Source organism: Brevefilum fermentans, from assembly GCF_900184705.1.
Lineage (GTDB): Bacteria > Chloroflexota > Anaerolineae > Anaerolineales > Anaerolineaceae > Brevifilum > Brevifilum fermentans.
In genome coordinates, this window is the sequence record NZ_LT859958.1 from 1 (window position 1) to 57,671 (window position 57,671).

48 protein-coding genes, 3 tRNA genes and 1 pseudogene (1 of these 52 running past the window's edge) are annotated in these 57,671 nt (G+C 51.6%); 25 read left to right on the plus strand and 27 right to left on the minus strand.

Annotated elements, in window-relative coordinates; translation table 11 throughout:
• The first annotated feature begins 200 nt into the window (after positions 1–200).
• Complete coding sequence (dnaA, locus tag CFX1CAM_RS00005) at positions 201–1,547, plus strand: chromosomal replication initiator protein DnaA (protein WP_087861029.1); 1,347 nt, start codon at positions 201–203, stop codon at positions 1,545–1,547.
• Between the two features lie 112 nt (positions 1,548–1,659).
• Here dnaA and wbaP read toward each other — a convergent pair whose 3' ends face one another.
• The 9 genes from wbaP to CFX1CAM_RS00050 all read right to left on the minus strand — a co-directional run bounded on the left by wbaP (position 1,660) and on the right by CFX1CAM_RS00050 (position 13,532).
• Positions 1,660–3,078, minus strand: coding sequence for an undecaprenyl-phosphate galactose phosphotransferase WbaP (gene wbaP / locus CFX1CAM_RS00010; protein WP_157891609.1), 1,419 nt, complete (start codon positions 3,076–3,078; stop codon positions 1,660–1,662).
• Positions 3,079–3,142: 64 nt separating this feature from the next.
• Positions 3,143–3,943, minus strand: a complete 801-nt coding sequence (locus CFX1CAM_RS00015) for a glycosyltransferase family 2 protein (RefSeq protein ID WP_087861031.1) — start codon at positions 3,941–3,943, stop codon at positions 3,143–3,145.
• 165 nt (positions 3,944–4,108) lie between these two features.
• Positions 4,109–4,756 (minus strand): HD domain-containing protein, encoded by a 648-nt coding sequence (locus tag CFX1CAM_RS00020; protein WP_087861032.1) that lies wholly within the window; start codon positions 4,754–4,756, stop codon positions 4,109–4,111.
• A 26-nt stretch (positions 4,757–4,782) separates the two neighbouring features.
• Entirely contained in the window at positions 4,783–4,962 is a 180-nt protein-coding gene (locus CFX1CAM_RS00025) for a hypothetical protein (protein ID WP_087861033.1), read from the minus strand.
• A 46-nt stretch (positions 4,963–5,008) separates the two neighbouring features.
• A complete protein-coding gene (gene hutI, locus CFX1CAM_RS00030; RefSeq protein WP_087861034.1) occupies positions 5,009–6,286 on the minus strand; it encodes an imidazolonepropionase in 1,278 nt (425 codons plus the stop codon).
• Between the two features lie 10 nt (positions 6,287–6,296).
• A complete protein-coding gene (locus CFX1CAM_RS00035) occupies positions 6,297–7,019 on the minus strand; it encodes an SCO1664 family protein (RefSeq protein WP_087861035.1) in 723 nt (240 codons plus the stop codon).
• A gap of 13 nt (positions 7,020–7,032) precedes the next feature.
• Positions 7,033–7,569, minus strand: a complete 537-nt coding sequence (locus CFX1CAM_RS00040) for a DUF3090 family protein (RefSeq protein WP_087861036.1) — start codon at positions 7,567–7,569, stop codon at positions 7,033–7,035.
• Between the two features lie 142 nt (positions 7,570–7,711).
• Positions 7,712–11,536: a DNA polymerase III subunit alpha gene (locus CFX1CAM_RS00045; RefSeq protein WP_087861037.1), complete on the minus strand. Its 3,825-nt coding sequence runs from the start codon at positions 11,534–11,536 to the stop codon at positions 7,712–7,714.
• Between the two features lie 349 nt (positions 11,537–11,885).
• A complete protein-coding gene (locus tag CFX1CAM_RS00050) occupies positions 11,886–13,532 on the minus strand; it encodes a ribonuclease J (RefSeq protein WP_087861038.1) in 1,647 nt (548 codons plus the stop codon).
• Positions 13,533–13,931: 399 nt separating this feature from the next.
• Between CFX1CAM_RS00050 and CFX1CAM_RS00055 the strand changes: the two genes are divergently transcribed.
• A tRNA-Lys gene (locus CFX1CAM_RS00055) sits at positions 13,932–14,004 on the plus strand.
• A 205-nt stretch (positions 14,005–14,209) separates the two neighbouring features.
• Here CFX1CAM_RS00055 and CFX1CAM_RS00060 read toward each other — a convergent pair.
• The 6 genes from CFX1CAM_RS00060 to CFX1CAM_RS00085 form a co-directional block, all read right to left on the minus strand.
• The gene (locus CFX1CAM_RS00060) at positions 14,210–14,752 is read right to left on the minus strand and encodes a hypothetical protein (protein ID WP_087861039.1); all 543 of its coding nucleotides are present in this window, start codon (positions 14,750–14,752) and stop codon (positions 14,210–14,212) included.
• 139 nt (positions 14,753–14,891) lie between these two features.
• Positions 14,892–15,437, minus strand: coding sequence for a GNAT family N-acetyltransferase (locus CFX1CAM_RS00065; protein ID WP_157891610.1), 546 nt, complete (start codon positions 15,435–15,437; stop codon positions 14,892–14,894).
• 7 nt (positions 15,438–15,444) lie between these two features.
• Positions 15,445–18,120: a CBS domain-containing protein gene (locus tag CFX1CAM_RS00070; RefSeq protein ID WP_087861041.1), complete on the minus strand. Its 2,676-nt coding sequence runs from the start codon at positions 18,118–18,120 to the stop codon at positions 15,445–15,447.
• A 3-nt stretch (positions 18,121–18,123) separates the two neighbouring features.
• A complete protein-coding gene (locus CFX1CAM_RS00075; protein WP_162287634.1) occupies positions 18,124–19,620 on the minus strand; it encodes a serine hydrolase in 1,497 nt (498 codons plus the stop codon).
• A gap of 142 nt (positions 19,621–19,762) precedes the next feature.
• The gene (locus CFX1CAM_RS00080; RefSeq protein WP_087861043.1) at positions 19,763–21,028 is read right to left on the minus strand and encodes an MFS transporter; all 1,266 of its coding nucleotides are present in this window, start codon (positions 21,026–21,028) and stop codon (positions 19,763–19,765) included.
• Positions 21,029–21,034: 6 nt separating this feature from the next.
• Positions 21,035–22,096 carry an ArsR/SmtB family transcription factor gene (locus tag CFX1CAM_RS00085; protein WP_087861044.1) on the minus strand — a complete coding sequence of 354 codons (1,062 nt, stop codon included), beginning with the start codon at positions 22,094–22,096 and terminating at the stop codon, positions 21,035–21,037.
• A 181-nt stretch (positions 22,097–22,277) separates the two neighbouring features.
• Between CFX1CAM_RS00085 and CFX1CAM_RS00090 the strand changes: the two genes are divergently transcribed.
• Both CFX1CAM_RS00090 and CFX1CAM_RS00095 read left to right on the plus strand, forming a co-directional pair.
• Positions 22,278–23,594, plus strand: coding sequence for a C39 family peptidase (locus CFX1CAM_RS00090; protein ID WP_087861045.1), 1,317 nt, complete (start codon positions 22,278–22,280; stop codon positions 23,592–23,594).
• A 78-nt stretch (positions 23,595–23,672) separates the two neighbouring features.
• Positions 23,673–24,980 carry a C39 family peptidase gene (locus CFX1CAM_RS00095; protein ID WP_087861046.1) on the plus strand — a complete coding sequence of 436 codons (1,308 nt, stop codon included), beginning with the start codon at positions 23,673–23,675 and terminating at the stop codon, positions 24,978–24,980.
• A 95-nt stretch (positions 24,981–25,075) separates the two neighbouring features.
• Here CFX1CAM_RS00095 and CFX1CAM_RS00100 read toward each other — a convergent pair whose 3' ends face one another.
• Positions 25,076–25,384 carry an FmdB family zinc ribbon protein gene (locus CFX1CAM_RS00100; protein ID WP_087861047.1) on the minus strand — a complete coding sequence of 103 codons (309 nt, stop codon included), beginning with the start codon at positions 25,382–25,384 and terminating at the stop codon, positions 25,076–25,078.
• A 154-nt stretch (positions 25,385–25,538) separates the two neighbouring features.
• Here CFX1CAM_RS00100 and CFX1CAM_RS00105 point away from each other — a divergent pair.
• Together CFX1CAM_RS00105 and CFX1CAM_RS00110 are read left to right on the plus strand one after the other, a co-directional pair.
• Positions 25,539–25,611, plus strand: a tRNA-Arg gene (locus tag CFX1CAM_RS00105).
• Between the two features lie 207 nt (positions 25,612–25,818).
• A complete protein-coding gene (locus CFX1CAM_RS00110; RefSeq protein ID WP_162287635.1) occupies positions 25,819–27,114 on the plus strand; it encodes a PQQ-dependent sugar dehydrogenase in 1,296 nt (431 codons plus the stop codon).
• A 73-nt stretch (positions 27,115–27,187) separates the two neighbouring features.
• Here the strand turns inward: CFX1CAM_RS00110 and CFX1CAM_RS00115 are convergent, their stop codons facing one another.
• The 6 genes and pseudogenes from CFX1CAM_RS00115 to rpsB form a co-directional block, all read right to left on the minus strand.
• Positions 27,188–28,009, minus strand: coding sequence for a phosphatidate cytidylyltransferase (locus CFX1CAM_RS00115; protein ID WP_087861049.1), 822 nt, complete (start codon positions 28,007–28,009; stop codon positions 27,188–27,190).
• A 19-nt stretch (positions 28,010–28,028) separates the two neighbouring features.
• Complete coding sequence (locus CFX1CAM_RS00120) at positions 28,029–28,754, minus strand: isoprenyl transferase (protein ID WP_087861050.1); 726 nt, start codon at positions 28,752–28,754, stop codon at positions 28,029–28,031.
• Positions 28,755–28,760: 6 nt separating this feature from the next.
• Positions 28,761–29,318, minus strand: a complete 558-nt coding sequence (gene frr, locus CFX1CAM_RS00125) for a ribosome recycling factor (protein WP_087861051.1) — start codon at positions 29,316–29,318, stop codon at positions 28,761–28,763.
• Positions 29,319–29,597: 279 nt separating this feature from the next.
• Entirely contained in the window at positions 29,598–30,329 is a 732-nt protein-coding gene (gene pyrH / locus CFX1CAM_RS00130; protein ID WP_087861052.1) for a UMP kinase, read from the minus strand.
• A gap of 66 nt (positions 30,330–30,395) precedes the next feature.
• Positions 30,396–31,031, minus strand: coding sequence for a translation elongation factor Ts (locus CFX1CAM_RS00135; protein WP_087861053.1), 636 nt, complete (start codon positions 31,029–31,031; stop codon positions 30,396–30,398).
• Between the two features lie 280 nt (positions 31,032–31,311).
• Positions 31,312–32,094: pseudogene (gene rpsB, locus CFX1CAM_RS00140) on the minus strand (30S ribosomal protein S2); the annotation flags it as partial.
• A gap of 596 nt (positions 32,095–32,690) precedes the next feature.
• On the opposite strand from rpsB, the gene CFX1CAM_RS00145 reads away from it, so the two are divergent.
• Together CFX1CAM_RS00145 and CFX1CAM_RS00150 are read left to right on the plus strand one after the other, a co-directional pair.
• Positions 32,691–33,128, plus strand: a complete 438-nt coding sequence (locus tag CFX1CAM_RS00145) for an acyl-CoA thioesterase (RefSeq protein WP_157891611.1) — start codon at positions 32,691–32,693, stop codon at positions 33,126–33,128.
• Positions 33,125–34,171 carry a M42 family metallopeptidase gene (locus tag CFX1CAM_RS00150; RefSeq protein ID WP_087861056.1) on the plus strand — a complete coding sequence of 349 codons (1,047 nt, stop codon included), beginning with the start codon at positions 33,125–33,127 and terminating at the stop codon, positions 34,169–34,171. The genes CFX1CAM_RS00145 and CFX1CAM_RS00150 overlap by 4 nt, the downstream gene beginning before the upstream one ends.
• A gap of 78 nt (positions 34,172–34,249) precedes the next feature.
• On the opposite strand, the gene CFX1CAM_RS00155 is transcribed toward CFX1CAM_RS00150, so the two are convergent.
• Positions 34,250–35,170 carry a radical SAM protein gene (locus CFX1CAM_RS00155; RefSeq protein WP_087861057.1) on the minus strand — a complete coding sequence of 307 codons (921 nt, stop codon included), beginning with the start codon at positions 35,168–35,170 and terminating at the stop codon, positions 34,250–34,252.
• Between the two features lie 88 nt (positions 35,171–35,258).
• Positions 35,259–36,392 (minus strand): amidohydrolase family protein, encoded by a 1,134-nt coding sequence (locus CFX1CAM_RS00160; protein ID WP_157891612.1) that lies wholly within the window; start codon positions 36,390–36,392, stop codon positions 35,259–35,261.
• Between the two features lie 848 nt (positions 36,393–37,240).
• On the opposite strand from CFX1CAM_RS00160, the gene CFX1CAM_RS00165 reads away from it, so the two are divergent.
• The 11 genes from CFX1CAM_RS00165 to recO all read left to right on the plus strand — a co-directional run bounded on the left by CFX1CAM_RS00165 (position 37,241) and on the right by recO (position 49,003).
• Positions 37,241–39,895, plus strand: a complete 2,655-nt coding sequence (locus CFX1CAM_RS00165; protein WP_087861059.1) for an ABC transporter substrate-binding protein — start codon at positions 37,241–37,243, stop codon at positions 39,893–39,895.
• A gap of 99 nt (positions 39,896–39,994) precedes the next feature.
• Positions 39,995–41,137 carry an ABC transporter permease gene (locus tag CFX1CAM_RS00170; RefSeq protein WP_087861060.1) on the plus strand — a complete coding sequence of 381 codons (1,143 nt, stop codon included), beginning with the start codon at positions 39,995–39,997 and terminating at the stop codon, positions 41,135–41,137.
• Positions 41,134–42,474: an ABC transporter permease gene (locus CFX1CAM_RS00175; protein WP_087861061.1), complete on the plus strand. Its 1,341-nt coding sequence runs from the start codon at positions 41,134–41,136 to the stop codon at positions 42,472–42,474. The genes CFX1CAM_RS00170 and CFX1CAM_RS00175 overlap by 4 nt, the downstream gene beginning before the upstream one ends.
• Before the next feature lie 5 nt (positions 42,475–42,479).
• On the plus strand, positions 42,480–43,439 hold the full coding sequence (locus CFX1CAM_RS00180; RefSeq protein ID WP_087861062.1) for an ABC transporter ATP-binding protein: 960 nt from the start codon (positions 42,480–42,482) through the stop codon (positions 43,437–43,439).
• Positions 43,440–43,451: 12 nt separating this feature from the next.
• Positions 43,452–44,492, plus strand: coding sequence for an ABC transporter ATP-binding protein (locus CFX1CAM_RS00185; RefSeq protein WP_087861063.1), 1,041 nt, complete (start codon positions 43,452–43,454; stop codon positions 44,490–44,492).
• Positions 44,493–44,536: 44 nt separating this feature from the next.
• Positions 44,537–44,719 carry a hypothetical protein gene (locus CFX1CAM_RS00190; RefSeq protein WP_162287636.1) on the plus strand — a complete coding sequence of 61 codons (183 nt, stop codon included), beginning with the start codon at positions 44,537–44,539 and terminating at the stop codon, positions 44,717–44,719.
• Positions 44,720–44,890: 171 nt separating this feature from the next.
• A tRNA-Gln gene (locus tag CFX1CAM_RS00195) sits at positions 44,891–44,964 on the plus strand.
• Positions 44,965–45,128: 164 nt separating this feature from the next.
• Positions 45,129–46,484: a bifunctional UDP-N-acetylglucosamine diphosphorylase/glucosamine-1-phosphate N-acetyltransferase GlmU gene (glmU, locus tag CFX1CAM_RS00200; protein ID WP_087861065.1), complete on the plus strand. Its 1,356-nt coding sequence runs from the start codon at positions 45,129–45,131 to the stop codon at positions 46,482–46,484.
• Complete coding sequence (locus CFX1CAM_RS00205) at positions 46,474–47,751, plus strand: hemolysin family protein (protein WP_087861066.1); 1,278 nt, start codon at positions 46,474–46,476, stop codon at positions 47,749–47,751. Before glmU ends, CFX1CAM_RS00205 begins: the two co-directional genes overlap by 11 nt.
• Positions 47,732–48,151, plus strand: a complete 420-nt coding sequence (gene cdd / locus CFX1CAM_RS00210) for a cytidine deaminase (RefSeq protein WP_087861067.1) — start codon at positions 47,732–47,734, stop codon at positions 48,149–48,151. Before CFX1CAM_RS00205 ends, cdd begins: the two co-directional genes overlap by 20 nt.
• A 78-nt stretch (positions 48,152–48,229) precedes the next feature.
• Positions 48,230–49,003 carry a DNA repair protein RecO gene (recO, locus tag CFX1CAM_RS00215; protein WP_087861068.1) on the plus strand — a complete coding sequence of 258 codons (774 nt, stop codon included), beginning with the start codon at positions 48,230–48,232 and terminating at the stop codon, positions 49,001–49,003.
• A 32-nt stretch (positions 49,004–49,035) separates the two neighbouring features.
• Here the strand turns inward: recO and CFX1CAM_RS11665 are convergent, their stop codons facing one another.
• Positions 49,036–49,170, minus strand: a complete 135-nt coding sequence (locus CFX1CAM_RS11665; protein WP_269457037.1) for a hypothetical protein — start codon at positions 49,168–49,170, stop codon at positions 49,036–49,038.
• 16 nt (positions 49,171–49,186) lie between these two features.
• On the opposite strand from CFX1CAM_RS11665, the gene glyS reads away from it, so the two are divergent.
• The 5 genes from glyS (at position 49,187) to CFX1CAM_RS00240 (ending at position 55,142) form a co-directional block, all read left to right on the plus strand.
• Entirely contained in the window at positions 49,187–52,180 is a 2,994-nt protein-coding gene (gene glyS / locus CFX1CAM_RS00220; protein ID WP_162287637.1) for a glycine--tRNA ligase subunit beta, read from the plus strand.
• A 266-nt stretch (positions 52,181–52,446) separates the two neighbouring features.
• Positions 52,447–53,097, plus strand: a complete 651-nt coding sequence (locus tag CFX1CAM_RS00225) for an MBL fold metallo-hydrolase (RefSeq protein WP_087861070.1) — start codon at positions 52,447–52,449, stop codon at positions 53,095–53,097.
• A 32-nt stretch (positions 53,098–53,129) separates the two neighbouring features.
• On the plus strand, positions 53,130–53,432 hold the full coding sequence (locus CFX1CAM_RS00230) for a hypothetical protein (protein WP_087861071.1): 303 nt from the start codon (positions 53,130–53,132) through the stop codon (positions 53,430–53,432).
• Positions 53,432–54,517 carry an A/G-specific adenine glycosylase gene (mutY, locus tag CFX1CAM_RS00235; RefSeq protein WP_087861072.1) on the plus strand — a complete coding sequence of 362 codons (1,086 nt, stop codon included), beginning with the start codon at positions 53,432–53,434 and terminating at the stop codon, positions 54,515–54,517. Before CFX1CAM_RS00230 ends, mutY begins: the two co-directional genes overlap by 1 nt.
• Entirely contained in the window at positions 54,498–55,142 is a 645-nt protein-coding gene (locus CFX1CAM_RS00240; protein WP_087861073.1) for a protein-L-isoaspartate(D-aspartate) O-methyltransferase, read from the plus strand. Before mutY ends, CFX1CAM_RS00240 begins: the two co-directional genes overlap by 20 nt.
• A 38-nt stretch (positions 55,143–55,180) precedes the next feature.
• On the opposite strand, the gene CFX1CAM_RS00245 is transcribed toward CFX1CAM_RS00240, so the two are convergent.
• Entirely contained in the window at positions 55,181–56,092 is a 912-nt protein-coding gene (locus CFX1CAM_RS00245; protein WP_087861074.1) for a CPBP family intramembrane glutamic endopeptidase, read from the minus strand.
• Between the two features lie 297 nt (positions 56,093–56,389).
• Between CFX1CAM_RS00245 and CFX1CAM_RS00250 the strand changes: the two genes are divergently transcribed.
• Positions 56,390–57,415, plus strand: coding sequence for a hypothetical protein (locus CFX1CAM_RS00250; protein ID WP_087861075.1), 1,026 nt, complete (start codon positions 56,390–56,392; stop codon positions 57,413–57,415).
• 219 nt (positions 57,416–57,634) lie between these two features.
• Here the strand turns inward: CFX1CAM_RS00250 and CFX1CAM_RS00255 are convergent, their stop codons facing one another.
• Positions 57,635–57,671: the final stretch of a hypothetical protein gene (locus tag CFX1CAM_RS00255; protein WP_087861076.1), read on the minus strand. The gene runs 365 nt beyond the window's last position; 37 of the gene's 402 nt are visible here — the last part of the coding sequence; its start codon lies beyond the right edge, outside the window; the stop codon is at positions 57,635–57,637.

Genomic DNA, 57,671 nt, shown 5'->3' on the forward strand with positions numbered 1-57,671 from the left:
GCGTATTTTAATGAGCATCGCCCTATTACCAGTTAGAATTAGAGAGCCACTAAAAACAGGAACAGGTTTTCTCGAACCGACAGGATCAATCGGTTGGGGTGGATTTACAGTCAATGAACTCTTTTCCGCAGTGGTATTTTTTATCAAAGCGCATTGTGAATTCTTTATGTTGATCACATTGCGTTGGAGAGGAATTATCTATGAATGCAGAACATGCCTGGCAGGCAACGGTTGGTCAGCTTCAGCATGATATGTCAAAGGCAGCTTTTGATACCTGGGTTAGCAGTGCAGAATTAATCGCCTATAACCGGGACGAAGGCTGCGTGGAAATTGGCGTTAAGAACGCGTATGCCCGTGATTGGCTTGAGAACCGATTGAGCACCACCATTGCCCGGTTGATGACAGGTATGTTAGGTCAGCCGGTTATCCCACGATTTAAAGTCTGGAGCGCAACAAAATCGACCACCGATACGGCCGCGCCTGTGGTTGAAATCGTTTCGCAAGCTCCCCCACAGGAAAGCCCCAACATCAACAGTCGCTACCGTTTTGATAATTTCGTAGTTGGCGCTGATAACCGCCTGGCACATGCCGCCTGCATGGCGGTGGCAGAAAACCCGGCGCGAGCTTACAACCCCCTGTTCCTCTACGGGGGTGTGGGCTTGGGTAAGACCCACCTGCTGCACGCCATCGGGAATGCATGCTTGCCCGAAGGATTGAACGTGCTGTATGTTTCCTCAGAGGAATTCACCAACGATCTGATCAACGCCATCCGCACCCACACCACGGCTGCTTTCAGAGAAAAATACCGCCAGGTGGACGTGCTGCTGATTGATGACATCCAGTTCATCGCCGGTAAGGAATCCACCCAGGAAGAATTTTTTCACACCTTCAACACCCTGCACGGTCAGAATAAACAAATTGTGATCTCATCAGACCGTTCGCCTAAATCGCTATCAACGCTGGAAGAGCGTTTGCGTTCCCGCTTTGAATGGGGTTTGACAGCCGATATCCAGCCGCCCGATGTTGAGACCCGGCTGGCCATCCTGCGCACGAAAGCTGAACGCGCCGGGCGTGACGTCCAGGCGGATATCCTGGAGATGATCGCCCGTAAGGTGCAATCCAATATCCGCGAGCTGGAAGGCGCACTCAACCGGGTGCTGGCCTTCTCGGATCTGAGCGGCATCCCGTTGACGCTGGACCTGGCGCACCAGGCACTGGCTGATTTCCTGCCCCAGGGCGCCGACTTAAAGCCCGATGATGTACTGGCGGCTGTTTCCGCTGCGTTTGGCATCTCGAATGAGCGCTTGCTGGGCCGCGAGCGCACGCGGGAGGTCGCCCTGCCGCGCCAGGTGGCGATGTACTTACTGCGCGAGGAAGGCGGGGTGTCGCTGCCCCAAATCGGGGAATACGTGGGCGGGCGCGATCACACCACGGTAATTTACGCCTGCGAGAAGGTCACCGATTTGATGGAGACCGACGACCGTTTCCGGCGCCAGATATTGACTCTGCGCGAACAGCTCTACGGTCACGCCAGCGTGATGGTGTAGTTTTTTGGATGATTTTTGTTCTGCACAATACAAGGCTGGGTCTGAACAGGTTGAAACACATTTTTTCAGCTACCCGAACTTAAACACCCCACGAGATTGCTTTTCTAACCGTCTATAACCCCTCACCGCGGATCAACACCCAGACAGTTTTGATCGTGATGTAAACATCCAACCAGATCGACCAGTTGCTGATGTAGTACTCATCCAGTTGCAGCCGTTCTTGAAATGAGGTGGCATTGCGTCCCATCACCTGCCACCAGCCGGTAATGCCCGGCCTTACCTTCAAGATCACCCTGGCGGACGCGCCCATGACCGGCAGCTCTTGCGGCAGGTAACTGCGCGGCCCGATTAAATTCATGTCTCCTTTGAGCACATTGATGAACTGGGGCAGTTCATCCAGGCTGTAACGGCGTAAAAATTTTCCCACCCGGGTCACCCGCGGGTCGTTGACCAATTTATGGTAGGTTTGATATTCCTGTTTAGCTTCCGGATCAGCATCCAGGACTTCCTGGAGTTTCCCCTCTGCGTCTTCAAACATGGTGCGAAATTTATAGCTGTCAAAAAGCTCGCCGTTTTGTCCCAGGCGTTTTTGAGTGTAAAGGATGGGACCTTTGGAGTCCAGCCGTACCAGCAGGGCCAGCAGCAAAAAGATCGGCCAGGTCACCAGCAGCAACAGGATCGTCAGGATCATATCAAAGATACGCTTGATGATCGTTTCCTGTTTGTTGAGCAGGTGATAATTGGTCTCAACCGCCAGGGTACCGTGAATATCAATCGTTCGCACCCACAATGAGCCGAAAGGCGCTGTATCGAGGATAAAAAGGATATTCGGGAACACATCCCGCAGCCACTCAAATTCAGCAGAATTAAAATATTCGATGGGATTGGTTAAAACCACATGTTGAATCCTGGATTGCGTAACCAGGTTTTGCAGAGCTTGCTGGTCTTTTACGGGCTCCACCCCCAAGATTGACTGATCTGCCCGCGCGTCAGGGTCGAAATAATAGACAGGGCGAAAGCCCAAACGCCGGATTTGAAGCAATTTGTCAATAACGGGCACAGCCCGCTCATGTGAACCGATGACCACCATCGGTATCCCCCACCAGGCGAAACGGCTGAAGCGGTTGCGTATCGCAAAGCGGCCCAGCATCATAAACATCGCGGATAGAAACCAGGTCAGCACAAAGATCATACGGGAGAATGCCATCCCCAACTGCTGCAAGAACAGAATGACTCCCAGAAAAATCGATGCCAGGCTGACCACATACAACACTTTTTGCATCTCCTGCACAGCAACCAGACCAAATCCGGGATACAGTCCGTTCAACCAGGCGAGAACAACGATGAAGATCACAAAGAAAACCAGGCTGTTGATGATCAACTGCCAATTAACCATCCCACCCATGGTGGGTATGAGGATGTAACGAATTGCCGCTGATAGCACAACCGCAAAGCTGACCGTGATGATGTCAGCCAGGATTAATAATCCGATCACCACACGATTGCGGTTTTCGAGTAAGGTTTTTTGCATTCTTGGTTGATCCTGGTTTTTTTTCATGTCAAATTCTCTCGGATAAGGTTTGCATACAAAACACTTAACTTTGTTGACATGAGCCAATTTTACCGCGATATTTGATCAGCATTTTAAAAGCGCTATGGATGTGGTGAAAATTGGCTCTGCTGAAAATTTTTTTGCGCCCCTCAGCTAAATGGGCATGGTAAGCCTGTGCAAAGGGCACGTAACACACCTTCCAACCCTGCTGCCACATTCGGCAGCACAGATCCTCATCTTCAAAATACAGGAAAAAGCGCTCGTCCATCAAACCTACCTGTTCGAGAGCAGTTTTGCGCAGCAACAGGACTGCCCCGGTGAGCCAATCCACCGCGGTGATGCCCTTGAAAACATCCCTGCTCATCAGGTAATGATCAACCGCAGGCAGATGTTTACACAAGGCATCTAAATGAAGGGCGCGGTAGATCAACACCCGAAAGGAAGCAAATCGACGCCGTGAGGGTTGCACGCTGCCGTCAAGATTAAGTAATTGCGGACCGGCAACGCCTATGCGCTCATCCTCCGCCATCACCTGCATCAGATCAGCCAGCATTCCAGGCATGCAGATTACATCCGGGTTAAGTAAAAGGTAAAAGTCAAATTCAGGATTTTGGGTGATCACCTGGTTGACATTGCTGGCAAATCCTCGCGGATGGGCGTTTTCCAGCACCTGAACCTCAGGGTAGGTGTTCGCCAACCAGGTCTTCGTTGTTGTGTCCGCTGTATTGTTGATCACAAATGCCGTAAATGAACCCGGGAAGCTCTGCTCATGGAGGGATTCGATGGCTTTTTTAATCATCTCTCCATGGTTATGGTTGATGGTAATGACGGCAAGTTTGTCCATATGTTTTTTGTTTTAAAAGCGAAAATGTGTCGTTGCATTCATCAAATTAACAGAGGATTGTTTTCATTACCGGTCAGAATTAAAATAAAAATACCGGTATTGTGTGAATCAAATTTTACCACAGGGATTTTCGATTAAAAATAGCGCGTTAAGCTGGAGATTGAATTATCGCTCACCACGCACCTCGGCCTGCAATTGGCCATAAAATTCGATCATATAGGCATGGCGCGCTTCGGCTATTGCCCTGCCGCTGGCAGTGAACAGGCGCTCTTTGACATGGCGCAGTTTGAAAAGAAATTCATGATACGAGGAATAGGACTCGCCCGGTTCTGTTTGACCGGTCTGCATGAACTGATGTGAGGGTTCAGTGTACACGGGCTGACCATCCAGCGCGGCGTAGGCAATCGTTCGGGCAACGCCAATTGCTCCCAAAACATCCAGCTTATCGGCGTCAAATAGAACCTTGGCTTCCAGAGTCTCCGGTTTTTCGCCCCGGTCGCGAAAGCGATGTGATCGGATGCAAGCCTGCACGGCGGCAATTTGTTCCGCCGGCCAGCCTTTTTTAGCCAGCACCTCGCCGGCAAACTCTGCCGAGGCGAGGTGATGTTCTGCCCGCAGGCTGTCATTTTCTCCGGGTGCGCTGCCCCGTGAATCGTGAAGCCAGGCAGCTGCCCGCACAATTGTTAAATCTGCGCCTTCCGCCTGTGCCAGGCGTTCAGCCATTCGGTAAACGCGCAGGACGTGCTCAAAATCGTGTACCGGGTCGGCATCACGGTACCATGCGCGCGCTTCTTCAATACGAATCGGTTCCACGAATGTTATGCTCCTGCCTTTCCAGATTAGCGGATGATAATATCCAGAAAACCTGTCAAATACCCAACAACAATAAGAATCGCAATGATGATCAAGGCGACTCGGATCAATTTCCAGGCAAATTTAAACACAGGTCGCCCCAGGAAAAACCCTGCCAGCAAGATTGCTGCAACAATAGCCAGAGTATAAATGGTCTTTAAAGGCATCGTAATCGTCACCAGCACCGGTCTAAGTTGTGAAAATTGGGGCAGGTTAACCGACCGGGAAGAGCTTGCCCCGTTTAATCACATGAGATACAAGATTGGTGCCAAAACGGTAACCAAGATGCCGAAAATCGTTAACGTTTAGAATCAACAGGTCTGCCTGTTTGCCGGGCTCGATTGAACCGACCCGGTTTTGCAGCTTCAGAGCCGCGGCGGCATTGATGGTCGCGGCAGCGATGGCTTGTTGTGGCGACAGACCCATTTTACGGCATGCCAGCGCCAGGATGAACTGCATGGATTCGCACCAGGACGTGCCCGGGTTGATATCGGTTGCCAGCGCTAACAAGGCATCGGCTTCGATCAATGCTTTGGCCGGGGTGAATTCGGCTTCATTCAACCCGAAGGGCGTTCCGGGAAGTGAAACCGCCACGGTCTCAGAATTCGCCAGGGCTTTGATATCTTTCGGCGAGGTTTTTACCAGGTGGTCTGCCGAAACAGCCCCAAGCGCTGCGGCCAGGGCTGCACCGCCCAGGTTCTCAAATTCATCGGCGTGAATTTTCAGCGGGAACCCCAAATCCCGGGCTGCTTCCAAAATACGGCGAGATTGGGCCAGGTCGAAGGCGCCGCGCTCACAAAATACATCCACAAAGGGCAGGGGTAGATGCGGGGCCTCGCTTTGCCACCAGGCGTAGATTCCGGGAAGCATCTCCTGGCACAGCAAGTCGACATATTCATCGGGTTGGTCCTGATATTCAGGCGGCACGGCATGCGCACCCATAAAGGTGGGGATCAGCTCCAGCGGGCCTTCCTGGTCAAGCGCCACAATCGCCCGCAGTTGGTTGATCTCACTTTCGAGGGTCAGACCATAGCCGGTCTTAACTTCCATCGTGGTTGTCCCATGGTTAAAAGCAGCCAGGGCACGCGGGCGAGTCTCTGTCACAAGCTGCGCCACCGATGCCGCACGGGTCGCCCGCACCGTCGACAATATCCCACCGCCCATGGCCAGGATCTCCATGTAGGGCTTTCCCTGCTGGCGCAGTGAAAATTCGTCAGCCCGATCTCCAGCCCACACCAGGTGGGTATGGGGATCCACAAACCCGGGCATGACCACCCTGCCGCCCGCATCGTAGCGCTCAGCGGCGGGGTACGCAGCAAGTAGCGAATCGCTCTTCCCGACAGCCAGGACCTGACCGGACTGAATGACCACAGCACCATTTTCCACAATGCCGAGATTCCCCAACGAGTGACCGCGTTGCGATCCGCCTGCCAGGGTCAGGATTTGACCTGCATTATGAACAATAAGCATATTTGATTGATGTGTTTTCATAGCTAATTAATTATACCAGCGGCCAGGGATAAGCCCGGCGATCCTCAGGGGGAAGGGGGAATTGACCGCGATCCAAAAGCGCTTGCCCGCGCGTTTGCAAAGCTGCAATTTCATCCGGCTGCAAATGCGGCTGCAAAGCAGAGAAAAGGCTGCCTCCAGGAGAGGCTTCTGGTACGACCCTGGCAAGATCCAGGCACAGCTCAGGTGGAATCCGTTGCCCGGCATGGTCCCAAACGACTGTGCGGAGCTTATCCTCCGTGTGGAAGCTGAGCCCATGATCAATCAGGAACAACTGACCTTCCAGGCTGATCAGCATGTGACCGGCTTTGCGGTCGGCATTGTTGATCAAAATATCGAAAAGCATCACCCTGGGCAGGTGTATGCGTTGTTTCTGATTGAAATTGAAATAGTGCCGTTCAGGGTCGTGGTCAACGAATAACTGCAGAGAGCCCGGCCCCATGGACGCCCCTTTAACCCTGAAAATCGTCGGCGGAACCAGGCCCCAGCCCAGCGCTTCACTGACCTTGTAAGCAGCAACTTCTCGCTGAGCGAGGGTGCCTGTGGGGAAATCCGGCAACGGGCGCTCGCCGCGCAAGGGTTTATAGACGGCTTTTAAGGTTTCGCCGCTGTGCTGGCACAACACCATGAAGGTGTAATTGGAACCGTATATGAACTGACCTTCCAGGTGCAGGGTGCCTTGCTGCAACGCTGATAGGGTGAGGGCTTGATTCATTTTACAATCGACATCAAGGGGTGGTTTTGTGGCCGTTATTCTTAGGAGAGAATTCGCCCGGCGGAAGGATGGGCTCACCTGTGGATGGCCACACCGGGCGGCCACGACTGGCAAGCTCGATGCCCCAGCGTCCCATCGCCCACAACTGAGAGCGGGTGCACCAGAAGCGCACTTCGCTGAGCTCATCTTCCGATTCGGTCATCATGGTAGGAACTTCATTTGCTATCAACACCAGCTTATCATCATCAGGCTGGTAGCCCAGGCTGAGTTCACCTACGCGAAATAGTGGGTCCAACGGGGGATCAAGTATCATCTCGTTTTCATCGTAGCTTGGCGACGCCTCGGACAGACCTGCTATTTTTTCCTGCAATTCCATCATCAGGTTTTCAATTGCCAGCGCCAAAGTCTGGATCTGGTATTTTTCCACCAGTAACGTGACGACCTGGTCATGGCTTCTGCCCTGCAGGTAAAAGACACGTTCCCCGGGCTGCCCAATGGCGTCCACGGTGATAAAAGTAACCGGATTCAGGTCGATATTGAAGGGTGCCATACTTCATCCATTATTCAGCAAGTTAATCCGATTGGATTTTACCGAATAAGCTCATGTTAGTAAATAAGGTCGGTTCAAACCCTGGCGGCATCGGCAGGATACCGGTCGAAGTTTTTAATTTCTAAAACCCTGCTCAGGGTAGTTAAGAAATATCGATATTTTGATCACCCAAAAAACCCTTTAATTTTTGGATCAGGGTATCCGTTAAACCCGTGGTGGCATTGGGGAAACTGATCTCGTACAGAAAGCCATTTTCCCTCACCCGAAAGGAAAAGCGGTCGTGGCCGGGTCGCGAAACCAGGATATCGTGAATGCGGCGCATCCGACGGACATCCTGCTGCTTATCGCCGCAGGAATTGAGCGTGAGGGTGATGCAGCGCGGTTTCTGATCCGTCTGCGGCAGCGGATCCGGCTTTGGCAGAGAAAAGTTCAGAACATGAAAAGGTTTTTGAGGGGGTTTTTCACGTAACTTTTCCCCCTGACTGGAAGCAGGCTGCTGAAGCTGCTTCTCAACGGGTTCGCTTTTTCCTTCTGGTTGGGATGCGTCAAGATCATTTTTCCCAGTTTCATGATCTTCTATCGCCGGATTCTCAGCCGGTGGCGCAATATCTTCAGGTTGATGAAAATCATCTCCTCGCGACAGATCGTCATCAGGAATAGCTGGCAGCAGATCTGCTGGTGGCAAATCCGGCAAAAAGTCCTCCAGCAAATCGTCATACAGATCAAAAGCTGGTTCTTGAATTTTATCTGGCTGGTCGAGGCTCAATTCATGCAAAGAGATCGGCGTAAGGGTATCCACCAGGACTTTGGGCTCGCCCTGGGCTGAATCCACCCGACCTTCTGCCAGAACCACCTGGTCCATACTCAACACGTGATAGGCGCTTTCCCACACTTTCGGGAAAATCACCAGATCAATTTGTCCAAACAAATCCTCCAGGGTGGCAAAACCCATGCTGTCGCCCTTTTTCGTCTGGTGCTGTCGAAATCGATTGACCATTCCGGCAACAATCACTGCTTCTTTTTCTTCTGCTTCAACAAGCTGGTAGGAGAAGTGGGTCACCCGTTCTGCGAGGGTTTTCTGGTAAGCGCTGAGGGGATGATCTGAGACATACAACCCGATCAGCTCTCGTTCCCAGATGAGTTCTTCGTGCTTGTTCGAATACGCCGGTTCTACCAGTTCAATGGCAGAATCAACCTGTTCTGAAGCATCGAACAGCATCATCTGACCGGCTTCCTTGGCTCGGAAGTAGCTGCTGCTGAACGCCAGAATACTATCCAAGCTGTTTAACAGGGCATGCCGTGAGCCGAAGGAATCAAGGCTGCCGACTTTGATCAGGCACTCAAGGGGTCGACGACCCACCTGGCGCAGGTCGACGCGGTGGGCGAAATCCGTCAGGTCTGAAAAAGGTCCGGATTGCCGTGCTTCCATGATCAGCTCAACCGGGTGTGAACCGACATTCTTGATCGCACCCAATCCAAAACGGATGGCTGGCGGGCCATTTTCTCGGTCTTCAATGCTGAAGTCGAATCCGCTGGTATTGATATCAGGCGGTAAAACGTCAATCCCCAATGAACGGCAGTCTGCCACATAGGTAGCGACTTTACCGACATCGTTTTTCCAGGCTGAGAGCAGGGCGGTCATAAATTCAACCGGGTAGTGATATTTCAAGTATCCCGTTCGCACGGCGATCACGGCATAATCGGCTGCATGACTTTTATTAAATCCGTATTGGACAAATTTTTCCCAGTCACGAAAGATCAATTCAGCTTCTTCCACGCTGAGCTGGCTGTGCCGCATCGCCCCCTTGATAAAGGCACTGCGATGATCTTCAAGGTGGCCTTCCTGCTTTTTGGCGATTGCCTTGCGCAGGCGGTCCGAATCGCTGGGGTCATATCCAGCAATCTGAATGGCTGCCTGCATAATCTGCTCCTGGTAGATGGGAATCCCAAAGGTGCTTTTAAAGATGGGTTCAAGCGCGGGATGTGCGTATGTTGGCTGCTCTCTGCCGTGCATGCAGTTAATGTAATTGGGTATAAATTGCATGGGACCCGGCCGATAAAGGGCAATCATATCAATTAAATGCACCAGTTCGCGCGGTTTCATCTCTGTAATATAGCGGGTCATGCCCGAACCTTCCAACTGAAATAAACCCGTGGTATGCCCCTGACTGATGAATTCAAACACCTTCGGATCATCTATCGGAATGGAGCGCAAGTTATAGCTTTTACCATGTCGTTTTTGGATCAGTTCGCAGGCGCGCGCCATGACCGTCAGGGTGACCAGTCCCAAAAAGTCAACCTTCAATAAACCCAGATCATCAATCACCGACATCTCGTACTGGGTGACGATGTTGACCGGGTTGTCTTCGCTCTGGCTGGTCGGGCGGTGCAGGGGCACGTACTCCACAAGCGGCCTGTCGGTGATGATCAACCCGGCAGCATGAGTACCTGCACTGCGTACGGTTCCCTCCATTTGGCTGGCAGTGTCGATCAACTCGCGATAAAACCCACCGGATTGATACAGCGCTTGCAGTTCTCCGGACTCGTGTAAAACTTTCTGGATGGTAACAGGCTTACCCGCAATTGCCGGAATCAGTTTGGCAACTTTATCAACCTCGGGGATGGGGATATCCATCACGCGACCAACATCACGGATGGCGCCGCGCGCCCCCATCGTGCCAAAGGTGATGATTTGGGCGACCTTATCCTCACCGTATTTTTCCGCGCAGTACTGCATCATCTCAGCCCGGCGGTCGTCCTGAAAGTCCAGGTCGATATCCGGCATGCTCACGCGACCTCTTTGCAAAAAGCGCTCGAACATCAGATCGTGCTCAAGCGGGTCGATTAGATTGATATCCAGCAGATAAGCCACCAGTGAGCCTGCCACAGATCCACGTGCGTTATACCAGATGCCCCGCTCCTGAGCATGCTGACACAAATCCCACACGATTAAGAAGTAAGTGTCAAAACCCATCTTGTGAATCACATCCAGCTCATAATCCAGGCGCTGGCGGATGCGCTCATCCCGGGTATCCTTGCCATAAATCCGGTTCGCACCCTCCTCGCACAGGTATCGGAGGTAGCTGGCGGCGGTGTAGCCTTCGGGAACGGTGAACAGGGGCAGGTGATAACCGGTGTGGCTCAGGTCAACGTTGCAGCGTTCGGCAATCATTAACGTATTCTCGATTGCACCAGGGACGTGACCGAACAGCTGTTCCATCTCCTGCGGCGTTCGTAAATAATAGGTATTGCCATCCATGCGCATCCGGTTAGGATCGCTGATCAGACTGCCGGTTTGGATGGCGAGAAGGATATCCTGCAAGCGGGCATCTTCAGGACGAATGTAATGCACGTCGTTTGCAGCAATAAAATCAAGGTCATAGCGTTCGCCAAATTCGATCAATGTCTTGTTGACCTGATCCAAACCACGCACCGGGTGTTGTTGAAGTTCAATAAAAAAACGGTCCCGCCCAAAAATATCCAGGTACCATTTAAGATGTTCTTCAGCCAGTTCGATTTCGTTATTAAATAATGCGCGGGGAATTTCAGCGGAAAGGCAGCCCGTGGTCACGATCAACCCTTCGTTGTGCGCTTGTAGAAAAGCGCGATCGATCCTCGGACGGTAATAAAAGCCTTCCAGTTGCGATGCAGAAGCAATTTTCAACAGGTTTTGATAACCCTGCATGTTTTCTGCCAACAGAAGCAAATGGGCTGCGCGCTTATCACGCAGAGGGTCACGTTCCGTCATCCCGCGGGCAGCCAGGTAGGTCTCCAGGCCGATAATGGGTTTGATGCCCTCACCGACAGCCGCTTTAAAAAATTCCACAGCGCCAAACATGGTACCGTGGTCTGTCAACGCGACGGCAGGCATCCCCAGTTCCTTCACCCGCGCCACCAAGGGTTCGATCTGGCTGAATCCATCTAAGATGGAATATGTCGAGTGAACGTGAAGATGAACAAAAGACATGGTCAAAAACGCTGGTTAATAAACCGGTAAAAAATTGCGTCCCTGCTGAAATTCCCAGGACGCTGACAAGTGTAAATCATTATAGCACGACAGTTTTCTTTTTCACCCCAACAGCCTTAAAAAGAACGGTATTTTAAGGCTGCAGCTCTGAAGGGGAAAAATAAATTTATAAAACTTCAATCATTTGTTAAGGTTAGGGTTTTTTTTGGGTCGAGGGTAGCGAGTTGTTTCAAAGATCCTTTGTGCATCCGGACAAGAGATGTGTTTGAAACACCGGCGGCAAAAGGGTTCAGTTAAACAAAAAAACAGCGCAGTGTGGTTACACTGCGCTGTTGGATTTATGGCTGACTTAAAATCGGTTGATATTGACGACAATGTAGGGGCTGCGCTTGGTCTCTTCGTACAGGTAAGACTTCACCGCACGTAACACCTGGCCTTGAAGGTTGCCGTCTGATGATCGGAGGGTTTCCTGTATCCTCGTTTTCACCCCATCCAGTATGGGTTGCATCTCATCCATCAGGATGAAGCCGCGGGTGATGATTTGTGGGTCGCCATTGAGCTGACCGGTTTGATCATCAATAACCAGGTTAATCACAACGATGCCATCCTGGGCAAGGCTTTCTCGCTCTCTGACGATGCTGCGATCCACATCGCCCACACCGCTGCCATCGACAAAAATATAGTCCCCCGGGATGCGCTCTGCCAGTTGTAGTTCGCCGTTCACCAGCTCGATGATCTGACCATTTTCAACCACGCAAATATTTTCTTTGGGCATACCGACTTCTTTTGCCAGCTTGGCATGCTGCTTAAGCATCCGTAGTTCACCATGAATGGGGATCAGGTACTTGGGTCTCACCAGGTGTAGGAGCAATTTGATCTCTTCCTGGCTGGCATGTCCGGAGACATGGATGGGTGCAATGGCTTCATAAATCACATCGGCACCACGGCGGAAGAGCTGATTGATGGTGCGATAGACGGGCTCTTCATTGCCGGGTATGGGTTGCGACGAAAGAACGATGGTATCGCCTTCGCGAATGTCAAACTTGCGATTCGTACCATTGGCAAGACGACCCATAATTGAACGGGGTTCGCCCTGGGCGCCCGTGCACATCAACACGACCTGGTTATCAGGCATGGTCAGGGATTGTTCAAGGGTGATCACGAGCCGCTCGGGAAAGTCCACATAGCCCAGCGAGCGAGCCATATTCATATTTTCCACCATGCTGCGACCGGTAAAGGCAATTTTGCGCCCATGACGTTCTGCAGCATCAGCCACCTGCTGCATGCGTGAGATCAGTGAGGCAAAGGTGGCCACAAGGATGCGCCCTTTAGCCGTTTCAAAGACCTGGTCGAGGGCTCCCTCAATCGTACGCTCGGAGGGCGTCCAGCCCGGTTCCGTGGCGTTGGTAGAATCCGCCAGCAGCGCCAGGACGCCACGCTGGGCAAATTCAGCCAGTTTGGCATAATCTGTGGGCCAGTTGTCAACCGGCGTATGGTCAAATTTATAGTCGCCGGTGTGCACCACCAGACCGGCGGGCGTCTCAATGCCCAATCCAACGCCATCGGGGATCGAGTGGCAAACATGAAAGAAATCGACGGTAAACGGACCAATGCTGATCTGTTCACCGGCGTTTACAGGTCGCAGGTCTGCTTTCGCCAGCATCCCATAACGGCTGAGCTTTACCTCCAGCAAGCCCAGGGTAAGTTTGGTAGCATAGATCGGTGCGTTGACCATCTCTAACAGGTGCTGAACCGCCCCGATATGATCTTCATGACCATGGGTGAAGATCATGCCGCGCACCTGGTCGCGCTTGTCTTTGAGGTAGTGTTCAAAATCGGGAATAATATAATCTATCCCGAGCATATCATTTTCTGGGAACATTAGGCCAGCATCTACGATCAGGATATTATTCCCGTATTCGTAGAGGGTCATGTTCTTTCCAACCTCACCAAGCCCACCAATTGGGATGATTCTTAATATTTTATTTTTGTTCATTAAAATTCATTCCTTTACCAACCGAAAAATAGCGGTTGATTGATAATATTTTTTTTAAAAAATGGGGGTTCCCATTTGAAGTCAAAATTAACAGCCAGGGCTTTTATAACAAAAAGCCCTGCGGTACCAGGCCGATCAGGGCAGAGCAAAAGATAATTTCGTCCAGAAAATCAGTCTTGATAAGATCTGTAATCGTCGCCAGCCCTCAACCCGTTGCATTTCAATAAAAAATTTTAGCATGCAGGCCGGGTAAAGTCAATTTTTAGCAGGAACTGTTAACAAAGCATTGAGAAAGATGGATAGCAATTCTCGTGGGCAAAACCGAAGGCGGCGTTTGAAGTTTAATCAAACCAAAGCTTAAATTTCCAAATGGAGTGTGATATAATGTGATTCTCACATGGCCCTCTAGCTCAACTGGCAGAGCAGTTGACTCTTAATCAATTGGTTCGGAGTTCGAGTCTCCGGAGGGTCATTGATTATTTAAATTAGCAAACTATCAGCAGTGGGTGGGGAAATAGAAATCGGGATGTACCTGCCACGGTTGTGTTTCCGGACGTTTTATAATTGTGTGGATCTGGAGTACTCCGTTTTGACGGATACTTGTGTAAGCTCGAATTTCAGAGGGGTTCATTTTTTTAAGCCACAGAACAACCCGGCTAAATCAACGCTCCAACCCGCTACTCCCGGATCAGCCCTGCATCCTGGAGGGCTTGCTGCAAGCGGGGGTTATCGCGTGGGTCTGCTCCCGTGAAAGCGTCCTCATCAGGAAAGCCCAGTTGGATGTACAGGGTCTGCCCAGCCGGGTCAAAGGGTTGCAAAATCACGATCCCATCAAAACTCAGGGTCGACAGGGGCGACCAAAACCCACCGGCATAGATCGGCTCCTGATAGGCGACCACCACAAAGGGCACACCAGCGGAGGGCAAGCCGCTATAAAAAAGGGCGATCAGCCTCGCATAAGCTTGCTCTGTGAGGTTGATGCCGTGGTGCTCCCAGTCATAGCTGACCAGGTCATCTGTTTTTAGGATGGGCACCGCATTCAAAGGGATCTTGTCAAGCGCATAATTTTTCAGGTCGGGGCTTGTAATCTGTGAATCTCCCACCAGGTAAATCGCAAAGGGTTCTCCTTCGAGGGCGGCGGGTTCGACTTCTTCTTGGCTTTGACAGCCGCATAGAAGGATCAGGATCACGATCAATGCAAGGACGCTTTTCTTCACCATCTTCACTCCATGATTAAAAGATGCTGACCCGTATCATCTGATGCTGATTTTGTGAGCATCAATTAATGGACAGCGCTGTATACTATACCACATTAAACCCTCATACCTGCGACCAATGGTGTTCGTAATTTTGTTCACATTATTCTTTACCAGAGAGGTTTTTCAGCATTCGCCAGGAGGGCTCATTCACATGATGGATGATGCCATCCGGATCTCGATACGACCAGATGCCCGGGCATGAATCGATGACTTCGTAGCCCATACGCCGGTATAAGCGTAATGCATCCGGGTTGTCTTTGGCAACGTTGAGGGTGACGTAACGAAATCCGCGCTGCCACAGATCGCATTCGATGAATTTCATCAGGGTGCTGCCCACACCTCGATTGCGCCATTTCTCCTTGACCCGAAAGGAAAAGACATAGGCACGAGTTTTCCCGTCCGCCGCATTTCGATCTCCACTTCGCAATGCGACAAAAGCCTGACCAATCATATCTCCACCGGGGCTCACGACAATCCACAGCAAAACATCCCCCTCCAGGCTGCGGTTAAATAAATCCGCAAACATTTCTCTGAACTTCCAATATTCCCCGTCCCATTCAAGGGCGGGCAGATCCGCGCGGGTCGTTTGGCGGATGAGCAGGTCTGTTAACGGGATTTCGGTTTCTGCATCGGTGTTGGAAGCCATGATGGTGTTATGAATTGCGCCCGTCAGTGGCTGCGTCGTCCAGCAATTTCTGAAGCAAAGCCTGCTCTTCTTCGGCGGTCCGCACTGAACCATCCAGCCAGGCGGCGCGTAAAGATGCCAGGATATGTCCAAAGACCGGGGAGGGGCGCAAGCCCATCCCACGTAGATCATCCCCGGATAGGGTTGGTGTGACCAGAGCCCACTGGGTGACAAATTGTTGCACCAGCCTGCGAACGTCCTCGTCGGGGGTGATCAACTGGGCAGCAAAAAGCGCTGTTCGGGGGTAATTCTCCAGTTCAAGCACAACCTGGCTGGGCGGGGCGCCCACCAGACCGGGTAAGTCATGGACGATCTTGCTGGTTGCCACCATCAATTTCTCGAAATCGCTTCTCCAGCGTAATCTTGAAGCAATTGAGCGTAAACTTGATTCAGGCAGCCGACCCAACCATACCAGGAAGCCAAGCATCTGCCTGAGGGTCAGACTGTCATATTCGTCAGACAGTTCCCAAAACGGTTCAATTTCAAGATGGTTGAGCTGGTGTAATTGGGTTTGAATGTCATCATCCCAGGGCAAGGCAGGATGGATGGCATACAAAATTCCCAGTTCATCAAGGCGAGAAAGCATTTTGGGGGCATAAGGCTCTGCCAGGATAAGGGCAATCTCATGCCTGATTCGTGCACCAGAGAGCCGCTTGAGCAGGGGCAGGCTTTCTTCCATCAGAGCCAGGGTGCGCGGCTCGATTTGAAAGCCAAAACGCTGCTCAAAACGCACTGCCCGCAGTAAGCGGGTGGCATCATCAACAAAGGACAATGCGTGCAACACGCGGATGCGCCCTTTGCGCAAATCCGTCAACCCGCCCCAATAATCATGAATTTTGCCAAAATGCTCCCCATCCAGGCGCAGGGCGAGGGTGTTGATGGTGAAATCGCGCCGGTGCAGGTCCATTTTTATGCTGCTGCTTTCTACAGTAGGCAAGGCTGCAGGTTGTTCATAAAATTCAGTGCGCGCGGTAATCAGGTCAAGGCTTCTAGGCAGGTTTGAAAGTTCAGCCTGGTCGCTAATGCCGAGAAACGCACTCAGTTCTCCGACAACCTCCTCGATGATCCATTTTGCGGTGCCAAAACGATGGTGTGTGAGCACTCGTCCGCCAAGCCGGTGTGCCAGGCGGTTAGCAAAGAAGATCGCATCTCCTTCTACCACAATGTCAAAATCAAGGCTGAGATGATCAAGTAGCAGGTCGCGCACAAAGCCGCCAACGACAAATATCGGCAGATTGACCTTATCGGCTTCAACCGCCAGGGCGCGTAACAATGCCAGGCGCGCGGGAGGGACAACCCGAACCAGCCTTTGGGCAACCTCTTCCTGGGTAGGCACATCCAGCACGGGGCTGAGCGTCTTTAGAAGGTCTGTGCGGGTGACAATCCCGATAATTTCGCCGCTATCCGGCGCCACCACAGGTATCTGCCCCCAATCTGTTTTTGCCATCAGGGTTTGCAGGGTTTCCAACGAGGCATCCGGGGTGATTTTCACATCACCTGCTGCCATCAAGCTTTTTACGCGTAGATCCAACCCGTGGCTGATCGCCCGGTCCACCTCGCGCCGATTAAGTAAACCGACCACCTGCCCCTCTTCGACTACCGGGTAACCCTCGTAGCCATAACGCTGCATCAAACGATGGGCCTCCTGCACCGGGGTATCCGGAGAGAGGATCAGCGGGTCTTTCGACATGATCGATTCCACGCTCACCACCGGTTTAACGTGTTGATCCAGTCCAGCGATCATGCTGGAATACTGTTCGTCAAGAAACCGGAGAAGCTGGGTTTTATCAGCAGAGCCTTCGGGCCTGACCAGCGCTGAGGCGGCGCGCGTGTGTCCACCGCCCCCCATGGCTTCTGCAATGGCGGCAACATTGACCCGGTCGCTGGTTGAGCGTGCCACCAGGCGGATGCCCTGCCGGGTGGCAACCAAAAGCAAGAGCGCATCGGGGTTGAATACATCACGCATTTTATGCGCCACGCTGGATATTTCATCTTTAACATCCAGGGCGTTAGCTTTTGCCACCATGATGGTTTGATCTTCGACGAGAAACGTATGAAGGTCCCTTAACAGCCGTTCATAAAGATTGCGCTGCCCTGGTGTTAGCGGCGGGTAGAGAAAACGGTTGACAATGTCCAGATCTGCGCCCTGGGACAAACAGTACCCGGCAGCCAGCAGGTCTTCAGCAGTCGTAGAGCCATAGGTGAAGGAGCCCGTATCCTCATATATGCCCAGGGCTAATGTTGTTGCCTGGATGTGGGTCAGGGCGATGCCCTGCTCACGGATGCGTGCCACCATCTGGCTGGTATTGGCTCCGTAAGATACCAGGTGACACTCCCATTCCGGGTTGAGGTCTTCCCGTTGGGGGTGATGATCATAAACCACAATGCGGGTTTCTTTGCTCATCCCCTTGATAGTGATCAAGGATTGGGTATCCACCAGGAAGAGCGTTTCTACCGGCTCGCGTGGCAGGTCTTTGTGGGCAACATAGGGTAGATCGGCGCCGTACTGCTCCAGGAAGCGCCGACCGTTACGGTTGATGCTGCGGGGTAATAAGGGGATTACATCCGGAAACAACAGCCAGGCGCCCAACTGCGAGGCAAGGGCATCCATATCAGCTTGCTCGTGAGTCATAATCACGTTCATGATCTAATCAAACCACCAGTACACTTGATCGTCGAGGTTAAAGAAATTATAAACCGTCTGCGAGAGTCTGGCGAATAATCGATTGCCATGGTCAAAATCCATTCGCTCAGCATCATATAGGAAAATGTTCACAACATAATCACCGCCCGGGGAAAAGACAATCGCCACATCGCTGATAAACCGCAACTGACCATCCAGGTCCTGCACCCAGCCATGTTTGTGGGCGGCTTTCGCCTCAAGCCCCAGGCCGGCTTCGATCAACAACCCGATGCGGTTGCCAGCCAGGATGTCAACCATCAACTGGCATTCCGACTGGGTGATCTCTCCCGGAAAGGTCTCAGTGAGCAAACCGCTTCCATCCTGTGCGCAGGTGTAGATCGCTCCCAACAGCAGACCGACTTCTGAGGGCACGGTCTGGTTATAGATATCCGGGTCGAGGAAAACATCCGTACGGGTATTGGCAGGCGTTTCAAAACGTTGTAAGAGCGGTGCGCCCAGGTAGAAGTACCCGGCAAGGAAGGTGTTCTCCATGCCCAGCTCGACCAGGTCTTCACTGACGATCAACGGACCGCGCACTTCGTCCAGGTATGCAGACATGAGCGTGTCTGCCGGCGGATTTTCGGAGAAGGCAATCATTCGCTCAAATAAGTTCACCACCGGCTGCGGGGTAGGTTCGTCGATCCGCCGCAGGACTGAGACCATGATCGGGATCTTGATGGTGCTGGCGGCGGTATAGGCGATGTCCGGGGCAACCAGCTCGCCGTGACGTTGGGCAAAATGGATGCTCTGCCCGGAGCTCAACGAGAGCAAATAAACCTCCGCCAGGTCATTAAACCCGATCCAGTCGATATTGTGACGCAAGAAGGTTTTCAGCGCTTCAATATCTGCCGGCTCAGGGGCGCTTTCCGTCAGCAGCAGTTCAACCGCGGTTTGAGCAGGGTTGAGCAAAGCTGCCTGAATAGCGGTGACCGCCCGGTCAACCTGCAGGCGGGTACCGGGTTCACCAGCGGAGAAGTTCGTTGTGTTGAGGATGGGAGTGGCTTGAGTAGCAGGCTGGGAATAACGCGGCACAATCTCGTTCTGCAGAAAAGCATGAATCTGCTCTGTAGCGACATTGGCGGCAAGAGAGACCTCAATGGGTGTTGAAGGCTTGTTCCGGCCTTGTAAATAATCCCAAAACCGACCCCGATCAAACTGGCTGGCAGCTTCAGCAACCAGCGCATCAGGGTCAAAGGTGAAGCCCAGGGTCTGTCGATCGGCGTGGATGGTGCTGCCATCGATGGTTAACACCAGGGGGAGGGCGTAGAACTCAGCCAGCCTGGCTTGGGCAGATGGAGCATCCAGGCCGCCAATGGGAACGCCTGCGACGTGGCTGCCGGCCGGAAACAGGAGCGGCTGGCTTTCAAACCGGTTGTGCTCTACCAGGGTGATGACCAGACTGCACAGGATAAAGAAGGCTCCCAAACCACCCAGAACCCAGCGAAAGGCTTTAGATTTCATGTGCATAACCGCTTTCTGACCATGGACTGATTTTACCACCTTGCCATGCTCACGCCGATAGCAAGCCCTTATGACCCAGGTGTTATTGAGGGATGAATTAAAATTTGGGTGCTGATTTGTGACCTATTGACCGGTCACAGTCTCAGACAGCCCGCTTTTTCCCGCGCAGGAAGAAGGCATAATACATCCCGATGGCGATGATGTAGGTGATGATTGTGCCCGTAAAGGGCGGGCCAAAGCCGTAATTCACCTGCATCCACCCGCTGAGCACCGGGCTGAACGCCCGCCCAAAGCTGTTGACCATGCTGTTAAGGCTGGCCACCATGGCGCGGGAATCGGCCTCAACTTGCTCCATTACAAAAGTCTGGTAGACGGGGGTGCTCATATTCATCAGGGTCAGGCGGACGAAATACGCGCCTGCGCTCATCCAAAACATGGGTGAAAAGCCCAATATGATTAAAAAAGGAATTGAGATTGCCTGGCTGAAGACCACCACACGAATCTTGCCATAGCGATCGGCAAAAGCCGGGGCGAGGATCAGGCCCACCCCCATGGCTAAAGAACCCCAAGCCATCAGCGCACCAATCACCGGGTCAGGCTGTTGGTGTACGTTGCTGAAGAAAATATTCATAAAAGGCATGATTAACCCGGCGCCAATCGAGGTGACAAACATGGGTAGCAGCAACTTTGCCAGCAACCCCGGGTGTTTCCGGCCAAAGGCAATCGGTGCGAAGGCTGCGCGGCTCTCATGTATTTCTTTGTCCCCCCTCAGTGCCAAGCGGGGAATGACCGTGCTGATCACCAGCGCGCCCGCCATGCCAATTGCCCAGGCGTAGGCAGTTGAGCTGACGGGGGACACATTGAAAATTTTGCCAAACCAGGAGGGTAAATAGCCGCCCAACCAATCACCGGCAGAATTGGCGGCCATCTGCAAGCCTGATTGCATGCTGAACAGGTAAGTGCGCTCCTCTTCACCGCTGTTTTCCATCATAAACGGGCCGCTGACCACGGCGCCCAGGCTGGAACCAATGCCCATCAGGATGTTTGTGACAATCAGGATGCCCGTTGAGGGGAAGCCCACCATGAATATGATGGATGCGCCGGTCAACAGGACGGCAAGGACAAGGGTCGACTTTCGCCCCAATCGGTCGGCTAAATAGCCCATGGGCAGGGCGGAAATCAACACGGTCATGCTGTTGACCGTCGAGAGCAGCCCCATAAAAGTTTCATCATAACCCAGGCTACGCAGGAAAAAATTGAACAGGATACGATGAATACCGAACCCCGCCCCATAGATGATGATGCTGATTAAATAAATCCGCGCATTAGGGCTAAATGCGCGGACGCGTTTAATGTAGGTTCTGACCACTCCCTCCGGATTGTGAGGCGGTCTTTGCTGAGACTTCAAATTGAGTTACTCTCCGGAGAGGAAAATCCGCAGTCGATAAATGGTTGTGTCCAGCCCGCTAATGCGCAGGGCGTAGCGCCGTTCTGCCTTGGGTGAAACCGTCACGCTGATCATCCCAGCCAGGCGCAGGTTTTGCAGGTGGTGGATCACCGTTGGTGGCCGTAATCGCAGGATGGCAGCCAGTTCACTGAGATTGGTGGGGCCGTTTTCACGCAAATAATGCAGAATTCGCAGACGGGTGGGGTCGGCGATGGCTTTTAAGGCATTCAACAATTCATCCGGAACCAGTTGCCCTGGAATCAGGGCTGTTCCCTCCGGTCGAGCGCCAAACAGGATGATGCCGGTTTGATCGTCTAACTTATCAGAAAACACAAAGGGTGCACCCCAAAAAGATGGCGCCATGATCAGGGTTGAAAACTCACTGACGGATTCCATACGCACCCCGGTTGAAAGGGTCTCCAGCACGGTTAATAGATCATGCTCACGGAACAGGTTTTGGACATCCTTCAAGGCTTGCTCCTGGGCAGGTTTGATCCGAACTTCTTCCTCTCCGAAAAAATTGTTGATATAAGCTTCCAGGGCAAGGACCAGGTCGTTCCCGAACTGCTCACGATCAACCCAGGCTTCAAAGACGGTGCGCAAGTATTCCTTGGTAACGCGGAATTGGTTGGGGAGATAAGACGTGATTTGTCTTTCGATTTGAGCCGTCAGGCGTTGTTTGCCGTTTAACGATAAGAGGTAGTTTTTCTGTTCTACCTTTTGTTGATCGGTCTTGTCTGCAAACACAAGTGCAGGTAAGCGCTCTTCCGGTGATAGCGCTTTGAGTGCTTCCATGACAGTGGCTGCGTCCTTTGGCTCAGGGAGCGCATGCAGCCACGCTAATGGGACGTAGACCACCCTCTGGGTTCGCTCTAAGGCATCGCGCAAGTGGATCGGCAAGCGTGAGCGCACGCCCGCTGCCCAGGAAGGGCGCAAGCCATACTCTTCAGGTCGATGCAGAATATACAGGCTGGTGAATAGGTCATAGGCGCTGCCTTTGTCCCACAAAATTTCAGGTTGTTGCTTCATGAATTCTCCTCACAGATTAAATTTACGTATCAATACATTGTTTACAAATTAGATATTAATCTAATTTTAGAAATTTGTCAAGGTTAAATGAAATTAAAAATACCTTTTTTGGAAACCATACGTACGGTTACCGGTCTGGTCGATTATTTGCTTAAAGACCGCGAATGGCTATAATCCCACTATGCGCAATCCGAAATTAACACGGCTGCTGATGGGCTTTTTGGTCGTCTTTGCCCTGCTGGCATTGATGCTGGCTGTGTACTACCTGCCACCCGTGCACGAACGGCTGGCATGGCGGGTGTCCAGCCTGCGTGCAAAGGTGTTTTACTTTTTTAATCCTCCCGGCAAGGTAGTCTTCTCACCAGGGCAACAGGAAGAGATGGACGCCATCGTCTCCATGACATTAACTGCCATGCCGTCGACATTAACTCCCACACTTAAACCCTCACTGGCACCCACCGTGTTGATGACCTCCACCCCGACGGAGACGCGGGTTCCCACCATCACGCCAACTGCCATTCCCGACAGCGTCATCCTGCAAGGGGTGCGCCATGAATACCAGAAGATGAACAACTGTGGCCCAGCCACCCTGGCTATGGCCCTATCCTATTGGGGCTGGGCTGGCGATCAAGAGACAACCCGTCCCTGGCTGCGCCCTCATCCGGATGATCGCAACATCATGCCCGAGGAAATGGCTGCGGCTGTTAAAATCCACACCGACCTGGATGCGTTGGTGCGCTCCGGCGGTGATACACACATCCTCAAGCAGTTCATTGCTGCTGGGTTTCCCGTGATCATCGAGCGTGATATGGGCGATGTTCGCCCGAATGAGGATTGGACCGGGCATTATGGCGTCATCACCGGTTATGATGACAGCCGCGAAAGGTTCATCTTGCAGGATTCTTTTGTTATGGCGGATTATCCCCTGGCTTATGTTGATCATTACCGCTACTGGCGGGCGTTCAATCACATCTACGTGGTCATCTTTCCCCCTGAACGCGAGCCGGAAGTCCTGTCGATCCTTGGAGCGCATGCCGATGTGCACTTCAATCTCCAGCACGCCGAGGAGATAGCGCAGGAAGCCATTAACGAGCTTGATGGCCGCGATCTATTTTTCGCATGGTTCAACCTGGGCACCAGCCGGGTGAACCTGGGTGATTATTTCGCCGCCGCCCAAGCCTACGACCACGCTTATAATGTGGTCTACCCCACCATCCCATCAGCGGCGCGTCCCTGGCGGATGACCTGGTATCAAACTGGCCCATACGCAGCCTATTATTACACAGGTCGCTACCAGGACGTGGTTAACCTGGCGACTTTTACAATTGTGAATTCAGGCGTTCAAGAAATTGAAGAAACCTGGCTATGGCGCGGTCGCGCTCGCCTTGCGCTGGGTGATGTTGATGGTGCTATTGATGATTTTCATACTGCCTTAAAATTCCACCCGGGATGGGAGGCAGCACTGGCAGAACTTAATAACCTGGGGGTTAGCCCCTAAAAGGGGGCGAATTACTGCGTAATTACAGGCTGCATACGCAATTTTGCATAAATTTCTCTAAAGGATATAATCTCAACTATGCCAAACGCCAAGCTCAGCAAGATATTAATGATCGTATTGATCATTATCGCCACCAGCGCATTATTATTAGCCATTTATTTCCTCCCTCCGGTCCATAATCGCCTTTCCTGGCGGCTCGCTTTACTACGAGGAAATATTTACAATTATTTCTACCGTCCTGACGAGAAAATTTTTATCCCAGGTCAACAAGAGATGATGAGCACAATTGTACTGACGTCTACAGCCACCGAAGCGTTTCCCACCGCTACCGTACAACCTTCAGTAACGCCCACAAATTTTGTCTCTCCAACACCAACAGAGACACAAACACCCACCCCTACAGCCACCCCACTCCCATCAGCTATTCAATTAGAAGGTGTGATTTATGAAAAGCAGAGTTTCAACAATTGCGGGCCGACTAACCTCTCCATCGCGCTGACTTATTGGGGCTGGGAAGGTAATCAGACGGTGACAGCAGCATGGTTAAAGCCAAAAATAAATGACAGAAACGTCATGCCTTATGAAATGGTAGATTTTGTTCGCACTCAAACTCACCTGGGCGCTGTGCTACGCTGGGGCGGTGATCGTGAAACCATAAAAAAATTCGTGGCTGCGGGTTTCCCGGTGCTGATTGAGCGTGGTTACCTGGAAGAAATCCCAAAAGACGGTTGGATGGGACATTATAACGTTATCACCGGATACGACGATGATCGGGAAGTTTATATCGTACAGGACACCTACCCCGGTATCCCCAATGCAATCAATAGCTATGAACGTGTTGAACGGCATTGGCGCGCTTTCAATTACATCTATATCATTATCTATCCACCCGAGCAAGAAAGTAGGGTGTTTGAGCTTCTTGGTCCACATGCCGATGAAGCCTCCAATTTGCAGCATGCTCTTGATAAAGCTCGAATGGAATTAGACTACCTTAGCGGGCAGGAGTTGTTTTTCGGCTGGTATAACGTGGGAACCAGCTTGGTAAACCTGCAAGATTACTATGGCGCTGCCCAGGCTTTTGATCAAGCCTTTGTCGTGTACAATGAGCTTGACCCGCCACCATATCGACTGTTCTGGTATTCCACTGGAGCGTATTTTGCCTATTATTACACAGGACGTTACCAGGTCGTGATCGATTTAGCTAATATGGTACTGAAATCATCTGCGGAACCCGCCATCGAAGAAACCTGGGTGTGGCGTGGACGTGCTCGATTGGCTTTGGGCGACACTAACGGCGCGATTAATGATTTCCGCGAGGCTTTAAAATGGCATCCCAACTGGTGGGTGGCAAAAAATGAGTTGCAGAGTTTAGGAATCTGGGATTAGAAATTTGAAATTTTGTAAATGGAGGGGGGCTGCGTCATTAACAAAGAGGCTGTCTAAAAAGGCAGCCTCTCTTTTCATGTTTAATCAATTATTTCTCAAGCTTCAGATGACTTTGCTTTTTCAGCCTTGGCTTCAGATTTAGATTCTGGTTTGGATTCTGGTTTGCTCTCGGTTTCCTTTTTGCCTGAATCCTCCCGATCGCTATGGTAGGTTTGACCAGAGGGCGATCGGTTGTCCGTTGCATAAAAACCCTTGCCTTTGAACACAATTCCCACGGGTTGGTAAACTTTCCGCAAAGCCGGTTCGTTGCACTCCGGGCAGACGGTCAGAGGGTCGTCGGTGAACTTCTGAAATTGGTCAAAGCGCACGCCGCAATTTTCGCAATGATAGGTATAAGTAGGCATTTTTAACTTCCTGATTGTTAACCAAAAAAATTATAGTCCTCTTCAAATCGATTGGCAAGCGTACATCGCTCCTTTTAACAATTTTCTTACACCTCGCCAGCCGCTGCCCTTGACCGGGGACGGCATATGGAATAAAATTCAAATTCTGATTGATGCCCTCGTAGCTTAATGGATAGAGCAACTGCTTGCGGAGCAGTAGGTTGTGCGTTCGAATCGCACCGAGGGTATTTTTTTTTCCCAGCCCGGCAAACAGAGACCAACAAGCTGGCTCTTCACGCTTGAAGATTCCCGAAAAATTTTGACGCTAAGGGGGGTGATTCTCGCTTAATCCCAGAAAAGACGGGCAAGCGCTGTCCTTATCACAGGTTTGGTATTTAAGATAATTAAGACTATAATTATCGTATATGTTTGAAAATTTAATTAAGGACACCAAGATGATCAAGCCTTTCAGTCTTTCTAAAACAGGGATGGCGATTGCTTTCATTCTCATCACTGCGGTGGTTGGCACAGGAATATTTTCTCTGCTCCTGCCCCAACTGCCGGCTTTCGCCCAGGATGAATCGAATTTACCTGAAATTTCACCCCTACTGGTGGCAGCCGGTCTGGAGCGACCGGTTGGCATTGCCCACGCCGCGGATGGCAGCGGGCGCCTGTTTATCGTTGAACAACAGGGGCAAATCTTGATCCTGGAAGCTCAACGGGTTGAGACATCCTTTTTAGACATCCGAGACCGGGTTGCTTCCCCTGCTTCGGGCGGCGGCAATGAACAAGGCTTGCTTGGGCTGGCTTTTCCGCCTGATTATGCCGAAAAAGGCTATTTCTATGTCTATTACACCATGCGCACTGGCGATAACGTCCTTTCCCGGTTTTTTACCACCGAAAACCCCAACCTGGCTGACCCCAATTCCGAAGAACAGATTTTAACCTTCCCCCACCCACAATACCAGAACCACAATGGGGGGCAACTGGCGTTTGGCCCCGATGGTTACCTGTATATCGGCGTCGGCGATGGCGGCAGCGGCGGTGACCCCTTTGGAAACGCCCAGAACCCCGCTTCATTAAATGGCAAGCTGTTGCGGATTGATGTCGAAATGGAAACCAGCATTTACAAACCCGGCTCGGGATCGAACACGATCATTTGGGATTTCAATTGCCTCAATGGCGCAGGGATAAACTACCCATCTGCTTATTTAATCCCTGCAGACAACCCCTTTCGCGACGATCCCGAATATCGCCCCGAAATTTGGGCTCTGGGATTGCGAAACCCCTGGCGCTTTTCCTTTGACCGTGAAAACGGCGATCTTTACATCGCCGATGTCGGTCAGGATCGCTGGGAAGAGATCAATTACCAGCCAGCAGGCAGCGGCGGCGGACAAAATTATGGCTGGAACATCCTGGAAGGAAAAGAATGCTATGGATCCGTTTCCTGCGATCCAGACGGGTTAATCCTGCCAGTGCATGTTTATCCAAATTCCTCTTCTCCGAATTGCTCCATTACCGGGGGGTATGTGTACCGGGGCGATGAAATTCCTGCCCTCGAAGGCGTGTATATTTTTGGAGATTTTTGCAGCGGCAGTATCTGGGGACTGCAAAGGGACGGTGACACCTGGAAACAGGCACTGCTGACCAGCACGAGTTTCATGATCAGCGCCTTTGGCGAAGATGAACAGGGTGAAATTTACATCGCGGATATGATCGGCGGCGGGATTTACAAACTGAACTTGAAATAACCGGGATTAGCTGCAAGTCACATCCAGCAGTGAAAGCGCTGTGGTTTTTGGAATTAATTAATTGGCGTCCACCTCAGATGACAGCGAAAAGCTGGACGAGGTGATAACCAACCAGGGCTGCCCAGATCCAGCTATCGATCCGGTCCAGGATGCCGCCATGACCGGGGATCAGATTGCCCGTATCCTTCACCTTCGCTGTTCGTTTAAACAGGCTCACCAGTAAATCCCCCGCTGCTGAGACCAAAGCCAGCACGAAACCCATCACCGCTCCCTGCCATAAAGGGGTCACCGCAGGCAGCCACCCCACAGAGCGCCAGAGCAGCACCAGCAGGGCTCCAAACAGGGTGCCGGTCACCACCTCGCCCGCCAGTCCAGCCCAGGTCTTGTTGGGGCTGAGGCGCGGGGACATTTTCTTTACTCCCAGCCAGCTACCGATAAAATACGCGCCTGAATCAGCCAGCCATACGGATGGGAGCGCAGTCAGCATCCAACCGAGCCCATTTTCTAAAGCCCTCAGGGAGATCATCCCCCCGCCCACCCAGCCAAGGTAAAGAATCCCAGCCAGGTTGATGACAAAGCCCAGGGCGGCGCCATCGCGACCGCGTTCATATTCGACCAATCCATTAATCGTGTTCGCCAGTACGAGGAGGGTCAACAAAGGCACGAGATAAGCGTCATCCAAAGTCCAGCGCTGAACAACAAACAGGGCGACACCCAGCAGCAGCATCACCAGTGAAGGCTGATGCCCCATTTCCTTAAATAGGCGCGTGAATTCATAGGTTGCCACCAGCAGGATTAACAAAATGAACAGGTTAAACGCCCAGCCCCCAAGATAGATCAGGATTAATACCAGGGGAATAAATACCAGCGCCGCATTGACACGTTGGGACAACATCGGGAAATTGGTTACAACCTCAGGCTTCTTTTAGTCCACCAAACCGCCGATCGCGCCGGGCATATTCATCGACGGCTTTTTGTAATTCTTCTTCGTTAAAATCAGGCCAGTAGACCTTGGGGAAGATCCACTCTGAATAAACCGTCTGCCAGGTGAGGAAATTGCTGGTGCGCTGCTCGCCAGAGGTGCGAATCACCAGGTCCGGGTCGGGGATCTCAGCGGTGAACATGTAATGGCTTACCAGGGTTTCGTCCACATCGTCCGGGTTCACCCGTTCTACCAGCATCCGCTTGATGGCATGGATGATCTCATCCCGTCCCCCGTAGTTAAAGGCTAGCACGATATTGATGCGCTGGTTGTGCCTGGTCAGTTCGATCGCCGCGCGAACTTTGTTCTGCAGCGTGCTTGAGAGCCCATCCAGGTGACCAATGTGGATCAGGCGGGCGCCTTCCGCATGCAATTCTTCAATCTCACGGTCGATCACCTCTGAAAGGATATGCATCAATCCGGCGATCTCTGTTTTTGGGCGGGACCAGTTTTCAGTAGAAAATGCATACAATGTCAGGTACTCAATGCCCAGTTTGGCAATGGCGCGAATAATGGTGCGTAAATTTTCCGTCCCGGCGCGATGACCTGCCATGCGAGGGAGACCACGTTCCTGAGCCCAACGACCATTGCCATCCATGATGATGGCTACGTGCCTGGGAACTTTTGAAAACCTGGAGGGGGCTTCGTTAGTGGTCATTAATCATCACACTTCCATGATCTCAGTTTCTTTACGTGCACCGATTTCATCAACCTTTTTAATCATTTTATCGGTCAGCTCCTGAAGCTCCTTCTCGCCGCGCGCCTGGTCGTCCTCAGATAACAATCCTTCTTTTTCGAATTCTCGCAAATCGCGGATCAGGTCACGTCGGGTATTGCGAATACGGACTCGAGCTTCTTCCATCCGGTTGTTGACCATGCGTACCAGTTCTCGGCGGCGTTCTTCAGTCAATTGAGGCAGCGAAAGGCGAATCACTTTTCCATCGCTATTGGGGGTCAGACCCAGATCCGAGACCAGGAAAGCGCGCTCAATGTTCTTCAGCGTTGCAGGGTCAAAGGGGCGAACCAGCAGTTGGCGTGGTTCGGGAACGCTGATCGACGCAAGCTGAATCAGGGGCGTGTTGGCGCCATAATAATCGACAGGCAGCCTCTCAATCAACGCTGGTGATGCCCGTCCCGTACGAATTGCAGACAGATCCTCCTCCAAGGAATCCAGAGCAGATTGCATTTTCTCGACTGCTTCTCTCAAGGTGTCTTTGATCATGTTCTTCCTCCAAGGCTTGATTACATTTTCGATTATTAAGCATACAACAAAAGCTTTATCTCGTCTACCTTGTGCGTAGAAGATCTGGCCTTACCCGTTAACCGCATTTTAGCGCTCATACAAGGTTTTGTCTGACCCCAATCACTCCTGGCAAAGATGAACTGTACATGCATAAGGAGAAAAAAGTCTACGATCCTGTTAAGAAAAACTGCCCGTCAAACGGGAAGCTACTCTCAAAATGAGCATCAACAAACACGCAAGCCTGATCTGTCAGGTCCTTTAGCCTTCGTCGACCAATGTGCCGACCTTTTCGCCGAGTAAAGCCTTCGCCAGTGCTTTCTCATCCCATAAATTTACCACCAGGATTGGGAGTTTATTCTCCATACACAGTGAGATTGCCGTGCTGTCCATCACCTCCAGGCGCCGGTTGAGGGTATCAATATAGGACAGGTGCTCAAATTTTTTCGCCTCCACATGTTGATTGGGATCCTTATCGTAAACCCCATCGACCTTCGTCGCCTTGATCAATACATCCGCACCGATTTCCATGGCGCGCAGTGCCGCGGCGGTATCGGTGGAGAAAAAAGGGTTTCCGGTGCCGCCGCCAAAGATCACCACGCGGTTTTTCTCCAGGTGGCGAATTGCCCGCCTCCGAATATAGGGTTCTGCTACAGAACGCATCTCAATCGCAGATTGAACGCGGGTCATCAAGTTGATGCGCTCAAAAGCATCCATCAATGCCAGCGCGTTCATCACAGTAGCCAGCATCCCCATATAATCGGCGGTCGCCCGGTCCATGCCGGCGTTCAGTCCGGTGCGACCGCGCCACAGGTTGCCGGCACCGATCACAATTGCCACGTCAACGCCCATTTCATGCACTTGTTTGACCCTCTGAGCGATATCCGTTGCCCGATCGGGGCTGATCCCGAGGCCTTCTTCACCTGCCAGAGCCTCACCGCTTAATTTCAAAAGGATTCGTTGGTAAGCAAGCCCATTTTTGTTTGTGGTCATCTGCCCTCCTTTATGATTTAAGTTCTTGATAAAATAAAGCCAACCTTGCGGTTGGCTTTGAATGTTTTACTCCTGATCTTGATCCTGCCCCTGTTCAACCGGATCAGATGCAGAGCCAAGCTCCCAGCGAACAAAGCGCCGTACGACGATCTTTTCGCCAAGTTTGCTCACCGTCTGGTTAATCAGGTCCTGTACGGTCATGCTCTCATCGCGCACATAAGCCTGGTTCACCAGCACGGTCTGCTGCTTGAATTTTTTCAAAAATCCCTCAACAATTTTGGGGATGATATGTTCCGGCTTACCCTCATCCTTCGCGCGAACGGTTGCAATATGCGCTTCACGATCGAGGTCTGCCTGTGGAATGTCCTCTTCATTAAGGTAAAGCGGGTTTGCTGCTGCGATATGCAGGGCTATTTCATGTGCCAGTTCCCGAAAATCAGGCGAAAGGCTGGCAAAATCGGTTTCACAGTTGACTTCAACCATCACCTTTAAGCGACCTTCGCCATGAGAATACACCTCAATTACGCCCTCTGCTGCTTCCTGATTGGCGCGTTTGGCAGCTTTAGCCAGTCCTTTTTCCCGCAAGACAATCACCGCTTTATCAAAATCTCCATCGGCATCACGCAGTGCAGCCCGGCAGTCAAGAATGCCGCAACCGGTGGCTTTGCGCAATTCTTTGATCATTTCAGTTGTAATTTCCATCTTAATTCATCCTATCATTCAGTGCTGTCATTTAGTTTTCTTCCGCGTCGTCAGCGATTGCGTCTTCCTCTGACGCCTCAAGCACATCTTCGCCTTCTTCGAGTTCATCTGCTTCAACAGGCTCATCCGGTTCGGCATCAAACGGCTGCTCATCTTCTGGGGTCAACTCAAGCTCTTCAAAGACCTCGGCTTCAAGCTCATCGCCAGGTTCTTCTGTTAACTCGCTGTCTTTGGTGGTTTTTGATAAATCAAGATACTTGAGGGTGGATTCGCCCAACAAGTCGGCATCTTCTAGCTCTTCATCGCTGTCAACATAGCGACTCAGCCCAACAGGCATTGGTTCCGCGCGAAGATCCTCTTCTTCAATATCCTTCCCTCGGATGGCTTTGCCTTCCATCACCGCATCGGCGATCTTTCCCACAATCAATTTGATGGCGCGAATGGCATCATCGTTGGAGGGAATGATGTAATCGACACCCTTCGGATCGCAGTTGGTATCCACCATGGCAACCACGGGAATGTTTTTCAGATTTGCTTCATGGACCGCGGTGTCTTCCCTCATCACATCGATCACAAACAGGACGGTCGGCAGGCCCCTCATATTGCGGATACCGCTGAGGCGTTTTTCCAGGCGGGCAATTTCCCGCGAAATCATCAGGCCTTCCTTCTTGGTCAACTGTTCCAGCTCGCCACTATCGCGCATGCGTTCAAGGCGTTCCAATTCAAAGATACGCTGCTGGATAGTCATCCAGTTGGTAATGGTTCCTCCCAGCCAACGTTCGGTGACATAGGGCATACCGCAACGTTCCGCTTCTTCACAGACGGTTTCTTGTGCCTGCCGCTTGGTACCGACAAACAAAATCGTTCCGCCCGCAATAATCTGGTCGCGTACAAAGTCGTAGGCTTCATCCAGTAGATTAACGGTTTTCTGGAGGTCCAGGATGTGAATCCCATTACGTTCTGTAAAGATGTAAGGACGCATTTTAGGGTTCCACTTATTGGTGTGATGTCCAAAATGGACTCCGCTCTCGAGGAGCGCTTTCATTGTAACAACGGGTGACATGGTTTATTTATCTCCTTTGCGTTTTAACCTCCGCCTCCTTCTAAAATGCCCATCACTCATTTTATGAGCACGCAAGGCAAATCCGGAGACGTGTGAAATCGTGCTGCTGGTGCTATTTTGCAGCGGCATGAGTATATCACATGGATAACGAAAAGGGAAGTCGACGTCCGTTCAATGGGTACTGCAGACCATGGTTTCACTGCTTCCATTTTGACTTGAAATCTTGCGAAGGGATGCCTTGAACTCCTTTTTTTATAAGCTTTCTAATTCGAATTTAGTCAGAATTATTACATTAAATTATAAAAACCAATTTGTCTGTTAAGGGTCACCTTGAGAATTGGCGTCGAGAGATTTTTATAAGAGCCTCGCAGGATGTCAAGCTTGCCTTTTGAAACCTTAATGGAAGCACCAGGAATATTGTTTGGGGATTATACTAAAGCCATACCAGGCAATGCGCTTGAAAGCGCGAGAATAGCCGTTGGTTATCCATGCAGATAGGTGCCCAGTTAATCGTTTTTAACTGCAACGGATTTGATAACTGCCCGCCTGGTAGCACTGACACAGTGAATCTATATCAATCAACCTGGATGCCACTTATGAACATTAATGAAAACTACACTTATTACCACCCCATTGACGTGCGCTTTGCAGACCTGGATCCGCTAGCCCACGTCAACAATGCCGTCTACCTGACCTACCTCGAGAGCGCTCGCTTTGACTATTATCAGCGAGCTGGAATCTGGAGCCCCGACCACGCAATGCAAACTGGCATGGTCGTTGCGCATATCGATATTGATTATCTGGTGCCCATCCTCTTTGGGCAGGCGATCAGAGTTGGACTGCGGGTAACACGTTTGGGCAATAAGAGTTTTACCATGGCTTTTTTAATCGAAACAGCGCCAGAGCACACCCCCCTGGCTCGCGGCACCTGTGTGGTGGTTACCTACGACCCCCAAACTGGAAAAAGCATTCCCCTGCCCGACGACTGGCGGGAAAAAATAACACAATTTGAAGAGCAGAATGGAGAATTATGAACCTACCTGAACTTGACCTGAACGGGATGATCAGCTTTCTGACTGAACTCCTGGAGACGCCCAGCCCTACCGGCTTCACCGAGCAGGCGATTCAACTTTGCGAAGAACAACTCGCCCAACTGCCAGGAATCGTACTGGAAAGAACCCGCAAAGGTGCCCTGGTCGCCACGCTTCCTGGCGAGACGGAGGGCCCCTGGCGCGCATTAACCGCCCATGTAGACACCCTGGGCGCGATGGTTAAAGACATTAAATACAACGGCAGACTTAAGTTGACCAAACTGGGCGGTTTTGCCTGGAACACCGTTGAAGGTGAGGGCGTGAGCGTGTTCAACCGCTTTGGAGATATTCTACGGGGCAGCCTGCTTATCACCCAAGCTTCTGCTCATATCCACGGCCAGGATGTGAGTAAATCAGAGCGCAGCGATGACAATATGGAGGTGCGCCTGGATGCACGCACAAAGAGCGATTTGGATACCCTGGATTTAGGAATCGAGGTCGGCGATTTTGTCGCCTTTGACCCCCGGGTGGAGAAAACGGAGGGTTTTATCCGCTCACGACACCTGGATGATAAAGCTTGTGTGGCCTGCGTGATCTACGCAGCCAAAGCCATCGCTGCTGCTGGCAAAAAACCCAAAGTGAACACGGTCCTGCACATCAGCAATTACGAAGAGGTCGGTCATGGTGCAGCAGCCGGGATTCCACCCCAGGTGAGCGAGCTGGTGGCAGTCGACATGGCCGCAGTGGGCGACGGGCAAACCTCGGATGAATTTCATGCCACTCTATGCGTTAAAGATTCAGGTGGGCCCTATCATCACGGGCTCAGCCAGCGCCTGCGTGCCCTGGCGGAAGAATACCGCATTCCTTATAAAGTTGATATTTATCCCTTTTATGGATCGGATGGCGGTGCTTTTTGGCGTGCAGGCGGTGATGTAGCGGTAGCCCTGATCGGGCCGGGGGTTGATGCTTCTCACAATTATGAACGCACCCACACCGAAGCGCTTATTGCTACGGCTGATTGGTGCCTGGCGTACCTGTTGAATTGAGGGATCAGGCAGTAAGAATTTGAAAACAGGGATTTGGAATCAGGGAACGGTAAAAGTTCCCGCTTTGCTTTGGGGTTATTAATCTAACCGAGTCAAGCCAAGCTTTTTAGCCGCATTAATTGCAGCCTGGTACTCGCCCGGGTGGATGGTTCGGTTTAATTCCGGATAGCTTCCCGGCAATCCCCGCACTTTGAATGCCGGACGGTACTGCGCCATGATATTGAGGTAGACATTTTTAGAGACCTTTTCCGCCAGGAACTTGAAGATCGCTTCACTGCCGGCCAGACCCTCCGGCAGCACCAGGTGCCGTACCAGCAAACCCCGCCAGGCAAGGCCGCGTTCGTCGATCTGTAAATCGCCCACCTGACGCTGCATCTCCAAAACCGCAGCCTGATTGATGCGTGGGTAATCCTTAACGCGGGAATATTTAAAAGCCAGGTCCGGGTCAGCGTATTTCATATCCGGCATGTAGATATCGATAACGCCTTCCAGCAGAGCCAGCATCTCGAGGGAGTCATACCCGCCGGTGTTGTACACAATTGGGAGTTCCAGCCCCTTGCCTGCAGCAATCTCAATCGCTGCTAAGATTTGCGGAATCACGTGGCTGGGTGAAACCAGGTTGATGTTGTGGCAGCCCCGCTTTTGCAAGTCCAGCATCAGCTCCGCCAATTCACCCGCGTTGACTTCACGCCCGGCAGAAAGCTGGCTGATATCGGCATTCTGGCAGAAAACACAGCGCAAATTGCAGCGCGCAAAGAAGATCGTTCCCGAGCCGCGCCATCCGCTGAGTGGGCGTTCTTCACCCGGGTGGGGTCCGTAACTGCTCACCTGTGCCAGGACGCCGGTCTGACAGATCCCCAGCTCACCCGTCAAACGGTTCACACCGCAGCGCAGCGGGCAGACATCGCAGGATGCCAGGTGCTCGTGAGCTTTCCTGACACGCTGGAATAATTCTCCTGATTCAAGCAGGGTTAAATAAGCCGGCCGGGTGGTAGCCATGGTCAACACAATTATACTGTGCCTGAAAGAATGTTTTCCAGGTGATGTACAACGCCGGGATTGCAGAAAAACGAGGTGGATTACACGGTTATTGGCTAAAGAAATCTCGAACCACGGCTACCGAGCTGGTATCCCCAGGCATGCCGGGCGTTACAGCAGCCATAGCGTTGATCATTGCTTCTAAGCGCTGGCATTCTTCAAGAATCGCAGCGGGATTTAATGCTTTGGGTGTCTTCCCTGCAAAGCGTTCAAAATTCTGGTGGTAAATCTTCTCCAGAACCGGATCGGGTAACTTGATACCATAAAACCAGGCTTCCTTGCCGCCAAACAGAAAGCCCTCATGAGTCAACTGGAACGGTCCCTCATATTCCAAAAAGCCGCGAACGACCTCAATGCGCGCCAGGCTCTCTTCAGGTTCGATGCCGCCTCCAGCATCCGCCAGGAGCGCCCGCGCGCCAATATCGGTGCCGTAGATCATGCGATCCTGGTATTTAATAAAGAAATCGCGAGTTTTTTGAGGATCAATTGCAAAATTAAAATACATTTCAATGCCCGGGGTGAGATCAACGTGCATGTTGGGATAGCGGTCAAGGTAATCCGCCAGGCGATCCAGTTGCGCTGAAAGGAAGAAAAAGTGGGCAAAGGTCACTTTCAGGTTCGGGTGACGCTCCAGGACGTTCAGTACCTGGCGGTACTGCGCTTCATTGTCGATGAAGGTGCCATCGCCGTAATACCAGCCCATCTCCCGCGCCCAGGCGGGAATTTTTTCAGCATCCCAGAATTCCTCCGGATCATTGACATGGAAGACCAGCGGGATTTGCCGTTCAGCCATTTTCGCCCAATACGGCGCGTAAACCGGGCTGTCAAAATCGGGGATGGGCAAACGTTTGCGCATCTCAGCCTTCCCTTCGATCATCTTGATCCCGTCCGCGCCCAGCTCAGACAGCACATCCACATAATCGGCAAAGACCTCACCGGCGATGTCCGGCGTGATGAACAGGGGTGAGATATCCAGACCGCCGAACAGGTAGACCTGATCGGGGAATTTGCCCTTCAAATGCAGGGCATCCGGTACCAGACTGAGTCGTTTTTCGTCAGGAGTACAGACCACAGCCAATTTTTCGATCCCGACTTCTGCCAGGATGGCCATTAATCGATCGCCGTAGGAATGGTGCGGGAAGTGAATATGGCTATCAATGATTTTGAACGGTTTAAAGAACATCATTCCTCCACAATCCCTGTAATAAAGAATATCTTTGCCAGCTTTTGATGAGCGGGGCAGCTTTGCATATCAATCGCTATGCACCCGCGTGGGATCATTTCTGGCTTTTCAGACCGCTTGGAGCATTCATTCACACTCATCTCGATTATAAAAAACTTGGCAGCAATTTGTCAAATATTAATTGGATGGAAGTGGAGATCAAGTCAAATTTGACCCATCAATATCATACATGACGGTGAAGCGCCACATGCGAAAAATAACGAAGCCCGAGTGTGGGTCCAAGTTGCAAGTTTGCGTCACTTTTTGGGCAATCCCTGCGCAGAGTCCAAAGTGGGGTGGGACCATTCGCCATCATCGTCCCTGAAGCGCAGCGGAACCCCTGTAGCGAAGCGAAAGGGGCTGAGCGAAGGCGCTCAATCAACTTCAAAGTTCAACCTGTTTACCGCCTCTATTCACCCCAAACCAACTTTCCGTAGGCAGTTCTTAAGAATATTGAGGATTTCTGTTAATATAATCAATAATTAAAATAGAATAACCAAATATCTTGCAAAAAGAATGTGTTTTTATTCAATTTTAACTTTATATGATAGGTTTGGATTTCGGAAATAATTCTTGACGGAAAAATGGAAGTATGCTATATTACTTATTCAAGTAAGTGACGATATTTACCAGTTGTGGTATGATTGCAGGTGAATCAAGTTTTTTAAGTCATTTGTCTGCAAATGATCCATGTAGTGAATTAAAGGAGGTGATGGCACCCGGCACGATATCAACAAAGTTTTACCCAAGATTGATCAATTGACCCACTAGACTTTTAATAAAACGAAATTTTTTAAGAAGGAGAAAAAATGCAAAAGAAACTGTTAGCTGTAATTGCTGTTATTATGGCGCTGGCTATGGTTTTGACCGCGTGTGAACCGGCTGCAGTCCTTGAACCTGAAAAAATCATTGAGACCGTTGTCGAAACCGTTGTCGAAACGGTTGAGGTTGAGGTTCCGGTCGAGGTTCCGGTTGAGGTCGAGGTTCCGGTTGAGGTCGTTCCCGAAGTCGCGGAATCGACCCGCAAGGGTGGCTGGTTCGATACCATCATCGTGATCGAAGAGCCCAACACCGACGCCGCCATTACCCGCCTTGAGGTTGAGGAAATTGACATCTTTGTCTATACTGTTTCCAACCCCGAAGCAGCTGCAAAAGTCGAAGCTGCCCCCAACCTCGATTCATACGGTTCCTCAGGTTCCTACAATGAGCTGAGCTTCAACACCACTGGCCCCGTTTGGGAAAATGGCAAACTGAATCCCTTCGGCGTGGCAAAAATTCGCGAAGCCATGAACATGCTCATTGATCGCGATTACATGGTGCAGGAAATCGTTGGTGGTTTGGGCACACCCCGCTGGACCACTTTCAACAGCGCCTCCAATGACGCGGCTGCCTTTGCTGCTGAAATCCGCGCTATCGAGTTGAAGTACGCTTACAACAAAGACCTGGCTGCTGAACTCATTGGCGAAGAGATGGAAGCCCTGGGCGCGAAACTGGAAGGCGGCAAGTGGACCTATGAAGGTGAACCCGTCGAGATCAGCGTCCTGATTCGCATTGAAGATGAGCGTATGCAAATTGGTGACTACGTTTCCAACCAGCTTGAGGACATTGGCTTCACTGTAATCCGCGATTACAAATCTGCTGCTGATGCATCACCGATCTGGTACAGCGGCGACCCGAATGACGGCCTGTTCCACATCTACACCGGCGGCTGGATCACCACTGTGATTCCACGTGACCTGGGTGACAACTTTGCCTTCTTCTACACCGATTTAGGCTTGCCGGCTCCCCTGTGGATGAACTACGAAAACGATCCCGAGTTCTACGATGTTGCTGAAAAGCTTGCCTACCAGGACTTCACCTCACTCGAAGAACGCGCAGAACTGATTGAAAAAGCCCTTAATCTGGCAATGGAGGATTCTGCACGCCTGTGGCTGTATGACCAGAAATCCATCACCCCCAAGCAGAAGAACATCTCCGCTGCGGCTGACCTGTACGGCAACGTTGGCGGTGGCTACTTATGGGCGCTGACCATCCAGCGCGCTGGCGAAGAGGGCGGTTCTCTGACCATTGCGATGCCCAGCATTCTCACCGAGCCCTGGAACCCGATCGCTGGCTCCAACTGGATTTATGATATGACCCTGATCCGTGGCACCTCGGAATCGGCGACCTATCCCGATCCCTTCACCGGTCTGGCCCTGCCGAACCGCATTACCCATGCCGAAGTTGTGGTTGAAGAAGGTCTGCCCGTCTTCCAGAATTTGGATTGGGCTGAGCTGACCTACGCCCCTGAGATCCTCGTTCCCGAGGATGCCTGGGCTGACTGGGATCCCGTTGAAATGCGCTTCATCACCGTTGGTGAAAAGCACGCTGCTGCTGTTGAAGCTGCTGAAGCTGCAGCCGCAGAAGCTGAAGAGGGTGAGGAAGTTGAAATCCCCGGACCCGTCACCGCTCTGCGCAAGAGCGTTGCCTACTACCAGGAAGACCTGTTTGATGTGGTCAAGTGGCACGATGGCAGCCCGTTCTCTGTGGGTGACATCCTGATGGGTATCATCCTGACCTTTGATCGTGGTAAAGCAGACAGCGCCATCTATGATGCAGCGGCTGCCCCGACATTACGTTCGTTCTTGGGCTCATTCAAGGGCGTTAAGATCGTGTCTACCGATCCACTGGTCATCGAGACCTATTCCGATGTTTACTACCAGGATGCTGAATTGAACGTGAACACCTGGTGGCCCTATTACGACCAGGGTCCTGGCGCCTGGCACAACCTCTACCTTGGCATTTTGGCTGAAGCCGACCACGAAGCGGTCTTCTCACAGGCAAAATCTGCTGAGCTGGATGTGGATCGCCTGAGCTACATCGCTGGTCCCACGGTTGAGATCATGAAAGCCAAGTTAGACCAATGGACGGAAGAAGGCGGCATGCCTTACGAACCGATCTTCAGCCAGTTTGTTGATGAGGCTGAGGTTGCTGAACGTCTTGCTAACCTGACCGAATGGTTCCGCCGTTACGGGCACTTCTGGCTTGGCACCGGTCCTTACTACCTGCAGCGCGCCTTCCCGGTTGAGGGTACCGTTATCCTGAATAACAACCCCTTCTTCCCGGATCTGGCTTCCCGCTGGAACCGCTTTGCGAATGCGCCCATCCCGGTCGTTGAAGTTGATGGCTCCGCACGCGTGACCATTGGTGACGAAGAGGTTTACGAAGTTACAGTGACCTTTGAGGGTGCACCCTATGCCCTGGAAGATATCGAAACCGTGAACTTCCTGGTGGTCGATGCCAATAACCAGATTGCCCATGTGGGTAAGGCTGTTGGCAAAGAAGACGGTCTCTTCGAGATTGTTCTGACACCTGAGATCACCGGCGCCCTGTCAGCAGGCTCCAACTCGCTTGAGGTTGTGGTTGTTTCCAAGCTTGTGGCAGTTCCTGTTTCTGATGGGCTCACATTCGTGACCGTTGACTAGTAAACAAGTTTTTTAGCCTATGATTACTGGGGGCGCGGTGTACGCCACGCCCCCAGTATCCTTAATTTATTGATCTGTTTGACGAAAGCGAGATACGCTATGACAGATACCACTTATTCATCTGAAGAAATTGCACCGCCGGCAGAAACATTGAAAAAGAAATCAAATGCAGCACTAAGACTGCTTCGCTATACCGTAGGAAAATTCTTTTCCCTCTTTTTGGCGGTGTTGATTGGGATGTATCTGGTGATTTTAATTGCCAATATGGGCGGTTATGTTGACCAGATCATGAAAGCCCAGATTCGGGATGGCATTGGTTTGCAGGTCAGTATGGACCCGGAGCTCAGACGACGACCTCCAGAGGAACGCCAACAATTGATTAATGAGCTGGTGGCGGTCGAAGAACATCGGCTGGGTTTAGATAAACCCTTTATCACAAGAAGCTTTCGCTTTTTGTACAACGCCATGACATTGAATCTTGGACGGGCACAACACCTGACCAGTGATAGTGGCTCAGCAAGTGTGCGCCTGATCATTTTAGAACGTTTGCCTCCGACTTTATTATTCATGTCAATCGCCAGTTTCAGTCTGTTCTTTTTAAGTCTTGTCTTCGCATTGTTCTTATCCAGAAATTATGGCAGTTTCGTTGATAAGCTGGTGATTGCGCTCTCCCCCACTTCCTCGGCGCCGCCCTGGTTTTATGGCATCTTCTTACTGCTGATTTTTGCTGCGCTTTTAGGCTGGCTGCCTTTTGGTGGTATGGTCGATGCGCCACCCCCGGAAGACCCCATCAAGTATGCGCTCAGCCTGGGGCGTCACCTTGTTTTGCCTGTCGCCGCCTGGCTGATCAGCGGCTTTTTTGCCAGTGTGTACTCCGAGCGGACATTCTTCCTGATCTTTTCAATGGAAGACTATGTTGAACTGGCGCGAGCCAAGGGACTATCGGCACGAGATGTCGAACGGCGTTATATCCTGCGTCCAACATTGCCCAACATTATTACCAGCTTCGCTTTAATGTTGATCGGTCTGTGGCAGGGCGCTCTCCTCACCGAGACGATTTTCAACTGGCCCGGTTTGGGACGCATGCTCTACCGGGGTGTACAGACATTTGATACGCCGGTAATTATTGGATCGAATGTGATCTACGCTTATTTACTGGCCATTACGGTCTTTATCTTAGATTTTATTTACGCACTGGTTGACCCCCGTGTGCGTATGGGAAGTGGAGGGCCGAAAGCATGAAGAGTTTCATCGACAACATTAAACAATTCCCCTCTGCCATTTTTGGCTCGATTATGATCATCCTCCTGGTTGCATTGGCGATTTATGTTGTGATTGCCATCCCCTATCGCGATGCCATTTACGAATGGCGAGGAAGCGAAGAAATCCAGGGTACGGCGCCAAAGAATGCTCGCCCAACATATGTTAACTGGTTCCGGACAAAAAAATACTCGGAAACGATCTTAATCGACAGCACCAACCCCGAGGACGAGGTTGAAAAAACGGTCACTGAAGTTGCCGCTGACATGTGGGACATTCAGATGGTGTTTAAGTTCGATTATCCATATGATGGTTTCCCACAGGAACTGCAAGTGATATTGTCTTCAATTTATAAAGAAAAATCTCCTTTTGTCACCTTGACCTGGTTTACACCAGATGGCGAAAAGATCAAAGTTGCTGATATCACGGCCAAGCATCATGAAGTCGTCCGTTTTGATCTGCAAGACAAGCTGGTTCGTAAGCTGGACGGAGTTCTTCCACGGATTGGTTTGCTGCGAGTACCCGATGTAGAACCTTATAAGGTGCAGAAGGGCACCTACGAGCTGCACGTAGATACGATTGTGTTTGAGGAAGGCTCGGACATCGAAGCCAAATTTGTCAGCTTTGGGCAGGTGCACGGGTTGGCTGGCACCGACCATCGCCGACGCGACCTGATGCTGCCCCTGTTATGGGGTGCGCCGATCGCCCTTTCCTTTGGGTTTTTAGCCGCAATTGGAACAACTTTCACCACCATGTTTATCGCCGCGATTGGTGTGTGGTTCGGCGGTTTGACTGATGAGATCATTCAGCGCATCACTGAGATCTATATGCTTTTGCCTTTCTTGCCAATCCTGATTATGGTGGGTGTGTTCTACAGTCGTAGTATCTGGACGATGTTGTGGGTGGTAATTTTGATCAGCCTGTTTGGCGCTGGCATCAAGAATTTCCGTGCCATCTTCCTGCAAATTAAAGAAGCCGCCTATATTGAAGCTGCCCGTTCCTATGGTGCAGGTAACTGGCGTATCATCAATCGCTACCTGGTGCCCCGTATCATCCCCATCCTGATCCCTGGATTGGTCAGTGCGATTCCGTCGTATGTCTTCTTGGAAGCTTCCTTAGCGGTGCTGGGTCTGGGCGACCCAATCTTACCCACTTGGGGGAAGGTCATCAACGATGCCCAGATGCAAGGCGCCCTCTACAACGGGTATTATTACTGGGTTTTACAGCCAGCGGTCCTGTTGATGGTCACTGGTTTAAGTTTTGCGATGATCGGTTTTGCGCTCGACCGCATCTTTAATCCCAAATTGAGGGAGGTATAAGATCAATGTCTGCTGATACAGTATTAAGTGTAAGAGATTTGCGGCTGTTTTTCCGCACCACCAAGGGCGTTGTTCGCGCGGTGGATGGGGTTGACTTTGATTTAGGTCGCAACCGTGCCGTGGTAATTGTGGGCGAATCGGGTTGTGGCAAGACTTCGATGGCTCGAGCGATCTTGCGCTTGCTGCCGAAGAATGTGGATACCTATTCCGGAAAGATTTTGTTAAACGGATTAGACACCATGGCACTGAAGGAAGAGGAATACCGCCTTAAGATGCGCTGGGTAAAGATGTCGATGGTGCCGCAAGCCGCCATGAACTCGCTCAACCCTGTTTTGAAAGTGGGCGACCAGGTGGCTGAACCCGCGATGATCCACAATGACATGAGCAAAAGTGTCGCCATGGAGCAGGCGAAGACCATGTTCCAGCATGTGGGCGTTCCCCTTGATTTTCTTAGCCGCTATGCCTTTGAGTTGAGCGGCGGTATGCGTCAACGTGTGGCGATTGCCATGTCGTTAGTTTCGCTGCCCGAGTTGATCATCTTAGACGAACCGACCTCGGCTCTGGATGTGCTCACACAGGCAAATATCTTCAACGTGCTTAAGAGGATTAAAAAGGAGCTGGGCATGAGCTTCATCCTCATCACCCATGATATTGCGACCTCCAGTGAGCTGGCAGATGATGTGGCTGTGATGTATGCCGGGCAGATCGTGGAAACCGGAGATGCCCACCGCTTTTTCGCTGCGCCGCTGCATCCTTATTCAATCAAATTGATGAACAGCGTCCCGCGGCTCAGAGCCCGTCAGGAACCTGACTTTATTACCGGTCAGCCGCCCAGCTTGCTCAACCCACCGACAAGCTGCCGTTTTTATGAACGCTGTCCTTCTCGTTTTGAGCCTTGCGTTGAAGATCCCCCGACCGTTAATATCGAAGGTCGCACGGTTAAATGCTGGCTGCATGTGAAATAAGGAGAAACGATAATGGATAAAGTATTGAAAGAATTCCAGGGGGGGGTGGCGGTAGGAACGCAAAAGACCAATCGTAAAGATGAGGTTTTGCTCTCTGTGCAGGACCTGAAGGTCTGGTTTGAGCTGCGTCGATTTGGATTTGGCATTTCTGGCTATGTTCACGCAGTCGATGGAGTCAATTTTGATCTGCACTATGGCGAAACGATCGCAATCGTGGGCGAAAGCGGTTGTGGAAAAACAACCCTGATGAAAAGCATCCTAGGGCTATACCCGCCTACGGCGGGTGACATCATCTTTGAAGGTCAGTCTCTGAGCAAACTTAAGGCTTCAGAAATGCGAGCCTTTCGTTCTAATGTGGGTTATGTACAGCAGGACCCCTACGGCGCACTGCCCCCATTTATGAACGTTCAAACCATTCTTGCTGAACCGATGATCATTAACGGCATAAAAAGTAAAGAAGAGCGGCGCGAAAGAATTTTCAAGATCATGGAAGAAGTGAAAATGAGCCCGCCAGAAGACTTTTTAGAGAAGTTCCCCCATATGCTCAGCGGCGGGCAGCAACAGCGGGTTGTACTGGCTCGCGCGATGATGCTCGAACCCAAATTGATCGTGGCGGATGAACCGGTCTCGATGCTGGATGCGTCTGTCCGGGTTGAAATTCTGCGACTGATGCAATCTCTGCAGGAAAGGCACCATCTGGCGGTGATTTACATCACGCATGACCTTTCCACAGTACGGTACTTCTCAGAGCGTGTATTTGTGATGTATGCCGGACAGGCTGTTGAGAAAACCATGATTGACGCCATCGTGCACGACCCGCTTCACCCCTACTCGCAGGCTTTGATGGAAGCCACATCCGACCCGGATGCTGAAAATGCCACCCGTTTTCGCGATGTGCCGCCCGGAGAACCGCCCAGCTTGGTCAATCCTCCCCAAGGTTGCCGGTTCCACCCCCGCTGCCCGAAAATAATCCATGGACTGTGCGAATTTGAAGAGCCGCCGCACTTCACGCCGAAACCAGGTCAAATGGTGGCTTGCTGGCTGTATAGATGATGATTAAATGGCAACCCTGGAAGATAATCCTGCTGGGTGGCAGTATGATGCTGATAAGTGTGATCCTGCCTTTATTGATGGTGCTGCAAATTTTGCAGTCATCGTTCTTTCTGAACTTTTTGACCTATGGCTTGTCGGTAGCAGGGCTATTGATCGGTTTCATTGGAATGGTTACCATGGTCAGGGTTGAGCGGGCAAAACAAAAATTTAAAGACCAATTCAAGTAAATCCATTAACGAGCATAACGAGGTTGATTAATATTTTAATCAACCTCGTTCTTTAATTCCAAAACAAATAAAAATCCATCGCGGCTTGAGAAACGGCTGCGGTTAAAATAATTGACTTTCTGCGCTGGTTGGACATCCACTAAAAATGTGTTAGAATCATGGCTACAATTCTGGGGCATGGTGCAATGGCAGCACAGCGGACTTTGAATCCGTTGATCCAGGTTCGAATCCTGGTGCCCCGGCCATTTTGAAGACAAACTTTGACTGATCAAGAATCCAACCCTGATAGACCCATTGCGAGAAAGGCAGCCCCAAATAAGGACTGCCCCTCCCGAATGCTGGTCTTTAATCAGGGTGGCTTTTGCTTGCCAGCCCCCGTAAATTTCAAAGCAATAAAGGATGCGCGCTGATGACAATAGCTTCCATTATCCTGGCTGCGGGTGAAGGCACCCGTATGCGCTCAAAACTCCCTAAAGTGCTGCACCCCCTGGGAGGAAAACCCCTGATTTGGCATGCTTTGCAAGCTGTGAAAGGTTTGGTAGACCGGGCACCTGTGCTGGTTGTCGGACACGGCGCTGATCAGGTCAGAGCCACGGTGGGAGATATCGCTGAATATGCCCTCCAGGCAGAGCAATTAGGTACAGGGCACGCCGTGCTGATGGCTCAGCCTTTACTGCAATCAAAAGCGGATACACTGCTGGTGACTTTTGGAGATATGCCCTTATTGCGAAACGAATCTCTGAGGCAATTAATTGATCTGCACCGATCTTCAAAAAGCCCGGTAACGATGACCAGCATCATCGGTGATGAGGCGCGCGGCTTTGGACGGGTCATGCGAGATGATCAGGGGAACGTCGTTGGGATCGTTGAACAGGCAGACGCCACCCCGGAACAACTGGCTATTCGTGAGTACAACGTCAGCGCTTATTGCTTTGATGCCGCTTGGCTCTGGACAACCCTAACGCGCATCCCCGCCTCACCTAAAGGCGAATATTACCTGACAGATGTGGTCAGCCTGGCGGTTTCAGAGGGTTTTCGGGTAGCATCGCTGGTGCTGGACGATCCAGAGGAAGCCATTGGCTTGAACACCCGCGTCCACCTGGCGGAGGCTGAAAAAGTATTACAGAAACGCATCAATGAAGGCTGGATGCTGGCAGGCGTGACCATCATTGACCCGGAGCGCACCTATATCGAAGCCGGGGTGCACATTGGGCGCGACACGGTCATCCTGCCCAACACCTATCTGCGCGACGATACGGTTATTGGCGAGGATTGTCAAATTGGACCCGATACAACCGTGATTAATTCAATGGTTGGCAACCATGTGCACGTGCTGGCATCCGTGCTTGAACACGCTGAAGTGCGCGATCACGTCACCATGGGCCCATATTGTCACCTGCGTAAGGGTGCAGTCCTTGATGAGGGCGTCCATTTGGGTAATTTTGGCGAGGTCAAGGCTTCTTATTTAGGACCGGGTACCAGGATGGGACACTTTTCCTATATCGGCGATGCGAAAATTGGCAAAAACGTCAATATTGGTGCGGGGACCATCACCTGCAATTTTGATGGTGAAGTAAAAAATCCAACTGAAATTGGCGATGAGGTGTTTATTGGCAGCGATACCATGCTGGTCGCGCCGGTGAAAATCGGCGCTCGCAGCATCACCGGGGCAGGCTCGGTGGTAACCCATGACGTCCCCGAAGACACGTTGGTAATCGGTGTTCCAGCAAGAATAATTCGAAAATTGGAGAGAAGTGACAAATAGCCTGTTGTTGTGGATTCTGTTGACCATCAGTGTGCTCCTCAACTTGCTGGTCGTTGTGATTAAAGCCAGTTATACCCATGTCAGGTTGCCATTCCTGTTAAACCTGCGCGAAGGGCGTGAGAAAACAGTTGAGATGACCGTGAACCTGGCTGAAGATTCGCGTTTGCACGTGGGATTAAATTTTGCCCAGACCTTGCTGCATTTTGCACTGGCATGCTTTTGGGTGGATATTTTTCGCTCAGCCCTGCCCGACCTCAGCCTTGGGTGGTTGGTTGCATATTTTCTCATCGGCATGATCCTGGTGGTTATTCTTGAGTATTTTGTTAAAGCTCAAATAATGAAAAACGCAGAAGAGAATGCGCTTCGTTTCAGAGGGTTCGCCATCGTATTAAAAGCCCTGTTTTACCCCCTGTCGTCGGTTATCCTGGCTATCCTTGGGCCGAATGCCAAACGGGTTGCCCTGGCATCGATGACCGAGGAAGACTTGAAAGAATGGGTTGAGGTCGGTCAGCATGAAGGTTCATTGGAAAAGGGCGAGCGGGAAATGATCTACTCCATCTTTCAATTTGGGGATACCCTGGCGAAGGAGATCATGGTGCCGCGCATCGATTTGATCACCCTGGATATTGACAGCACCCTGGGAGAAGCACGCACGGCATTTATCCAGGGCGGGCATTCGCGGGTGCCGGTGTATGAAGAAACCGTGGATAACGTGGTTGGCTTGCTGTATGCCAAGGACTTACTGAGTTTGCAGCAGGATGATGACCTAATCTCGGACCATCGAGATATGCTCAGGCTGGCTTATTTCGTTCCAGAATCAAAAAAGGTTGATGAGGTCCTGGCTGATATGCAAGCGCGCAGCATGCATATGGCCATTGTGGTCGATGAGTACGGTGGGGTGGCTGGCGTGGTCACCCTGGAGGATATTGTTGAAGAGATCATCGGCGAGATCCGTGACGAATATGATGAGAGCGAAGAAATGCCCTATTTGCAGGTTGGTGAAGATGAATATGTGTTTCAGGGTCGAGTTGATTTAGATGTTTTCAACGAGGTGATGGGAACAGATATCGATACAGACAAAGCAGATACCATCGGCGGTTTCATTTACAGTGAGATCGGAGATGTGCCCACCGGCGGCGAGCATTTAATTTTTGACAACCTGACCTTGATTGTCGAGCAGGTGGACGGGCGCAGGATCGTCAAGGTGCGCGCAAAAAAGCACCTCACAGAGAGCATAAAACAGGATCATGAAAATGTTAACGGATGAATTTCGCAGCCTATTAATTCAAAAAGCGCAGGATGCCTGGCAACGCGCTTACGCACCTTATTCAACGTATGCTGTTGGCGCTGCACTGCTAACTGACACCGGCAAGATCTATGACGGAGTCAATATTGAAAATGCAGTTTACCCGCTGACAGTATGCGCAGAGCGGGTGGCAGTCTTTAAAGCGGTGTCTGAAGGGGAGCGGTCTTTTCGCGCCATCGCCGTTGTCACCAGGAATGGAGGCACGCCCTGCGGCGCTTGTCGGCAGGTGCTGGCTGAGTTCGGTCTCGATACGGTTGTGTTGATCGCAGACCTGCAGGGCAACCTCTTGCACGAGTTGACGGTGGCTGACCTGCTGCCTCATGCCTTTGGTGAGGCGGACCTGGATGCCGCCAGGGACTGATATGCCAAATGCCAAATGTTGCGCGCGTGTTGGATTGCCAGCAGGCGCGTTTTTTCTATTTCATCCTGGTGAGGTGTGATGACCAGAGAAAGCCGCACGTATCAAACCCGGGCGATTGTGTTGAGACATTACGAATTCGGCGAAGCAGACCGAATCTTAAGGCTGTTTACGCTGGAAAAAGGCAAAATCTCTGCCATCGCCAAAGGGGTCCGCAGGATCAGTTCTCGTAAAGCCGGACATTTAGAGCCCTTCAGCCAGGTGCATTTATTCCTCGCCAGCGGACGCGATCTGGACATCATCACCCAGGCTGAATCCCTCAAGTCCATGTCGGGATTAAGGGCAGATTTGCACCGAATGTCACTGGCATCTTATGTGGTGGAGTTGCTGGATCGCTTCACCTATGAGGAGGGTCCGAACCCCGCTCTGTTCCGACTGCTGTCGCAAACTCTGGAACGTTTGGAAGCCCAGGAAAACCTGGAAACTGCCGTGCGCTATTACGAACTCCGCCTGCTGGAATTATTGGGCTACCGACCGCAATTATTTAATTGCATCGATTGTAGCGCTGAGATCCGCGCGCAGGATCAATTTTTCTCACCGCTGGGTGGCGGGGTGGTCTGCCCGACCTGCGGGCGAAGTCGCACAGAAGCCTGGCCGATTGAGACCGATGTTTTACGCTACCTGCGCCATTTGCAACGTTCAGATTGGCAGTCTATCGCCCAGGTTGTGATCCCTGGTGAGATCAATCAAGCAATGTCCACCCTGACAGAGGCGTATTTTTCCTATTTACTCGAAAGCCATTTGAACACGCCAGAATTTATACGAAAAATCCAGGGGACAAATGATGAGACATAAAACTGGCGCTTAGGGGTTTTGTTTACTTCCCATTACGCCTGGCGAGCCTGTCGGGCATCCCCATGATCGCCCACGGTGTCTGAATAGATATCGCTTTCAGATGGTATAATAATGGGGTTAATTTTAACATCGATCAGGGCTGTATCCTGGTATCGTGGGAAAACCACTGGAGTTAGACATCTTATGAAGGAATCCATCCATTTCCAATCGATTATCATGAAGCTGCAGAATTTTTGGGCAGATAGAGGCTGCCTGCTCTGGCAGCCCTATTACACCCAGGTTGGGGCGGGGACGATGAACCCGGCTACTTTTTTGCGAGTTTTAGGTCCTGAACCCTGGAATGTAGCTTATGTTGAGCCTTCAATCCGCCCGGATGATGGGCGCTATGGCGACAACCCCAATCGGCTGCAGCAGTTCTACCAGTTCCAGGTGATCCTCAAGCCCGATCCGGGCAACCCGCAGGAGATTTACCTGGATTCTCTGCAAGCCATCGGCATTAACCCTGCCCGACACGACATCCGCTTTGTTGAAGATAACTGGCAGCAGCCAGCGATCGGCGCCTGGGGATTGGGCTGGGAGGTTTGGCTGGATGGCGTTGAGATCACCCAGTTTACTTACTTTCAACAATGTGGCGGTTTTGATCTGGATCCTGTATCGGTGGAAATTACCTATGGGCTGGAACGCATTGCGATGACGCTGCAGGGTGTGCGGCATTTTAAGGATATTCAATGGAATTCCGATCGCACCAACGGCGACGTCAACCTGATGGGTGAGCGCGAACACAGCACCTATTATTTTGATGTGGCTGATGTGGACAGCATGCGCCAGATGTATGATTTGTTTGAGAGCGAGGCGATCCGAGCCATCGAAGCGGGTCTGGTGCTGCCTGCCCACGATTATGTGCTGAAAACATCACATACGTTTAACATCCTCGATACACGCGGCGCAGTGGGTGTGACAGAACGCCAGGCGTTATTTGCTCGCACTCGCGACCTGGCACGCCGGGTGGCAAAAGCCTACTATGAACAGCGTAAACAGGCAGGGTTTCCCTGGCTGGATCAATCCACCCCCAAAGCGGAGCCCGTTGCAGAGGTAGGGGTTGAAATTGCGACTGAAAAAGCCACCTTTTTGTTTGAAATCGGAACCGAAGAACTTCCCGCAGCGGATCTCTCGGGTGCGCTTTCGCAGCTTGAGGTGAAGGTCCCGGCGCTGCTGGCGGATCTGCGCCTGAAACATGGGCAAGTGCGGGTGATGGGCACACCCCGGCGCCTGGTGGTTTTGGTGGAGGACCTGGCAGCACGCCAGACCGATCTCGACCTGGTGATTAAAGGTCCGCCCGCGGATCGGGCTTTTGACGCCGATGGTAACCCAACCCAGATTGCCATGGGCTTTGCCCGCAGCAAGGGCATTGATGTGGGACAGCTCAGGGTGGAAGAGATCGATGGCGGTCGTTATGCTGCAGCAAAGGTCAGCCAGCAGGGCGCGCCAGCTTACCAGGTTTTAGAAAGCGCCCTATCGAATTTGATCGCCGGGCTGCGTTTCACCAAGTCGATGCGCTGGAATGAATCCGGGGTGTCTTTCTCGCGGCCGATTCGCTGGCTGCTGGCGTTGCACGGCGAAACCGTGGTTCCCTTCAACTATGCTGGTTCTACCAGCGGACGGGTCACACGCGGTTTGCGGTTGGCAGCCGAGCCGGAATTCTCGGTCGCATCACCCCAGGAATACCTGGCAAAAATTGAAGGTCAGGGTATTATCCTCGACCCGCAGGCGCGCGAAGCTGAAATCCGCAGGCAAGCTCAAGCGCTGGCAGCAGCAGTGGGGGGACGGATTCAGAACGATCCACACATCATCCTTGAGGTGACCCAAATGGTGGAAAGCCCACATGCGCTGCGCGGTGAATTTGACCGTGAATTTTTAGAAACCTTACCGCCCGAAGTTTTGACCACTGTGATGAAGAAGCATCAGCGGTATATCGTGGTGGAAGATGACCAGGGAGACCTGATGCCCTATTTTATTGCTGTCAGCAATGGCATTCAGGAGGACCCCGCTGTGGTTGCCGATGGCAATCAACAGGTGATCCTGGCGCGCTTTGTCGATGCCCAGTTTTTCATCCGAAAGGATCTTGAGCAACCGCTGGAATCCTTTGTAAAACGGTTGACCACCCTCACTTTCCAGGAGCAACTGGGTTCGTTTTACGATAAAACCCAGCGTTTGATCAAACTGGCGAATTTGGTGGGAGAGCGGCTTGGTCTGACCGAATTAGAAATGAAGACCACCCTGCGGGCAGCCTTGCTATCCAAAGCGGACCTGGCGACGGATATGGTGGTTGAGATGACCTCCCTGCAGGGCGTGATGGGCAGGTATTACGCGTTGCACAGCGATGAAAACCCGGCTGTGGCTGAGGCGATCTTTGAACACTACCTGCCCCGCTTTGACGATGATTTACAGCCCAAAACCATGCCGGGCCTGGTGATTGGATTGGCAGACCGGTTGGATACGCTGATGGGCTTGTTTGCGGTTAATCTACCACCCTCCGGGACGAAAGACCCCTTCGCTCAACGACGGGCAGCGCTGGGCATTTGTCAGAATTTGATCGCCTGGCAGTCCCCGTTTGACCTGCGCTGGGGGCTGGAAGCGGCAGCCAACGAGCTGCCGGTTCCCGTAGCTGAAGAGGATGTAGACGCCTGTTTGGATTTTGTCCAGCGGCGGTTGCAGGTGATGCTGCTGGAGATGGGTCACCCTCACGATGTGGTCGATGCGGTACTGGCGGAAAAGGGCACAGACCCCTACGCAACCCTGCAGGGCGTGAAGGAACTCAGCGTTTGGGTTACGCGCGAAGATTGGATGACCATCCTGCCGGCGTTCAGCCGCTGTGTGCGCATCATCCGCAGCCTTGATGAAACCTACCAGGTCGATCCATCTCGCTTTGAAACACAAGCTGAGCGCTCACTGTTTGCCGAGCTCAACCGGGCAGAAGCAAGCTTGCAGGGCTCCGATTCGGTGGATGCTTTCCTGGGTGCTATCACGGTTATGGTGCCTACCATCAACCGCTTCTTTGACGAAGTGCTGGTGATGGCGGAGGATGTGACCGTGCGTCAGAACCGATTGGCGCTGATGCAGCGCATTGCTGGTCTGGCTAAAGGCATCGCAAATCTCAGCTACCTGGAAGGGTTTTAAAGACAAGCAGGGTGATGCGATCAGCAGGCTGGTCGTGACTTGAAGGCGAAATCTGGCAAGAAGGGCGGATTAGCATTTCTCAGCCATCCTTTGTTGTGATGTTTTTCGCATAGTTTAATAAAGAACAAGCCCACGATCACCCTCCCTGATTCCTGCCCCCCATATCCCACCACCTGCAGAAAATAATTTATATTTTCGCTTTTCAACACTCTAACCGTATTTGGGCAGGACGTTGTATAATTCAATTGATAAGATTGGAGGCTTGTATGGAAATTAACTGGCACGGACATTCTTGCTTCAGAATCACTGAGCGCGGCATGGCATCGGTGGTAACAGACCCTTACGATCCGGCTGTTGTTGGGATTGACCCCGGTAAGTTGCGTGCAGATGTGGTGACCGTCAGTTGTGATCACCCAGCACATAATCACCTCAACGCAATCCGTGGCAAGGCTTTTGAAATCACCGGACCTGGTGAATATGAAATTGGCGGTGTGTTCATCACCGGCGTGCAGATCAATGGCAAAGGCAGGAAAACTGCGGCTGATGTCGTTCGTAATACGGTGTATGTGATCGATTATAACGGTCTGACCGTCGCCCATCTCGGTGAGTTGAACAGCGTGCCCAGCCAGACAGAGGTTGAAGGCTTGGGTGAGGTGAAAATTGCCCTGGTGCCGATTGGAGGGGGTGCCAGCCTGAATGCAGCTCAAGCTGCCGAGGTGATCCGATTGCTTGAACCGGGCATCGCGATCCCCATGCATTACGGGATGAGCAAATCCTTAATCAAACTGGATCCGCTTTCCAAATTCCTCAAGGAAATGGGTTTGACCTCTATCGAAACTGAAGAGTCGATTAAACTCCAGAGTAGCGCTTCCTTGCCAGAGGAAGTGCGGGTCGTGGTGCTTGATTTAAGCCTTTAATCAGGCAACCTATGCTTTAAAAGGAATGAACTATGAACGTCAAAGTCATCATGTCCTGGGATATCAAAGAAGGTCAGGAACAGGAGTATTTTGAGTTTGTTGTGCGCCATTTTATGCCTGGCGTCCAAAAAATGGGCATGGCGATCAGTGATGCGTGGGTGACCATCTACGGTGATCATCCTCAAATTTTGGTCAGTGCAGTGGTACCCGGATTGCAAAAAGCACAGCATATTATCCATTCTGAAGACTGGGAAAGATTGAATAATAATTTACTGGTTTTTGTCGAGAATTACCAGCTTAAAATGGCGCCTTTAGAAGGTGGATTTCAATTTTAATGGAGTTTGTGCAGCAGTTATTGGAATGGTATGGTAAAAACGCCAGGGAATTACCCTGGCGTTCTGATACATCTGCCTATAAGACCTGGATTTCTGAAATTATGCTGCAGCAAACCCAGGTTGAGATGGTGATCCCGTATTTTAACCGTTGGATGGACCAATTCCCGGATATCTACGCCCTGGCATCTGCTGATGAGCAGGCGGTATTGTCAGCCTGGGAAGGTTTGGGTTATTACAGCCGGGCGCGTAACCTGCACCGGGCTGCGCAATACGTCGTGCAGACCTTCGGTGGTCAGTTGCCCCGCAGCAGTGAGTTGCTAAAAAGCCTGCCCGGTATCGGGGATTACACGGCAGGCGCGATCGCTTCGATCGCCTTTGGAGAAGACGTGCCGGCTGTTGACGGCAATGTTCGGCGGGTGCTGGCGCGATATTTTGACGTCAGCCTGCCAGCACGCAGCCACGCCGGTGCGCAAGAACTCTGGCGGTTGGCTGAAGCGCATCTTCCACCGGGTAGGGCAGGCGACTACAACCAGGCGCTGATGGAGCTGGGTGCGTTGATTTGCCGTCCGAAAAACCCGCTTTGTAGCACTTGCCCAATTGCAGAAGGATGCCGGGCGTACCTTTTCGACCTGCAAGCGCTGCGACCGGTAACAACTCGGGGAAAGAAAACGCCGCATCTCACGGTGACAGCGGCTGTGATCCGGCGGGGTGACCAGGTTCTGCTTGCACAACGCCCTCCAGATGCTTTGCTCGGGAGTTTGTGGGAATTTCCAGGGGGCACCCTGGAAGAGAGCGATGCGGATTTATCCGCCTGCCTGCAGCGCGAAATCCAGGAGGAATTGGGTGTAGCAATTAACGTGGGGCAAGCCTTTGGACGCTATCGGCACGCTTATTCGCACTTCAAGATTACGTTGCATGCGTTTTTGTGCAGCCTGTCACCCGGTGTTGAGCCCCAGCCGTTGGAAGGCCAGAATCTGGCGTGGGTCAAAATCGAAACCCTGCCGGATTATCCCATGGGCAAGGTGGACCGGCAGATTGCCCGGCGATTGATCGGGGAGGACGATAATGAAGCGCTACCAGGATGAACGTGAACGTATGGTCACCCACCAGATCGCTAGACGGGGGATTAAAGATGAGCGGGTGTTGGAAGCCATGCGCACAGTGCCCAGGCATCTTTTTATCCCAGAGGATGCGCGCACCGTTGCCTATGCTGACAGCCCGGTACAGATTGGCAGCGGGCAAACTATTTCGCAGCCCTTTATTGTGGCTTTGATGACGGAACTCCTGGAAGTACGTGCCGAGCACCGCGTTCTGGACGTGGGCACGGGTTCGGGCTACCAGGCTGCCATCCTGGCGGAGCTGGCTGCCGAAGTGATCTCGATTGAGCGCCACCCTGAACTGGCGCAAAGAGCCAGGAAGACTCTGAAAAGCCTGGGGTATCAGCATATTAAGGTGGTTGTCGGCGATGGCAGCCTGGGCTATCAACCTGCTGCACCCTACGACCGTATCCTGGTGGCTGCAGCCGCGCCTGCGACACCGCAGGCGTTGTTAGACCAGTTAGCACCCGATGGGCGTTTGGTGCTCCCGGTGGGAGCCCGCTTTTCGCAGCATTTAGAGGTTTGGACGCGCAAAGATGATCAATTCATACACTCGGTAGACATCCCGGTGATATTTGTTCCGCTGATTGGCGAGGAGGGCTGGAGCGGCTAACCCGGCACAAATGATGTTTGAAATGTGTTCCTCCCGGGTTAAGGTTCGAACGCGTTGGGGATAAGGAAGAGAATCACCGCCAGGATGGTGAACCCGGCTCCGCCGATTAAGCCCACGGGTGTTGGTCCGAGGAGCGCGTTGGGTTCACCCTGAACAAACAGCAAACCGAGGGCAGCGATCCCATTCAACGCACCGTGACCAATGACCGCTGGCCAGATGCTGTCCGCTTTAATCGACGTCCACCCGAACACGATACCGGCAACGACACAGAACCAGGCCATCGCCAGAGGACCCAGGAAGGGCGCACCGAAGTAGTCTGAACCGTAGTTGTAACCCATCAGGATTAATGGCCAGTGCCACACTCCCCAAATGACACCAGTTATCAGGCTGGCTTTGCGTCCGCCCAGGGGCAGCAGTTTGGGCAGCAGATAACCACGCCATCCAAACTCTTCACCGAAGGATGGCAGTGCGTTCAACACCGGAGCAATCAGGGTGGCTTGCAAGGCTTGCATTGCAACCACGAACCATGGGCTAAAACTCTCAGCACCTGCTGCTTTCATTTCTGCCGTCAGCAAACTGAGGTTGGAATCATAGTTTCTTGAAAACAGTACAAAGAATACAACCATACCGATGATAGTTAAGAGACCTGGCAGCAACCATGCTGCCAAAAAATACAGCCAGCGCCCCTGGCTGAAATCTGGTTTGAGGTACAGATTTTGTTTGCTTTCTTTGGTGATGACACGCGTGATGATATTTGCCAGGGCAGGACCGAACATGTAAAATGTGGCCATCAGGAGCAGCGCCAGGCTGACAGGGATGTTCGCGATGTTCAGAAAGGGGCTGTCTTCTAATCCGCCGGTCAGGTAGATCACCAGGGCGGTTGCCCATGAGATTCCAAACGTGAGGGTTAAGAACAAGTAAACCCTGTTAAGTTCATTTTTTTGTATCATGTTTGTTACCTTATCCTGAGCCTGGGTTATTGAATGTATTTAACCAGACCTAATATCACCAATACGTCTTTTCCCGCCGAAAAATTCTTATTCATTGTACTTTAAAAATTCGAATACCAACGATAATGGCGATTTCTACCAGTTTCAGCGCCTGACCATCACGCTCAGAATATTTTCACATTCGCATTCTTTAGAGATCGAGCCTATATATTTAACAGATAAGCAATATATAAAATTAATGCCTTCCGGTGTATAATTGATGTAACAATAACCTCCAATGAATAATAGGAGCGAGAAATGAAACGCCGTTTACTGATTCTTTTGGGCGTAGTGGTGATTATGCCCATTCTATTAGCCTGTAATTTGTTGAATTCTTTCTTTAATGATAGCCAGGATTTGGAAAGCACCCGTGTAGCCCTGGCTATCCAACAGACCAGCATCGCCATTGAGCAAACGAGCAGGGCACAGGTTGAGCCGACGATCGCTGAACCAGAACCAGAACCGACCTCCATGCCCCACCCAACACTGACACAGCCGGCGATCGTTGAGCCGACAGCGCCGATCATTGAACAACCAGCTCCCACTGAGACCGTGACTGAAACTCCGAAAACCTTTGAAGAGTGGCTGAAGGATGTTCGCATTTTGTATTATGACGATATGTATGGCTCGGGGCAGCCGATGGTGATTCAAGATGCCCTCGATGGGTTGAGATTGACAAGAAACACGACCAATGTGAATGATGCCATGGGCAATTTACTCTCCAATTTGAATTCATCCACTGACTGGGATCTGGTCATTATTGGCGCTGAATCGCGGGATAACATTTCTGGTGAGTACTTTGATGCACTTGACGTTCAGCTTGACCGCGGCGCCAGCATCATCCTGGAGATCTGGTATATCGATGATGTGACTTATGGGCGCATCCAGCCGTTGTTGCAGCGCTGCGGAATTGCCTTCCAGGAAGATTGGCAACGGGATTATGACGACAACCTGAACCTGTATGTGGTGTACCTGCTTGACCCGGAACATCCGTTGTTTACTGAACCCAATACGATCAGCATGTTAACGCCTTATGGTGTGATCTGGTACGGTGACGCGGGCGATTTTTTGAAGGTCAAACCCGATTCCGAGGCGCGTTTGCTGGGTGGAATCCTGCCGAAAGATGCGTCAAAATTCGGTTTACTGGCGGAGTGCCTGGAGGGACGCATGATCTGGCAAACCTTTTCGACCCATGATTACAAAACCCAGGCTATGACCGATCTGTGGCAAAACTATATCATGCATACTTTGAAAGCGCGTTACAACGTTTTACAGGAGGAATAACTGCTTTTGCTTTCAACCAGGAAGCCCCCGGAAAGACCCGCCGGGGGCTCAATTTTTAACAGGCTATGCTTTGTTCGGTTTTCCCATACCTTGGAAATGCCGCAAAAATACCAGCGATTCAATTCACCTCACCTTCAGGGTTGGATCAGAGGTGGGATATCAAATATGCCCTTTACCGGTGTGTGTCACTGAATGCTTTGCGGTTTACGAGTCGAACATTCAGGGTTGTTCGCCGGCGAGCACATCTGCATTTCCG

Coding starts and splice junctions, on each gene's coding strand:
- CFX1CAM_RS00190 (WP_162287636.1), top strand. CDS start 44,537: ATGATGCTGATAAGTGTGATCCTGCCTTTATTGATGGTGCTGCAAATT.
- CFX1CAM_RS00090 (WP_087861045.1), top strand. CDS start 22,278: ATGCGCAATCCGAAATTAACACGGCTGCTGATGGGCTTTTTGGTCGTC.
- pyrH (WP_087861052.1), bottom strand. CDS start 30,329: ATGACCACAAACAAAAATGGGCTTGCTTACCAACGAATCCTTTTGAAA.
- CFX1CAM_RS00095 (WP_087861046.1), top strand. CDS start 23,673: ATGCCAAACGCCAAGCTCAGCAAGATATTAATGATCGTATTGATCATT.
- CFX1CAM_RS00115 (WP_087861049.1), bottom strand. CDS start 28,009: ATGTTGTCCCAACGTGTCAATGCGGCGCTGGTATTTATTCCCCTGGTA.
- CFX1CAM_RS00110 (WP_162287635.1), top strand. CDS start 25,819: ATGATCAAGCCTTTCAGTCTTTCTAAAACAGGGATGGCGATTGCTTTC.
- frr (WP_087861051.1), bottom strand. CDS start 29,318: ATGATCAAAGACACCTTGAGAGAAGCAGTCGAGAAAATGCAATCTGCT.
- CFX1CAM_RS00070 (WP_087861041.1), bottom strand. CDS start 18,120: ATGAACGTGATTATGACTCACGAGCAAGCTGATATGGATGCCCTTGCC.
- mutY (WP_087861072.1), top strand. CDS start 53,432: ATGGAGTTTGTGCAGCAGTTATTGGAATGGTATGGTAAAAACGCCAGG.
- CFX1CAM_RS00185 (WP_087861063.1), top strand. CDS start 43,452: ATGGATAAAGTATTGAAAGAATTCCAGGGGGGGGTGGCGGTAGGAACG.
- CFX1CAM_RS00075 (WP_162287634.1), bottom strand. CDS start 19,620: ATGAAATCTAAAGCCTTTCGCTGGGTTCTGGGTGGTTTGGGAGCCTTC.
- CFX1CAM_RS00170 (WP_087861060.1), top strand. CDS start 39,995: ATGACAGATACCACTTATTCATCTGAAGAAATTGCACCGCCGGCAGAA.
- CFX1CAM_RS00240 (WP_087861073.1), top strand. CDS start 54,498: ATGAAGCGCTACCAGGATGAACGTGAACGTATGGTCACCCACCAGATC.
- CFX1CAM_RS00225 (WP_087861070.1), top strand. CDS start 52,447: ATGGAAATTAACTGGCACGGACATTCTTGCTTCAGAATCACTGAGCGC.
- CFX1CAM_RS00045 (WP_087861037.1), bottom strand. CDS start 11,536: ATGTCTTTTGTTCATCTTCACGTTCACTCGACATATTCCATCTTAGAT.
- CFX1CAM_RS00250 (WP_087861075.1), top strand. CDS start 56,390: ATGAAACGCCGTTTACTGATTCTTTTGGGCGTAGTGGTGATTATGCCC.
- CFX1CAM_RS00160 (WP_157891612.1), bottom strand. CDS start 36,392: ATGTTCTTTAAACCGTTCAAAATCATTGATAGCCATATTCACTTCCCG.
- CFX1CAM_RS00035 (WP_087861035.1), bottom strand. CDS start 7,019: ATGAATCAAGCCCTCACCCTATCAGCGTTGCAGCAAGGCACCCTGCAC.
- CFX1CAM_RS00145 (WP_157891611.1), top strand. CDS start 32,691: ATGAACATTAATGAAAACTACACTTATTACCACCCCATTGACGTGCGC.
- CFX1CAM_RS00150 (WP_087861056.1), top strand. CDS start 33,125: ATGAACCTACCTGAACTTGACCTGAACGGGATGATCAGCTTTCTGACT.
- CFX1CAM_RS00230 (WP_087861071.1), top strand. CDS start 53,130: ATGAACGTCAAAGTCATCATGTCCTGGGATATCAAAGAAGGTCAGGAA.
- hutI (WP_087861034.1), bottom strand. CDS start 6,286: ATGAAAACACATCAATCAAATATGCTTATTGTTCATAATGCAGGTCAA.
- CFX1CAM_RS00085 (WP_087861044.1), bottom strand. CDS start 22,096: ATGAAGCAACAACCTGAAATTTTGTGGGACAAAGGCAGCGCCTATGAC.
- CFX1CAM_RS00015 (WP_087861031.1), bottom strand. CDS start 3,943: ATGGACAAACTTGCCGTCATTACCATCAACCATAACCATGGAGAGATG.
- CFX1CAM_RS00175 (WP_087861061.1), top strand. CDS start 41,134: ATGAAGAGTTTCATCGACAACATTAAACAATTCCCCTCTGCCATTTTT.
- cdd (WP_087861067.1), top strand. CDS start 47,732: ATGAAAATGTTAACGGATGAATTTCGCAGCCTATTAATTCAAAAAGCG.
- wbaP (WP_157891609.1), bottom strand. CDS start 3,078: ATGCAAAAAACCTTACTCGAAAACCGCAATCGTGTGGTGATCGGATTA.
- CFX1CAM_RS00120 (WP_087861050.1), bottom strand. CDS start 28,754: ATGACCACTAACGAAGCCCCCTCCAGGTTTTCAAAAGTTCCCAGGCAC.
- CFX1CAM_RS00165 (WP_087861059.1), top strand. CDS start 37,241: ATGCAAAAGAAACTGTTAGCTGTAATTGCTGTTATTATGGCGCTGGCT.
- glyS (WP_162287637.1), top strand. CDS start 49,187: ATGAAGGAATCCATCCATTTCCAATCGATTATCATGAAGCTGCAGAAT.
- CFX1CAM_RS00135 (WP_087861053.1), bottom strand. CDS start 31,031: ATGGAAATTACAACTGAAATGATCAAAGAATTGCGCAAAGCCACCGGT.
- CFX1CAM_RS00065 (WP_157891610.1), bottom strand. CDS start 15,437: ATGGCTTCCAACACCGATGCAGAAACCGAAATCCCGTTAACAGACCTG.
- CFX1CAM_RS00245 (WP_087861074.1), bottom strand. CDS start 56,092: ATGATACAAAAAAATGAACTTAACAGGGTTTACTTGTTCTTAACCCTC.
- CFX1CAM_RS00040 (WP_087861036.1), bottom strand. CDS start 7,569: ATGGCACCCTTCAATATCGACCTGAATCCGGTTACTTTTATCACCGTG.
- CFX1CAM_RS00025 (WP_087861033.1), bottom strand. CDS start 4,962: ATGCCTTTAAAGACCATTTATACTCTGGCTATTGTTGCAGCAATCTTG.
- CFX1CAM_RS00050 (WP_087861038.1), bottom strand. CDS start 13,532: ATGAACAAAAATAAAATATTAAGAATCATCCCAATTGGTGGGCTTGGT.
- CFX1CAM_RS00180 (WP_087861062.1), top strand. CDS start 42,480: ATGTCTGCTGATACAGTATTAAGTGTAAGAGATTTGCGGCTGTTTTTC.
- glmU (WP_087861065.1), top strand. CDS start 45,129: ATGACAATAGCTTCCATTATCCTGGCTGCGGGTGAAGGCACCCGTATG.
- CFX1CAM_RS00100 (WP_087861047.1), bottom strand. CDS start 25,384: ATGCCTACTTATACCTATCATTGCGAAAATTGCGGCGTGCGCTTTGAC.
- CFX1CAM_RS00155 (WP_087861057.1), bottom strand. CDS start 35,170: ATGGCTACCACCCGGCCGGCTTATTTAACCCTGCTTGAATCAGGAGAA.
- dnaA (WP_087861029.1), top strand. CDS start 201: ATGAATGCAGAACATGCCTGGCAGGCAACGGTTGGTCAGCTTCAGCAT.
- CFX1CAM_RS00060 (WP_087861039.1), bottom strand. CDS start 14,752: ATGGTGAAGAAAAGCGTCCTTGCATTGATCGTGATCCTGATCCTTCTA.
- recO (WP_087861068.1), top strand. CDS start 48,230: ATGACCAGAGAAAGCCGCACGTATCAAACCCGGGCGATTGTGTTGAGA.